General features: G+C 59.1%; 55 protein-coding genes and 1 tRNA gene (1 of these 56 only partly in view). 21 read left to right on the forward strand and 35 right to left on the reverse strand.

From position 1 onward, the window contains the following. The 3 genes in view from HF257_RS06140 to HF257_RS06150 are tightly spaced (each overlapping or abutting the next) and all read right to left on the reverse strand, a layout consistent with a single transcriptional unit that may run on beyond the window. Positions 1-874: the 5' end (the start) of an efflux RND transporter permease subunit gene (locus HF257_RS06140; protein WP_185704553.1), read on the reverse strand. It extends 2,192 nt beyond the left edge of the window; only the first 874 of its 3,066 coding nucleotides appear in the window; its start codon is at positions 872-874; its stop codon lies beyond the left edge, outside the window. Further along, the gene (locus HF257_RS06145; protein WP_185704551.1) at positions 871-1,941 is read right to left on the reverse strand and encodes an efflux RND transporter periplasmic adaptor subunit; all 1,071 of its coding nucleotides are present in this window, start codon (positions 1,939-1,941) and stop codon (positions 871-873) included. The genes HF257_RS06140 and HF257_RS06145 overlap by 4 nt, the downstream gene beginning before the upstream one ends. Further along, a complete protein-coding gene (locus HF257_RS06150; protein WP_185704549.1) occupies positions 1,938-3,020 on the reverse strand; it encodes an efflux RND transporter periplasmic adaptor subunit in 1,083 nt (360 codons plus the stop codon). The genes HF257_RS06145 and HF257_RS06150 overlap by 4 nt, the downstream gene beginning before the upstream one ends. 121 nt (positions 3,021-3,141) lie before the next feature. Here HF257_RS06150 and HF257_RS06155 point away from each other — a divergent pair, with 121 nt between their 5' ends. Further along, entirely contained in the window at positions 3,142-4,302 is a 1,161-nt protein-coding gene (locus HF257_RS06155; RefSeq protein ID WP_185704547.1) for an AAA family ATPase, read from the forward strand. Between the two features lie 164 nt (positions 4,303-4,466). Here HF257_RS06155 and HF257_RS06160 read toward each other — a convergent pair whose 3' ends face one another. Beyond that, positions 4,467-4,733 (reverse strand): fructose-bisphosphate aldolase, encoded by a 267-nt coding sequence (locus HF257_RS06160; protein ID WP_185705357.1) that lies wholly within the window; start codon positions 4,731-4,733, stop codon positions 4,467-4,469. 440 nt (positions 4,734-5,173) lie between these two features. Between HF257_RS06160 and HF257_RS06165 the strand changes: the two genes are divergently transcribed. Continuing rightward, positions 5,174-5,962 (forward strand): VRR-NUC domain-containing protein, encoded by a 789-nt coding sequence (locus tag HF257_RS06165; protein ID WP_233081254.1) that lies wholly within the window; start codon positions 5,174-5,176, stop codon positions 5,960-5,962. A 3-nt stretch (positions 5,963-5,965) separates the two neighbouring features. Further along, positions 5,966-7,543, forward strand: a complete 1,578-nt coding sequence (locus tag HF257_RS06170; RefSeq protein WP_185704543.1) for a type VI immunity family protein — start codon at positions 5,966-5,968, stop codon at positions 7,541-7,543. 124 nt (positions 7,544-7,667) lie between these two features. On the opposite strand, the gene HF257_RS06175 is transcribed toward HF257_RS06170, so the two are convergent. The 11 genes from HF257_RS06175 to HF257_RS06225 form a co-directional block, all read right to left on the reverse strand. Further along, positions 7,668-8,519, reverse strand: coding sequence for a transporter substrate-binding domain-containing protein (locus HF257_RS06175; RefSeq protein ID WP_185704541.1), 852 nt, complete (start codon positions 8,517-8,519; stop codon positions 7,668-7,670). Further along, positions 8,516-9,292 carry an amino acid ABC transporter ATP-binding protein gene (locus HF257_RS06180; RefSeq protein ID WP_185704539.1) on the reverse strand — a complete coding sequence of 259 codons (777 nt, stop codon included), beginning with the start codon at positions 9,290-9,292 and terminating at the stop codon, positions 8,516-8,518. Before HF257_RS06180 ends, HF257_RS06175 begins: the two co-directional genes overlap by 4 nt. Next, positions 9,289-9,948, reverse strand: coding sequence for an amino acid ABC transporter permease (locus HF257_RS06185; RefSeq protein WP_017736877.1), 660 nt, complete (start codon positions 9,946-9,948; stop codon positions 9,289-9,291). Before HF257_RS06185 ends, HF257_RS06180 begins: the two co-directional genes overlap by 4 nt. Continuing rightward, entirely contained in the window at positions 9,929-10,594 is a 666-nt protein-coding gene (locus HF257_RS06190; protein ID WP_003187615.1) for an amino acid ABC transporter permease, read from the reverse strand. Before HF257_RS06190 ends, HF257_RS06185 begins: the two co-directional genes overlap by 20 nt. 489 nt (positions 10,595-11,083) lie before the next feature. Further along, the gene (locus HF257_RS06195; RefSeq protein ID WP_105698359.1) at positions 11,084-11,866 is read right to left on the reverse strand and encodes a MetQ/NlpA family ABC transporter substrate-binding protein; all 783 of its coding nucleotides are present in this window, start codon (positions 11,864-11,866) and stop codon (positions 11,084-11,086) included. 127 nt (positions 11,867-11,993) lie between these two features. After that, positions 11,994-12,920 carry a sigma 54-interacting transcriptional regulator gene (locus tag HF257_RS06200; RefSeq protein WP_185704537.1) on the reverse strand — a complete coding sequence of 309 codons (927 nt, stop codon included), beginning with the start codon at positions 12,918-12,920 and terminating at the stop codon, positions 11,994-11,996. 49 nt (positions 12,921-12,969) lie between these two features. After that, positions 12,970-13,551, reverse strand: a complete 582-nt coding sequence (locus HF257_RS06205) for an alpha/beta hydrolase (protein ID WP_185704535.1) — start codon at positions 13,549-13,551, stop codon at positions 12,970-12,972. Positions 13,552-13,867: 316 nt separating this feature from the next. Further along, positions 13,868-14,269: an ExbD/TolR family protein gene (locus HF257_RS06210; RefSeq protein WP_105698355.1), complete on the reverse strand. Its 402-nt coding sequence runs from the start codon at positions 14,267-14,269 to the stop codon at positions 13,868-13,870. Between the two features lies 1 nt (position 14,270). Further along, positions 14,271-14,993, reverse strand: a complete 723-nt coding sequence (locus tag HF257_RS06215; RefSeq protein ID WP_185705355.1) for a MotA/TolQ/ExbB proton channel family protein — start codon at positions 14,991-14,993, stop codon at positions 14,271-14,273. Between the two features lie 51 nt (positions 14,994-15,044). Then, complete coding sequence (locus HF257_RS06220; protein ID WP_185704533.1) at positions 15,045-15,857, reverse strand: energy transducer TonB; 813 nt, start codon at positions 15,855-15,857, stop codon at positions 15,045-15,047. A gap of 224 nt (positions 15,858-16,081) precedes the next feature. After that, the gene (locus HF257_RS06225; RefSeq protein ID WP_185704531.1) at positions 16,082-16,948 is read right to left on the reverse strand and encodes a LysR family transcriptional regulator; all 867 of its coding nucleotides are present in this window, start codon (positions 16,946-16,948) and stop codon (positions 16,082-16,084) included. Positions 16,949-17,053: 105 nt separating this feature from the next. Between HF257_RS06225 and HF257_RS06230 the strand changes: the two genes are divergently transcribed. The 3 genes from HF257_RS06230 (at position 17,054) to HF257_RS06240 (ending at position 19,704) form a co-directional block, all read left to right on the forward strand. Then, entirely contained in the window at positions 17,054-17,515 is a 462-nt protein-coding gene (locus HF257_RS06230) for a nucleoside deaminase (RefSeq protein WP_185704529.1), read from the forward strand. Next, a complete protein-coding gene (locus HF257_RS06235; protein WP_185704527.1) occupies positions 17,502-18,683 on the forward strand; it encodes a CynX/NimT family MFS transporter in 1,182 nt (393 codons plus the stop codon). Before HF257_RS06230 ends, HF257_RS06235 begins: the two co-directional genes overlap by 14 nt. 85 nt (positions 18,684-18,768) lie before the next feature. Further along, positions 18,769-19,704, forward strand: a complete 936-nt coding sequence (locus HF257_RS06240) for a LysR family transcriptional regulator (RefSeq protein WP_185704525.1) — start codon at positions 18,769-18,771, stop codon at positions 19,702-19,704. Here the strand turns inward: HF257_RS06240 and HF257_RS06245 are convergent. Then, the gene (locus HF257_RS06245) at positions 19,595-20,689 is read right to left on the reverse strand and encodes a fatty acid desaturase (protein ID WP_185704523.1); all 1,095 of its coding nucleotides are present in this window, start codon (positions 20,687-20,689) and stop codon (positions 19,595-19,597) included. The genes HF257_RS06240 and HF257_RS06245 overlap by 110 nt on opposite strands. Positions 20,690-20,790: 101 nt before the next feature. On the opposite strand from HF257_RS06245, the gene HF257_RS06250 reads away from it, so the two are divergent. Further along, the gene (locus HF257_RS06250) at positions 20,791-21,795 is read left to right on the forward strand and encodes an AraC family transcriptional regulator (RefSeq protein WP_185704521.1); all 1,005 of its coding nucleotides are present in this window, start codon (positions 20,791-20,793) and stop codon (positions 21,793-21,795) included. Between the two features lie 121 nt (positions 21,796-21,916). Here HF257_RS06250 and HF257_RS06255 read toward each other — a convergent pair whose 3' ends face one another. Beyond that, positions 21,917-22,282, reverse strand: a complete 366-nt coding sequence (locus HF257_RS06255; RefSeq protein ID WP_185704519.1) for a response regulator — start codon at positions 22,280-22,282, stop codon at positions 21,917-21,919. 100 nt (positions 22,283-22,382) lie between these two features. On the opposite strand from HF257_RS06255, the gene HF257_RS06260 reads away from it, so the two are divergent. Together HF257_RS06260 and uraH are read left to right on the forward strand one after the other, a co-directional pair. Continuing rightward, positions 22,383-22,856, forward strand: coding sequence for a GlcG/HbpS family heme-binding protein (locus HF257_RS06260; RefSeq protein ID WP_185704517.1), 474 nt, complete (start codon positions 22,383-22,385; stop codon positions 22,854-22,856). A gap of 23 nt (positions 22,857-22,879) precedes the next feature. Next, positions 22,880-23,290, forward strand: a complete 411-nt coding sequence (uraH, locus tag HF257_RS06265; protein ID WP_185704515.1) for a hydroxyisourate hydrolase — start codon at positions 22,880-22,882, stop codon at positions 23,288-23,290. Position 23,291: 1 nt separating this feature from the next. Here uraH and HF257_RS06270 read toward each other — a convergent pair whose 3' ends face one another. Next, positions 23,292-23,984 (reverse strand): Crp/Fnr family transcriptional regulator, encoded by a 693-nt coding sequence (locus HF257_RS06270; protein ID WP_185704513.1) that lies wholly within the window; start codon positions 23,982-23,984, stop codon positions 23,292-23,294. Between the two features lie 83 nt (positions 23,985-24,067). On the opposite strand from HF257_RS06270, the gene HF257_RS06275 reads away from it, so the two are divergent. Further along, positions 24,068-24,589 (forward strand): Mpo1 family 2-hydroxy fatty acid dioxygenase, encoded by a 522-nt coding sequence (locus tag HF257_RS06275; RefSeq protein ID WP_185704510.1) that lies wholly within the window; start codon positions 24,068-24,070, stop codon positions 24,587-24,589. Here HF257_RS06275 and HF257_RS06280 read toward each other — a convergent pair. Then, positions 24,586-26,325 carry a hybrid sensor histidine kinase/response regulator gene (locus HF257_RS06280; protein WP_185704509.1) on the reverse strand — a complete coding sequence of 580 codons (1,740 nt, stop codon included), beginning with the start codon at positions 26,323-26,325 and terminating at the stop codon, positions 24,586-24,588. The genes HF257_RS06275 and HF257_RS06280 overlap by 4 nt on opposite strands. A 29-nt stretch (positions 26,326-26,354) precedes the next feature. On the opposite strand from HF257_RS06280, the gene HF257_RS06285 reads away from it, so the two are divergent. Next, a complete protein-coding gene (locus tag HF257_RS06285; RefSeq protein WP_185704507.1) occupies positions 26,355-27,008 on the forward strand; it encodes a response regulator in 654 nt (217 codons plus the stop codon). 163 nt (positions 27,009-27,171) lie between these two features. Then, entirely contained in the window at positions 27,172-27,801 is a 630-nt protein-coding gene (locus HF257_RS06290; protein WP_185704505.1) for a LysE family translocator, read from the forward strand. 43 nt (positions 27,802-27,844) lie between these two features. Here HF257_RS06290 and HF257_RS06295 read toward each other — a convergent pair whose 3' ends face one another. From HF257_RS06295 to dibA, 6 genes are all read right to left on the reverse strand, one after another. Further along, the gene (locus HF257_RS06295; RefSeq protein WP_185704503.1) at positions 27,845-28,825 is read right to left on the reverse strand and encodes a sulfate/molybdate ABC transporter ATP-binding protein; all 981 of its coding nucleotides are present in this window, start codon (positions 28,823-28,825) and stop codon (positions 27,845-27,847) included. Positions 28,826-28,828: 3 nt separating this feature from the next. Beyond that, positions 28,829-29,701, reverse strand: a complete 873-nt coding sequence (gene cysW, locus HF257_RS06300) for a sulfate ABC transporter permease subunit CysW (protein ID WP_185704501.1) — start codon at positions 29,699-29,701, stop codon at positions 28,829-28,831. A 13-nt stretch (positions 29,702-29,714) separates the two neighbouring features. After that, a complete protein-coding gene (gene cysT, locus HF257_RS06305; protein ID WP_104995186.1) occupies positions 29,715-30,533 on the reverse strand; it encodes a sulfate ABC transporter permease subunit CysT in 819 nt (272 codons plus the stop codon). Between the two features lie 77 nt (positions 30,534-30,610). Further along, entirely contained in the window at positions 30,611-31,621 is a 1,011-nt protein-coding gene (locus HF257_RS06310) for a sulfate ABC transporter substrate-binding protein (RefSeq protein WP_185704499.1), read from the reverse strand. Positions 31,622-31,696: 75 nt separating this feature from the next. Next, on the reverse strand, positions 31,697-31,879 hold the full coding sequence (oscA, locus tag HF257_RS06315) for a sulfur starvation response protein OscA (RefSeq protein ID WP_010565387.1): 183 nt from the start codon (positions 31,877-31,879) through the stop codon (positions 31,697-31,699). A gap of 307 nt (positions 31,880-32,186) precedes the next feature. Continuing rightward, positions 32,187-34,100: a phosphodiesterase DibA gene (gene dibA / locus HF257_RS06320; protein WP_185704497.1), complete on the reverse strand. Its 1,914-nt coding sequence runs from the start codon at positions 34,098-34,100 to the stop codon at positions 32,187-32,189. 166 nt (positions 34,101-34,266) lie between these two features. On the opposite strand from dibA, the gene desA reads away from it, so the two are divergent. Both desA and HF257_RS06330 read left to right on the forward strand, forming a co-directional pair. Beyond that, complete coding sequence (gene desA / locus HF257_RS06325) at positions 34,267-35,451, forward strand: delta-9 fatty acid desaturase DesA (protein ID WP_185704495.1); 1,185 nt, start codon at positions 34,267-34,269, stop codon at positions 35,449-35,451. A gap of 188 nt (positions 35,452-35,639) precedes the next feature. Further along, positions 35,640-36,641, forward strand: coding sequence for a sensor domain-containing diguanylate cyclase (locus tag HF257_RS06330; protein ID WP_185704492.1), 1,002 nt, complete (start codon positions 35,640-35,642; stop codon positions 36,639-36,641). A gap of 70 nt (positions 36,642-36,711) precedes the next feature. On the opposite strand, the gene HF257_RS06335 is transcribed toward HF257_RS06330, so the two are convergent. The 3 genes from HF257_RS06335 to gabD form a co-directional block, all read right to left on the reverse strand. After that, positions 36,712-37,920: an HDOD domain-containing protein gene (locus HF257_RS06335; protein ID WP_185704490.1), complete on the reverse strand. Its 1,209-nt coding sequence runs from the start codon at positions 37,918-37,920 to the stop codon at positions 36,712-36,714. Positions 37,921-38,059: 139 nt separating this feature from the next. Beyond that, complete coding sequence (gene gabT / locus HF257_RS06340) at positions 38,060-39,337, reverse strand: 4-aminobutyrate--2-oxoglutarate transaminase (protein ID WP_185704488.1); 1,278 nt, start codon at positions 39,335-39,337, stop codon at positions 38,060-38,062. Between the two features lie 184 nt (positions 39,338-39,521). Then, positions 39,522-40,964, reverse strand: a complete 1,443-nt coding sequence (gene gabD, locus HF257_RS06345) for an NADP-dependent succinate-semialdehyde dehydrogenase (protein WP_185704486.1) — start codon at positions 40,962-40,964, stop codon at positions 39,522-39,524. 369 nt (positions 40,965-41,333) lie between these two features. On the opposite strand from gabD, the gene HF257_RS06350 reads away from it, so the two are divergent. The 5 genes from HF257_RS06350 to HF257_RS06370 all read left to right on the forward strand — a co-directional run bounded on the left by HF257_RS06350 (position 41,334) and on the right by HF257_RS06370 (position 44,441). Next, a tRNA-Arg gene (locus HF257_RS06350) sits at positions 41,334-41,410 on the forward strand. A 105-nt stretch (positions 41,411-41,515) separates the two neighbouring features. Next, entirely contained in the window at positions 41,516-42,598 is a 1,083-nt protein-coding gene (locus HF257_RS06355; RefSeq protein ID WP_233100271.1) for a site-specific integrase, read from the forward strand. Positions 42,599-42,827: 229 nt separating this feature from the next. Continuing rightward, a complete protein-coding gene (locus tag HF257_RS06360; protein ID WP_185712060.1) occupies positions 42,828-43,130 on the forward strand; it encodes a hypothetical protein in 303 nt (100 codons plus the stop codon). A 45-nt stretch (positions 43,131-43,175) separates the two neighbouring features. Further along, positions 43,176-43,961 carry a hypothetical protein gene (locus HF257_RS06365; protein WP_185712061.1) on the forward strand — a complete coding sequence of 262 codons (786 nt, stop codon included), beginning with the start codon at positions 43,176-43,178 and terminating at the stop codon, positions 43,959-43,961. Between the two features lie 105 nt (positions 43,962-44,066). Continuing rightward, positions 44,067-44,441: a hypothetical protein gene (locus HF257_RS06370; protein ID WP_233100273.1), complete on the forward strand. Its 375-nt coding sequence runs from the start codon at positions 44,067-44,069 to the stop codon at positions 44,439-44,441. A gap of 90 nt (positions 44,442-44,531) precedes the next feature. Here the strand turns inward: HF257_RS06370 and HF257_RS06375 are convergent, their stop codons facing one another. Then, on the reverse strand, positions 44,532-45,452 hold the full coding sequence (locus tag HF257_RS06375) for a restriction endonuclease (RefSeq protein ID WP_185712063.1): 921 nt from the start codon (positions 45,450-45,452) through the stop codon (positions 44,532-44,534). Between the two features lie 52 nt (positions 45,453-45,504). After that, positions 45,505-46,092 (reverse strand): hypothetical protein, encoded by a 588-nt coding sequence (locus HF257_RS06380; protein WP_185712064.1) that lies wholly within the window; start codon positions 46,090-46,092, stop codon positions 45,505-45,507. A 360-nt stretch (positions 46,093-46,452) separates the two neighbouring features. On the opposite strand from HF257_RS06380, the gene HF257_RS06385 reads away from it, so the two are divergent. After that, positions 46,453-46,782, forward strand: coding sequence for a hypothetical protein (locus tag HF257_RS06385; RefSeq protein WP_156356768.1), 330 nt, complete (start codon positions 46,453-46,455; stop codon positions 46,780-46,782). Positions 46,783-47,265: 483 nt separating this feature from the next. Continuing rightward, complete coding sequence (gene mobA, locus HF257_RS06390; protein WP_185712065.1) at positions 47,266-47,568, forward strand: plasmid mobilization protein MobA; 303 nt, start codon at positions 47,266-47,268, stop codon at positions 47,566-47,568. A gap of 12 nt (positions 47,569-47,580) precedes the next feature. On the opposite strand, the gene HF257_RS06395 is transcribed toward mobA, so the two are convergent. From HF257_RS06395 to HF257_RS06415, 5 genes are all read right to left on the reverse strand, one after another. Beyond that, the gene (locus HF257_RS06395; RefSeq protein WP_185712066.1) at positions 47,581-47,886 is read right to left on the reverse strand and encodes a hypothetical protein; all 306 of its coding nucleotides are present in this window, start codon (positions 47,884-47,886) and stop codon (positions 47,581-47,583) included. Positions 47,887-47,981: 95 nt separating this feature from the next. After that, positions 47,982-51,128 (reverse strand): type I restriction endonuclease subunit R, encoded by a 3,147-nt coding sequence (locus HF257_RS06400; RefSeq protein WP_198914037.1) that lies wholly within the window; start codon positions 51,126-51,128, stop codon positions 47,982-47,984. 241 nt (positions 51,129-51,369) lie between these two features. Continuing rightward, positions 51,370-52,539 carry an SIR2 family protein gene (locus tag HF257_RS06405; RefSeq protein WP_185712068.1) on the reverse strand — a complete coding sequence of 390 codons (1,170 nt, stop codon included), beginning with the start codon at positions 52,537-52,539 and terminating at the stop codon, positions 51,370-51,372. Beyond that, complete coding sequence (locus HF257_RS06410) at positions 52,539-53,786, reverse strand: restriction endonuclease subunit S (RefSeq protein ID WP_185712069.1); 1,248 nt, start codon at positions 53,784-53,786, stop codon at positions 52,539-52,541. The genes HF257_RS06405 and HF257_RS06410 overlap by 1 nt, the downstream gene beginning before the upstream one ends. Continuing rightward, the gene (locus HF257_RS06415) at positions 53,776-55,491 is read right to left on the reverse strand and encodes a class I SAM-dependent DNA methyltransferase (RefSeq protein ID WP_185712070.1); all 1,716 of its coding nucleotides are present in this window, start codon (positions 55,489-55,491) and stop codon (positions 53,776-53,778) included. The genes HF257_RS06410 and HF257_RS06415 overlap by 11 nt, the downstream gene beginning before the upstream one ends. Between the last annotated feature and the right edge of the window lie 338 nt (positions 55,492-55,829).

Here is a 55,829-nt window from a genome sequence, read left to right on the forward strand (position 1 = left end):
GCATGGCAATCGCCAGGCCAATCGCCGGTTTGCCATTGAAGCGGAACATCGGCCGCGCCGGGTCGACGTAGCCACGGCTGATGTCAGCGATATCTGCCAGCCGATAGAAGCGGTCATTGAGCCGCAGGTTGACGTTGGCCAGGTCTTTCTCCGAAGCGAACTGCCCCGACGTGCGCACCGAAATCCGCTCGGGGCCTGCCTCGATCACCCCGGCGGGCGTCACTGCGTTCTGCGATTGCAGGCTTTGTACGACCTGACGTTGATCAATCCCCAACGCCGCCAGTTTGCGCGTGGAAAAGTTCAGGTAGATCACTTCGTCTTGCTGGCCGATCATCTCGACCTTGCCCAGCCCCGGCACCGATCGGATCTCGGCGCGCACCTGTTCCACGTAGTCGCGCAGTTGGCGCATCGTCAGGCCATCGCCGGTAAAGGCGTACACCGAACCGAACACATCACCGAACTCATCGTTGAACGACGGCCCCTGTAAACCCTGGGGGAAGCTGCCGCGAATATCGTCGATCTTCTTGTGCACCAGGTACCAGATATGGGGGATATCCTTGGCGCTGGTGGTGTCCTTCAAGAACACAAACACCGTGGACTCACCGGGCCGGGTGTAGCTTTTCACGTAGTCGAGGGAGTCCAGCTCTTCGAGCTTTTTCTCGATGCGGTCGGTGACTTGCTTGAGGGTTTCTTCCTGGGTCGCGCCCGGCCAACGGGTCTGGATCACCATGGTCTTGATGGTGAAGGAAGGGTCCTCCTCGCGCCCCAGGTTCATGTAGGAGAACACGCCCATCAGCAGCGCAACGAACATCAGGTACCAGACGAAGGACTGATGCTTGAGGGCCCAGTCGGATAAGTTGAAGCTGCCTTTCATCGCGGGCTGTCCTCGTCGATTTTGACTTTTTGCCCGGGTTTCAGGCTGTTCACGCCAGCGGTGACGATGCGCTCGCCGGGTTTGACGCCGCCGTTGAGCAACGCGCTGCTGGCGTCACGGCTGATGACCGTTACATCACGCGGCTGCACGGTCTGGCTCTGGGTGTCGAGCAGCCAGATGCGGGTCTTGCCGTCGACCTCCTGCAAGGCGCTTAGGGGCACTTCAATGCGTGGCGCGATGGCGGTGCTCAAAGTCACACTGATCGCCGTGCCAAGGCGGAACGCAGGTGGCGTCTCGGCCAGGGTCAAGCGTGCACGCCGGGTCCGTGTGGCGCTTTGGGCTTGGGGTTCGATCTCGCGCACGATGGCGGTGGTGTGCACGTTAGGGTTGAGCTGCTCGGCGACCAGGAACACCACGTCCGGCGGCAAACGTTCGGCAAGGCCGGCGGGCAGGTCGATCACGGCTTCCTTGATATCGGGGCGGGCCAGGGTCACCACTTGCTGGCCGGCGCTGACCACCTGGCCAGCCTCGGCATTCCAGGCGGTGACAATGCCGGCGTGGTCGGTGCGCAACTCGGCGTAGTTGAGTTGGTCCTTGGCCTGGTTGACCGAAGCCTGGGCCTGGTCGAGGGACGCCTGGGTGGTTTTCAGGTCGGTCTGGGCGACATCCAACTGGGCCTGGGCACCGACGCCCCGGTTGAACAATTCTTGCTGGCGGCGCGCATTGGCCTGGGCGTTGATGAATTGCGCCTGCACCTTGGCCAGATCGCCCTGGGCGGCACGCAGCTGGTTCTGTTGATCGGTGGGGTCGAGTACAGCGAGCAAGGCGCCCTTCTCCACTTCGGCGCCCACATCCACAGCGCGACGGGCGATGCGGCCGGGTACGCGGAAACCCAGGTTGCTTTCATAGCGGGCCTGGATGGTACCGGCGAAGCGGCCGAGGGTTTCCTGGTCCTCGGCTTTTACTTCCATGGACAACACCGGGCGCACGGGCTCCGGCGGCGCTTCTTCCTTGGAGCAGGCCACCAGCAACAGGCTGGCGGTGAGCAACACCGTCAGGCGCTTCATGGCTGGGCTCCTTGCTGGGCGATTTCCACAAGCATGCCGGGGTGCAGCAATTGCCCGCCAGCGACCACAACTTTTTCGCCGCCCTTGAGGCCGTCGCTGAGGATGACTTTCCCGGTGAGGTAACGCGCCACGCTGACCTTGTGCAATTGCGCCTTGCCGTCGCTGTCGATCAACCATACGGCGGGTTCGTTGAGGTCTTTGGTCAGGGCCGACCACGGCAACTCGATGCTGGGCTTGGCCGGGCCGTTGGCCGTGGCACTGACCACCGACCCCAGCTGCATGCCTTTGGGCAACGCCTCCAGGGCGATCTTGACCTGCACAGTGCCGGTGTTGGCCGCCACGGCGGGCGTCACTTCGCGAACTTTGCCCTGGGCCTTGATGCTGGGGTTATCCAGCAGGCTGACGGTGATCGGCGCATCAGGCGGCGGCTCCACCAACAACGACTCATAGACGTTGAACACCGCATCGCGCTCGCCGTCCTGGGCCAGGCTGAAAATCGGCACGGTGGCTTGCACCACTTGGCCCACTTCCGCCTGGCGCGCAGTAATCACACCGGGCGCGTCGGCGATCAAGGCGGTGTAGCCGAGTTGTTCGCGGGCGTTGGCCAGTTGGGCCTGGGCGGCGGCGAGCGCACTTTGACTGCTGCGCAACGCGGCCTGGGCGGCGTCGTATTCGCTGCGGCTGGTATAGCCCTTGGGCAAGAGCTTTTCCTGGCGTACAAAAGCGGCAGCAGTCTGTTTGACCCGCGCCTGCTCGGCCACGACTTGGGCTTGGGCCGAGTCGACGTTGGTTTGCAAGTCCTTGGGATCGAGCTTGGCCAGCACTTGCTTGGCGGTGACGCGGTCGCCCACATCCACCATGCGCTGGATGATCTTGCCGCCCACGCGGAAGGATAAATCGGTTTGCACACGGGCCTGGATATCCCCGGTCAGCGTGACCGCTGCAGCAAAATCAGCTGACTGCACGGTCTGCACAAAGACCCGCGAATGCTGCTTGGGCTCAGCCTTTTCCTGGCCACAGCCGCTTAGCAGCGTCAGTAGGCCAAGTCCGAAAATACAGGTGGAAATACGACCGCCCATGCAGGCTCCTTTTGCGTGATGCCGACTTGCCAGTGTGTATGCGACTGTGAGCTTAGTTCAGGGTTCCTTATCTGCATGGAGGCTCCCATACTCCAATGGTTCCCACGCCGATTGAATGCCCATGCTCAAGACCCTCGCGGTGGCCAATTACCGCTCGATCAATAAATTGGTAGTGCCCTTGGACCGACTGAACCTGGTCACGGGTCCCAATGGCAGCGGTAAGTCCAACCTGTACCGCGCCCTGCGCCTGCTAGCGGAAACTGCCCAAGGTGGGGTGATCAACGCGCTGGCCCGTGAGGGCGGCCTGGACTCCACCTTCTGGGCCGGGCCGGAAAGCATCAGCCGTCGCATGCGCCAGGGCGAGGTGCCGATAGAGTCGTCGGTGCGCCAAGGTGTCAAGCGCCTGCGTCTGGGCTTTGCCGGGGAAGATTTCAGCTACGCCATTTCCCTGGGGTTGCCCGAGCCGAGCTTGTCCTTTTTCTCCCTGGACCCGGAAGTGAAGAAGGAATGCATCTGGGCCGGCCACATCTACCGCCCGGCCAGCCTGCTGGTACAGCGTTCCGGGCCAATGGTGCGGGCACGTGACGGGCGCAATTGGGACGTACTGGCCCAGCACACGCCCAACTACCACAGCCTGTTCGATCAAGTCGGCAGCTTGCGTGGTTCGCCAGAGGTGTTGCTGCTACGAGAAAGCATTCGTGGCTGGCGTTTTTATGATCACTTTCGCAGCGATGTCGACGCACCCGTGCGCCAGCCACAACTGGGCACACGCACGCCGGTGTTGCACCACGATGGGCGCGATTTAGCGGCGGCGTTGCAGACCATCCGCGAGATAGGTGATCCCGACGCCTTGCAACAGGCCGTAAGCGATGCGTTCCCCGGCGCGCGCTTGAACATCCAACCGTTACAGGGCGGGCGCTTTGCGATTGAGTTCTACCAGGAAGGGTTGCTGCGGCCATTGTCGGCGGCGGAGCTGTCGGACGGTACCTTGCGTTACCTGCTGCTGATCGCCGCGCTCCTCACGCCCAGGCCGCCGACCATGATGGTGCTGAACGAGCCCGAGACCAGTCTGCATCCCGACCTGCTGCCGGCGTTGGCGCGCTTGATTATCCAGGCATCCCGGCAGTGCCAGGTGTGGGTGGTGTCCCATGCGAGTCGGTTGATTGCGGCCTTGCAGCAGGATGCGGGGTGCAATTCGATTGTGTTGGATAAGGTTTTAGGTGAGACCCGGATAGTCGGGCAGGGGATTTTGGATGCGCCGGCGTGGCATTGGCCGGAGTGATTGAAGTGTGCCAATGAGGATCGCAACCTCGCGATCACCACTGTTGTGGAAGCCGTCGAGCCCAGCGAGTGCGTGATGACGGCGGTACAGCAGCATCAACCCTGTCATGCCACCCAATAACCAGAAAACCCGCCGAAGCGGGTTTTCGCACAGCTCAAATCACATCAACTCACCGCAGGTGAATCAAACCCGCGCCGCTCAATCACAGTAAACACATCTGCCACATCCTGGACCATGATCCGGGCGGTATTGGCGACGGTATTGATGTCGTGCTCGGCATAGTCGGACACGTTTGAACAGGCCATCAGGTGCAGGTAGGCAAGTACGGCGTCTAGACGCTCGCTTGCGCAAGCGTGCAACTCGCTGAGCGGAGCATCGCTTTCGATCAACAGGACGGGGTAGTCGGTTGCGGTTTGTGCAACTGATGGGATATGTCCGACAGCTCATCACAGTCGGCAATGTCGGATGCCTCTTGATTGTCTCCACGCTATTGAGGCCTCAAATCACGCCTGCGTAGAGTGGCGCCCGTAACGAACTGCAAAGCGCAGACGCTGCCCCCCAGAACGCCACCTACCTGATCGACTGCAAACCACAGATTCGACAAGGAATCCCGATGCCCCGCCAAAGCTACCTGCGCTACACCTTTGAACCCTGAAGGGGGATGCCTTTGACGTAGTGTCACTGAAACCTGGCAACCCAGCGTCGTACTCATTGAAGAACAAGCCGTGGTTCACGATGACGCCGGGCTTTTCCCCGATGATTTTCTTGATCAATACATCGGAGACCTTGACTGATGCCAGCCCCAGCCGCCGCAGCCCTTCTTGCAGGTGCATACCGCGCCTATCGGGTATATCAGGCCCACGAGGCAGCCATGAGCACTGCCGACCTGGCGCGGCTCGCCAGTGAAATTGCTGAACGCAAAAGCACTATCAAGCAAGTCTTGCAGCAGGCTATTGAAGCGCTGACCCGTGAAATCGAAATCAAGAGTTCAACCTTTGCCCTGGTGGACCGGGGCGGCAATAGCACCGTTTCGCGACGCGGTAATGAAAACGTGATCTTCAAGGAATACATCGAGCGCAAAGTACCGTTCCGCCCGGCCATCAGCCAGGTGTGCAACGTCGCCCTGCAGATGCCGATCAAGGTGCCACGTCGCCTGCGCAAGAGCGTCGCCGGCGACAGTGTGACGACCACCATCGAGGTGGCGCTCAAGCAAACCACCGCTTCGTTGCTGTTTGAGGCGATAGACGAAGTGCTGGAGTGGTGCAGCCCGCTCAAGGCCGAGCCCAATTACAACCGTAACAGCTCAAAAGCCTTGCTGGGGGAACCTGAAACTCGGCCAAAGCGGTTCGGCAAGGTGTTTCCGTTCTGGCCGCGCCCTTGGGAGAGTCTGGCTCCGGACTTGGTGGTAGTCGAGTACCGGCAGGAGGCGTTTGAAACGGACAATGTGTTTGCGGCGATTGAGATCAAGTTTCCGGGAGATTGGATAAAAGATAAGCAAATGATGGATTACGTAGAGCTCATGACACCGAAAACCGGCATTAATCGGGACAAAATCGGCACAGAAAAAGTAGCGCTGCTGCGGGTGCCGGAAGATTGCACCGGCTTTGAAGCGGATGAAAAGAAATCGGCGCAACACCAACAGGTAAGGAAGAAGAGCTAATTTATGAGTACAACTCATCAAATGTTTACTGCCGAAGAACGAGATCTGTTTGTCGAGTTACTGAAAGAGTGGCCCAATTCAGAGTCCGGCACTGAAGAAGCTTCCCATGGCATCAGCCCCTTCATCAGCTTCTATTTCCCCCCTGGCCCGGATAACCACCAAGAAGTAGCACTGCTGATGGTGGATATTCACGACGCCTTTGAGCAATTGCTTGGAAAGCCCTACACCATTGGGACCCACCCAATTTCAGAGCGTCCACATCCTTACGGCTCGTCACGTTTGCCGGATCTACGTGAGCAGGCCAGGAAAGCCAAGCATTACGAGCACTTTGTTTTCAAATTCACCGATGAAAAAAACCATGCTTCCTCACCGACTACGGCGGGGTACTTCTGGTGCACGTGGTTTATAAGAGATGAGCACAGGAGATCCAGCTATTCATCCATCGTCTTCTATTACCGTTGGCAATGGTGGTTGGAAAACCGCGAAGCATGGCGCCGCTTTGTACTCAAGACCATTGACCTGCTCAAGGCGTATCAGGTTTACAGCGGCTTTGCCATGGCCAACCCGCTTGAATTTGGTACCCGTTCCGCTGTCACCACATGGGAGCGGGCATTAGCTCCAAGCTTCTATGGCCTGGATATTGATTATGCTTTTGGTATGCAACGCGAACTGCTTAACGGCATCCGCCCTCCCACCTGGGCCTTTCTCCTCGCCGACCACTGGCGTGAAAAACTTGACCTCACCCGCGAGCAAGTACGTACGGCTCTTGCCCATCCGCGCATCAGCATTACCGAACTACACAGCGGCCAATGGATCGAACTGGGCGAACAACCCGAGCTATACCCCGTCGAGCAAGGCGTGCCCGAATTGCCCATGCTCCTGAACAAACTCCTCAAACCTATCCGCTACGACGACTTGGGATTGCTCGGTTTCGGCCAATGGGACGGCGATCCCAACGAGCGCTTCACCGATGCTGACAGCCGCCGCTGGATGGCCCGTTTCGACACTGACGGTGATTGGCCGTCGCCGGCAGCACGATTTAAGAGGCCGCCGGAGATATCCCCAGCACAGGTCTCCAGCAAAGTGATGCCGCTTAGCATTGTTTCAGGCATGGCGTGCACCCAATCCGGCTTGTGGTTCGTCCCTGATCAGGCGTACTCCCGCCGCGCCTTCAAGCAGGGCGATATCCTGCCGGCCCTCGCCAGCGAGTCAGGCGACGAAGCGGTTTTTTGGCAGCGCGACCTTGATCAAACACCTTCCAGTTTCGCCAACAGCCTTGAACCGGCACCTCGTGCAGGTCGCTGGGAAATGGAGCGCGATCGCTGTGTAGATTGTGACGTTACGTTGAGCGAGCGGCTCCCTCTTCATCAAGGTCAGATCGTTCGCTGGATCTGGGCTGTGAGTGGCCTTCGTGCACACAGTGGCGAACCTTGTCCCTATCCGGGGTTGTGGGTCTGCGAGTACAAGCCCAGGACTCTGCAATTGTTTGACGATGAACCCCAGATGCCTTGGATTGGCGGTGAGAAGGTAGTCTGGCGTTGGCTTGGATTGGTAGGTCATTACGTTGATGAGGAGCCATGATGCCTCCAACCAACCGCTGCCCGGAGAACTGAGTGACCGATACCCAATCGATGCACGCTCCTCTAATAGGCAAGTCCGCCAGTTCGGAGGACAGGTCGAGGGGAGCCCTCGACCCAGACACCAATCAACCCTGCCACTTACCGCCTTCAACAATCACGCTCTCAGGCTTGGTGTCATCGCTCAGCTCTTTACGCACATATTGGTCATACAGCTTGAGCAAGAATTTCTCTTCACCCAACTTCGCCAACTCGGCATTCACCCAGTCACGCAGTTCGGTGTTGCCCTTCTTCACCGCTGGCGCAATCGGCGCTTCGTCGCCGAGTTTTTCTTCCAGCACGCGGTAGCCTGGGTTCTGCTTGGCCCAGCTGAACAGCACCAGGTTGTCTTGGGCATAGGCATCGCCACGGCCAGCGGACAGCGCTTGCAGGGACTCGGAGTTTTTCTCGAACTTGAGCAGTTTCCAGTCCGGGTGGTTCTTGGTCAGCCAGATATCGGCAGTGGTGCCGGTGGTGACGATGGTGGTGCGGGTGGCCAGGTCGTCCAGGCTTTTCACCGCGCTGTCGTTCGGCACCAGGGCCTGTACCGCGACTTTCAGGTTGGGGTTGGTGAAGTCCACCGCTTCCTTGCGCTCAGGGGTCACGGTCATGTTGGCGAGGATCAGGTCGACCTTGTCGCTCTGCAGGAACGGAATGCGGCTGGCTGGCTCGACCGCGACGAACTCGACTTTGTTTTCATCGCCCAACAGGTCCTTGGCGAATTGACGGCCGATGTCGGTATCGAAGCCCACATAGCGGCCCGCTTCGTTCACAAAGCCGAACGGCGGCTTGTCGGTGAATACGCCGACGATCAGCTTGTCGCGCGCCTTGATCTTGTCGATGTAGCTCGCGGCGGCAACGGGTTTTGCAGGCTCTTCGGCCTTTTTATCGCAGCCGGCCAGTACGGCGACGGTCAACAGTGGCAGTAGTAACTTTTTCATAGCAGCTCCAGTTCCTTGGTTTTCTTGGGCAGTGTTGACACAAAGGAGAACTTCTCCAGGAACTGCTGCGCGCGTGCGGTTTGCGGGTTCGTAAAGAATTCTTCGGGGGTGTTTTGTTCGAGGATGCGACCGGCCTCCATGAACACCACGCGGTCGGCGACGGCGCGGGCAAAGGCCATTTCGTGGGTGACGATCAACAAGGTCATGCCATCGCGGGCCAGGCCCTGGATCACTTCCAGCACCTCCTTGACCATTTCCGGGTCGAGGGCGGCGGTGACTTCATCAAACAGCATCACCTGGGGGTTCATGCACAGCGAACGCACGATGGCGATGCGCTGCTGCTGGCCGCCGGAGAGCTGGCGCGGGAAGGCGTCGCGCTTGTCGGCCAAGCCCACGCGTTCCAGGAGTTTTTCGGCTTGCTCGCGGGCTTCGCGAGGATCACGCTTCTGCACTTTCAGCGGGCCGAGCAGGATGTTGTCGAGCACGCTCATGTGCGGGAACAAGTGGTAGCTCTGGAACACCATGCCGATGTCCTGGCGCACTTGGCGCCAGTCGGTTTTTTTGTCCAGCAACTCGTTGCCAGCGAAACGCAGGCTGCCGCTGTGGGCCACTTCCAGCCCGTTAAGGCAACGCAGCAAGGTGCTTTTGCCGCAGCCGCTGGGGCCGAGAATCACCACCACTTCACCGCTTTGCACGCTCAGGTCGATGCCCTTGAGCACCTGCTGGTCGCCGAAGTATTTATTGAAACCCTGGAACTCGATCAATGCGCTCATGCTTGGGCCCAGCGCCGTTCCAGCACCTTGGAGGCGGCCGACAACGGGTAGCAGATAAAGAAGAAAAACAGGAACAGCACGCCGTAGATCAGCACTGACTCGTAGGTGCGTTCGATGATTTGCTGGCCAACCTTGATCACGTCCACGACGCCGATCAGCACCGCCAGCGAGCTGGTCTTGATGATGCGCGTGTAGACGTTGATGGTCGGCGGCGTCATGCGCTTGAGGGCCTGGGGCAGCAACACGTAGCCGTACAGTTGCGGGTCGGACAGGCCAATCGACAAGCCCGCTTCGCGCTGGCCACGGGGCAGCGAATGCAACGCGCCGCGCACCACTTCACCCACTTCACTGGCGCCCCACAGTGACAGCACCAACACGGCACACCAGAAGCTCGGGATGCTCAGGCCGAAGAAAATCGGCAAGCCGAAAAACAGCAGGTACAACCACACCAGCACCGGGATCGCGCGAAACAGCTCCAGGTACACCCGCAGCACCGCATTGATCACCTTGTTGTTCAACGTGCGCAGCACGCCGTACAGCACGCCGCCGACGGTGCTGAACGCGATGCTCAAGAATGAAATCGACAGCGTTTGCGCAGCGCCCTTGCCCAATTGCGGCAACGACACCCACAACAACTCAAGACCCGAACTGGCCATGCTGGAGCCTCCTTTCCAGGCGGCTGAGCAGCAGCGACAGCGGCAAGAACAGCAACACGCAAATCAGCGTCAACACGGCGAGCATTTCGTAGGTCTTGTAGTAGAGGGCGATGTAGCTCTTGGTGGTGTAGAGAATCTCTGGTACCGCCACGGCGGAGACCACGGTGGTCTCCTTGAGCAGGAAGATGAAGTTGGCGAACAGTGCCGGCAGGCTGAGGATGCCGGCCTGGGGCAGGATCACATGGCGCAACAGCTGCCAGTCCGACAGGCCGATGGATTTACCCGACTCGATCTGCGCCAGCGGCACCGCTTCCACACCAGCGCGCAACACTTCGGTGAGGTAGGCGCCGCCGAGGAAGGTCATGGTGATAATCGCCGCCCAGAACCCGGAGATATTGAACCCCAGGGCGGGCAGCGCGAAGTAGACGAAAAACAGTTGGATCAGCAGCGGCGTGTTCCGCGCCAGCTCGACGTACAGCGCCACTAGGCGCGACAGGTAGGGCGTGCGGAATACCAGCAGTGCGGCGTTGATCAGCGCCACCAGCAGAGAGGTGGCAATGGCGATCAGGCCCACTTGCAGCGTCACGCCCACGGCCTTTAAAAACGCCGGCAAGGTGCTGAGGATAAAAGCAAAATCGAAGGTCATCGGAAGTCCAAAACGTCGCAGGGGTAATGCGACGTGCGCGGTTCGATCCGGCGTGGGTAACGTCGGGTAACGCGAACTTTAAAGGTATAAAAAAGAAAATTTAAATACCCAAATAGCATATTGATATCACCCAAAAAGATAACCCCCGGATTCGCGGGTTTGCCGGGTGACGGCTATGGTCTTGGGGTCTGTGATTCGAGGGAATGAATGATGAAAGAATTGAAACCGATGGATCCGCAGGAATTGGTGAAGTGGTTGATGGCGTTGCGTAGGGCGATCAATAGCCGAATTGTGTGAGCCTACACAGTTCAAATGTGGGAGCGGGCTTGCTCGCGAATGCGTTGGGTCAGCGATGAATGTGTCTCTGACACACCGCATTCGCGAGCAAGCCCGCTCCCACAGTTTTGACCGTATTCCAGGCCCAATAAAAAAACGCCGACGCTGTAGTAGCCATCGGCGTTGAAACCTTGAAGGGGGTTTTCAGTTACATCAAAACGCAGGCACTACCGCACCGCTGTATTTCTTCTCGATGAACGCTTTGACTTCAGGGCTGGTCAGGGCCTTGGACAGCTTCTGGATGGCGTCGCTGTCCTTGTTGTCCGGACGAGCTACCAGGAAGTTCACGTATGGCGAGTCAGCGCTTTCCAGGATCAGCGCGTCTTTCGCTGGGTTCAGGCCGGCTTCCAGGGCGTAGTTGGTGTTGATCAGGTCCAGGTCAACCTGGTCCAGTACGCGTGGCAGCAGGGCCGATTCCAGCTCTTTGAATTTCAGGTGTTTCGGGTTGCTGGCGATGTCTTTCGGCGTGGCCAGGGCGTTGGTTGGGTCTTTCAGGGTGATCACGCCAGCCTTTTGCAGCAGCAACAGGGCACGGCCGCTGTTTGAGCCTTCGTTCGGGATGGCCACGGTGGCGCCGTCTTTCAGGTCTTCAATTTTCTTGATTTTTTTCGAGTAGCCGCCGAACGGTTCAACGTGCACGCCGACCACGGTCACCAGGTTGGTGCCCTTGCCCTTGTTGAAGTTTTCCAGGTACGGCAGGGTCTGGAAGTAGTTGGCGTCCAGACGCTTCTCGGCCACTTGCACGTTAGGTTGCACGTAGTCGGTGAAGACTTTGATTTCCAGGTCCACGCCTTCTTTGGCCAGGGTTGGCTTGACCAGTTCGAGGATCTCCGCGTGCGGGATCGGGGTGGCCGCAACCACCAGCTTCTCGTTGGCTTGGGCGAAGCTTGCAGTCAGGGCAGCCGCCAGTGCGGTAAACAACAGAACCTTTTTCATGCAGTGTCCTTATCGGAATTCCGAGGGCGTCTGTGACGACCGTTTTTATAGGGTGTGCCAGCGAAGTGCTATCGCGGCGTGGGAGTGACAATACCTAGATTTTTTATTCCCGAACAATATCTTTTATTCACGTTGATATTCCATTTTGTTCATGTAGGAATTTGCGCAGAGTTTCTTGCTCGGCTGGGCTGGCACTGGCGTAGATCCGCTGTACTTGCTCCAACGGTGAACCGGCCACTGGCAGGTTTAAATGCTCCGGCAGAATCTCGTCGCCGCTGCTCACCAGCAACGCAAAGTGAATAACGTTTTCCAGCTCGCGGGTATTGCCCGGCCAACTGTGGTGTTCCAACACGTGCTGGGCGGCGTCGCTGATCAGCGGCACCGGCAGGTCCAGGCGCTGGCTGTAGATGCCCAGGAAATATTCCGCCAGGGACAGAATGTCGCCGACACGCTCACGCAGTGCCGGTAACTCCAACTGGCCTTCGCTCAGGTAATGGAACAGACGCTCATGAAACTTGCCCGCCGCCACGGCCTGGGCCAGGTCGATGCTGGTGGCCGCCACCAGGCGCACATCCACTGGGCTTGGCTGATGAGCACCCACTCGGGTGACTTCATGATTCTCCAGGGCGGCGAGCAACTTGACCTGGATCGGCAACGGCAAATCGCCGATCTCATCCAGGTACAAGGTGCCGCCGTTGGCCGAGCCAAACCATCCGGCCCGACTGCTGGCCGCGCCACTGTGGCTGCCGGCGGCATAGCCGAACAATTCGGCATCGGCGTAAGTCGGGCTGATGGCGCCGCAATTGACCGACACAAACAAACCTCCACGATCGCTGCCGCGGTGAATGTGGCGCGCCAGCAATTCTTTACCACTGCCGGTCTCGCCGCGAATCAACACGGGCAAGGCGCGGGGGGCGAGGCTTTCGAGGTCTTCGCGCAGTTGCCGCGAGCGTGGGTCGACAAACACCAGCGCCTTGGCGCGGATGCTCAGCGGGCTTTTATCGGCGTCGGGAAAGGTCAGCAGTGGCTGGCCGTAGGTTTCATGCAGACTCATGGCAGGCTCCCGCCCCGGATCCACTCAGGGACGGGGCGTTGAAAAATGTTCAGGCACTACGCCGGGCGTGATGCTCAAGGCGGTTTTGCAGGCGATAGAGGTAAGCGAAACCCTGCTCCCAGCGCTGGTGGCCGGACTTCACATTGATATGGCCGGCGCCCGACAGGATGCCGGCTTCGGCACCCCAGTTGCGTGCCAGCTCCAGGGCCCGTGGGGCGCTGACGGCGCTGTCGTTGTCAGAGCTGACGACCTGGCTCGGGAACGGCAACAGGTCAGTCGGGATCGGCGCGAAATTACGCAAGGCAGGCGAGCAAGCAGGTCGTTCAACATCAGCCGGGGCCACCAACAAGGCACCGCGCACTTGACGCAAGAACTGCACCGGCGCGGTGGCCGCCCAATGGGCCACGGTGATGCAGCCCAGGCTATGGGCAATCAGGATCACCGGCGTGCTGTCAGCAGCGATAGCCTCGGCCAGCGCCGCCACCCAGTCTTCGCGGCGCGGCGTCAGCCAATCGGCCTGCTCCACGCGCGCGCTGTTGGGCAGGCTGTTCTGCCAATGACTTTGCCAATGATCTTCTGGCGATCCTTGCCAGCCCGGCACGATCAGATAACGAATCGACTCGCTGTGCATGGGTGTGCCCTCCTGCAGCGTTTAACGTTGTAGGACAGTATAGGGACGAGGGTTATATTCGTTAAGGAATAAGAAGCTATTTATTAATAACCAAAAACTCAACCACAGTGGAGATCCAAATGTGGGAGCGGGCTTGCTCGCGAATGCGGTGTGTCAGTCGACACCTTCATCGCTGACCCACCGCATTCGCGAGCAAGCCCGCTCCCACACTGACCTGATTTCAGATTGGAATCTGTGGCGATCCTCAAATCACAGGCAAAAAAAAGGCCGCACCCTGCCAAGGAGACGGCCAAAAAATTGTCGAGGCATTTGCAACTTAACGAGCGGTAATCACCGACAACTTGGTAATGCCCGCGCGTTCGATAGACGCCATGGCTCGCGCCACTTCGCCGTAGTTCACTCCATCGTCAGCCTGCAGTTGCACCCGAACCTCCGGGTCCTTGGCTTTCGCCGACTGCAGGTTGAATTCCAGCAGGTCCGGCTGAATTTCGTCCTTGTTGATAAACACTTTGCCAGCGCCGTCGATGCTCACCACCAGCGGGTCCTTCTGCTCTACCGGCGCCACGGACTCGGTCTTGGGCAGGTTGATCGGGATCGCGTTGGTCAGCAGCGGCGCGGTGACGATAAACACCACCAGCAGTACCAGCATCACGTCCACCAGCGGCGTGACGTTGATCTCGCTCAGTACCTCATCGCTGTCTTGTGTGGAGAAGGCCATTTCAGGACGCCTCCTTCACTTTTTGCGGGGTACCGGCAGCGGCTTTGTTCAGTGTGGGGTGCAGCAGCACACGGAACGAATTTTTCTGCGCCAGGCTGTAAAAGTCGTGGGCGAAGTCGTCGAGGTCGGCGGCGGTGAGCTTGAGGCGACGCAGGAAGTAGTTGTAAACCAGCACCGCAGGCACGGCGACGGCGATACCCACGCCGGTGGCAACCAGTGCGGCACCAATCGGGCCGGCCACGGTTTCGAGGCTGGCGGAGCCCGCGGCGCTGATGCCTTTCAAGGCTTCCATGATGCCCCACACGGTGCCGAACAGACCGATAAACGGCGAGGTACTGCCGATACTGGCGACCACGGCCAGGCCGGTTTCCAGGGAGCGGCGTTCACGTACGATCTGCTGACGCAGGGCACGTTCGAGGCGGTCCTGGTGGTTGATCGCCTGGCTCAAGTCAGCCGCGTGCGGCGCGTCGCCCACTTGGATCGCGGCGTAACCGGCCTGTGCCACACGGGCAGCGGCGCCCGGTTGGGTTTCAGCCAGCTCGGCGGCAGAGTCGAGACTCGACGCCGCCCAGAACTGTTTGTGGAATTTACGATCCTGCGCCTTGAGGCGACCGAACTGCACGCCCTTAAGCAGGGCCAAGCCCCAGGTGGCGACCGAAAAGACCACCAGCAGCCAGATCACCGCGCTTTCGATGGATTCAAGTGGAGATGCTAATGCCATGATGTGTTCCCTCTGTGCAGGTCGCGGCGTGTGCAACACACCGCAGCCGAATAGTTAGTGAATCTTGAAATCGATCGGTACGCTGACCCAGCCGTCCTGGGCCACATCACCTTGCTTGGCCGGTACGAAGCTCCAGCGCTTCACGGCGGCCAAGGCAGCGTCGTCGAGTTGCTGGCGACCGCTGCTTTTCTGGATCTGGATCTCACCCGGTTTGCCGCTGGCCAGTACATGCACCCTGAGCAAGACCGTGCCTTCCCAGCCCCGGCGCTGGGCCAGTGACGGGTACTCGGGCGCCGGGTTCTTCAGGTACGCAGCGTTGGCCGAAGCGGGTGTTACCGGGGCCGGCGCGGGTGGCGCGGGCGGCGCAGGCGGTGCCGGTTTCGGTGGCGTAGGCGGCTGCTCGACCGGTTTAGGGGCGGGCTCAGGCTTGGGCACCGGTTTGGGCACGGGCTTGGGTTTTGGAATCGGTTTTTTGGGCGCAGGTTTTGCGGCCAACTCATCCACGACCGGTGGCGGTGGTTCAACCACAGGCGGCGGTGGTGGTGGCGGTACAGGCGGTGGCGGCTCAACTACCGGCGGCGCCGGCTGGGAGAACTCGATGGTCATTGGCGGAATTTCCGGCGGCACGATCGGCAGCACCGGGGTCGGCTTCTGGGCCACCCAATAAATCACCGCACCGTGCAGGGCCAGCACCAGCAAGCCCAGCAAAATCCCTTCGCGACGGCTAGAGAAACGCTTCGGGGTCTTCTGCGTTCGCAGTTGCCCCAACGGCGCGCGGTGCGGCCGGCCAAGGTCGACCAACTCACCACTCGGTGCCTGGCGCCATTGCGCCTCTTGTGCACTGGCGGCGGTTTGGACATTGCCCATTGATTCACTCCCTACGGTTTTTAAGCAAAAAAACCGACAGGCCTGCATGGAAGGCCGTCGTGGGCTGAATCATCGGGGTCAGACGCTTATCTCTTAAAGTAATCTTTACAGTTATACATAGACCAAAAACGAATAAATGAAACATCTAGAAACGTCAAAGCCCCGGTTTACGCGGGCTCCAGGCGAGGTGCATTTTTTCGATGCTTTTAAGGCATACAAAATATTCAGTAAAGGCATGAGTCAACGGGGCTTTTTGCGCACAAATCGAACAACTCGCTCTGTAAACACTGCCCCGCCTCGCCCAAGCCACTGCGGGCATACAACGCCAGCCGCACGCCTTGAACCACCGGCAAGCCACTGTCCACGCCCAACACCACATGCCCGGCTTGCACCACGCGCAGCGGCAACAGGCTGACGCCCAACCCCGCCGCCACTGCCGCACACACACTGGCCAGGCTGGCGCTGGAATAGCCGATGCGCCAGCGCCAACCGCCCACCTCTAGGTGTTGCAGCATTTCATTGCGGTACAACCCGCCCACCGGAAAAGCCACCAACGGCAGCGGGTCGCGCCCCAGGGACGGCGTGCTACGGCTGTCCACCCAACACAGCGGCTCCGGCCACGAGGCCAGGCAGTCGGCGCTGTCGCCCATCTGCTTGACCAGCAATACGTCGAACTCTCCGGCGCGGTACTGGCGCTGCAACTCCGGGCCAAGGCCGCTGGTGACTTCCAGGCGCACACGCGGGTAAGCCACCACAAACGCCGACAGCAGCGGCATCAACCGTTCGGACGCAAAGTCTTCCGGCACACCGAGGCGCAATACGCCGTCGCTTTGCTGGTTGATCAGCACATCGGCAGCCTCTTCATGCAACGCCAGGATGCGCCGCGCGTAGGCCAGCAAGCGCTCACCTTCGGCAGTGGCCACCACCCGCCGCTGGTCGCGGTCGAGCAACTGGCAGGCCACGGCTTCTTCCAGGCGGCGGATCTGCTGGCTCACGGTGGACTGGGTCAGGTGCAGGCGCTCGGCGGCGCGGGTGAAGTTGCCGCAGTCCACCACGGCGACAAAACTGCGTAGCAACACGGGATCGAACATGGTTCTCACCATTCCATTTGCCACTGGTTGGCATGGTTATATTTAATTTCAGAATACCTCGGCGGCTACGCATACTTCACCCTTCATCGTGCCCCGGAGGCTTGCATGACCGACGATCAACAGTACCTGCAACGCGCTGTCGCCCTAGCCCACACCAATGTCGCCCATGGCGGTCGCCCGTTCGGCGCGGTGCTGACGCACAACGGTGAAGTGCTGGTAGAGGCCGTGAACGAGATCCACCTGACCCAAGACCCCACCGCCCATGCCGAGCTGCTGGCCATACGCGCAGCGAGCCGGCAACTCGGCGCACGCCTAGAGGGTTGTGTGATCTACGCCAGCGGCCAACCCTGCCCGATGTGCCTGAGCGCCATGTACCTGTGCGGCGTGGAGCGGGTGGTGTTCGCGGCCAGCAACGCAATGGCCGAACCCTTCGGGCTGTCGACGGCAGCCATCGGTCAACAGGTCGGCTTGCCCCTCAGCGAACAACGCCTGCCGATCCAGCATCTGCCCGACGCCTCTATGACGGCCTTGTACCGCCAATGGAAAGCCCTGCATGACCCTCAATAAATCCCTCGCCGGCTGGGGCCTGCTCGTAGTGCTTGGCCTGAACCTGCGGCCGATCCTCAGCTCCATCAGCCCACTGCTTGGCGAAATCCGCCAGGCCACCGGCTTGAGTTTCCAAAGCAGCGCGTTGCTCACCAGCCTGCCGGTGGTGTGCATGGGGCTGGTCGCTTTAGTAGGCGTACGGGTTGAAGCGCAATTGGGCGAACGACGCGGCATCGCCCTGGGCTTGATGATGATTTTGCTGGCGTGCCTGGCCCGCTGGCTGATGGGTCAGGGCTCGACGCTGCTGGTAACCGCCTTGCTCGGCGGCGCGGGTGTGGCGCTGATCCAGGCACTGGTGCCAGCGATGATCAAGCGCGAATTTCATCACCGCGTACCCGTGGCGATGGGCGTGTATTCGGCGTCGCTGATGGCGGGTGGCGGGCTCGCGGCGTTGCTCAGCCCGATGGCGGCCACGCATTTCCAGCAATGGCAGGCAGGGTTGGGCGTTTGGTTGTTGCCGGCGCTGGGGGCGTTGCTGTTATGGGCCTGGTTGCCGTTGGGCGCGGCCAAAAGCGCAAAAGAGTTTCCCGCATTCAAGGGCCTGCGCAACCGCCGCGCGTGGCTGTTGGCGCTGTACTTCGGCCTGGTGAACTGCGGCTATATGAGCATGGTGGCGTGGCTGCCGGCCTACTATCAGCAATTGGGCTGGGGCGTGTTGCCCAGCGGCTCGCTGCTGGCGTTCATGACTATCTTCCAGGTGATCGCCGCGCTACTGATGCCGGTGTTGGCGCAACGCGGTGTCGACCGCCGCCCACTACTCGCCATCAGCCTGTTGGCACAGACCGTGGGTTACCTCGGCCTGATCATCGCGCCGCAGCAATTCCCACACCTGTGGGTGGCGCTGTGCGGCTTCGGCCTGGGTGCGTGTTTCGCGCTGAGCCTGCTGCTGACCCTCGACCACCATCGCGACCCACGGCAAGCCGGGCAATTGGCGGCTTTCGTGCAAGGCGTGGGCTTTTTGATCAATGCGATTTCGCCGTGGATGACCGGCTGGCTGCGCGAACTCACCGGCAGCTTTGTCAGCGCGTGGGTGGTGTTGACGGTGACCGTGGTGGCAATGCTGGTGGTGACGCGGGTATTCAGCCCGGCCACCTATCGCACGGCGCCTGCTCTATATATATGCATTTAAGATCTAGATAAAACAAACATGCTTCATTGACGGAATAAGCAGACACCTTAAAATTCCGGCTCTCCTCTTGGACGCCGGGCGCCCCATGGATCTCCGTCAACTGCGCTACTTCATCGCGCTGAACGAGCACCGCAGTTTCGTGCGCGCCGCCGACGCCATGGGCATCACTCAGCCGGCGTTCAGCCGCAGCATCCAGGGCCTGGAGCAGGAATTCGGCTGCGTGCTGGTGGACCGTGCCCACAAAGACCTGCGCCCCACCCCAGAGGGCCAGGTGGTGCTGCAACACGCCCTGAGCCTGGTGCAAGGCGCAGCGCGCTTGAGCCATGAAGTCACGCGCATGACCAAGCTCGATGCCGGCGAAGTACGCTTGGGCAGCGATTCGGTGGCGGCGGTTAACCTGGTGCCCCTGGCCATGGCGCGATTCATTACCGCCTACCCCAAAGTGCGCACCGCATTGCAGGTGGATAACTGGGAAAAACTCGGGCGCAGCCTGAGCCGCGAAGAGATCGAATTCTTTATCGCCGATGTGCGCCACTTCGAGGCCGATCCGAACTTCCACACCCAGGTCCTGACACCCCGGCGCACGGTGTTTTTCTGCCGCGCCGGACACCCGCTGCTGGCCAAGGACAGCCTGTCCACCAACGACCTGTTCGGCTACCCGCTGGCCACGCCACTGATTGCGCCCGGCATCCGAAAACTGCTCGCCAACCTCAGCGGGCGCATCGATTTTGCGCCGGCCATCGAGCTTGAGCAGTTTGCCGCGCTGGCGACCATCGTAAGCCAGTCCGACGCCATAGGCCTGGGCGCTGCAGAGGCGTTCGTCGATGAGTTCGCCAGCGGCACGTTGCAGGTGTTGCACTGGCGCAATGTGCCGCATGCCCTGGATAGCTTGAACAACCGCTGCGGGATCATCAGCCGCGCGGGGACGCGCCTGTCACCTGCTGCGAAGGCATTGATCGAAACTCTGTTGGCGGTGGAAAGCCAAGCCGATTGGCCCGCGCAAAGGTCCCGAAATCATTAAAGCGCACGCCCATTTGTGCCATGACTTCATGCGCCACCTTGGCGGTCATCTGGCGGATGTAAAACGGCTCCTTCACCACAAAATGATGGATGCCGTGGGTGCTGCCGAAGTTGAAGCAGAACGCCTGCAACGGCCACATCCACCACGGGTTCAATACTTGGGTTTGCTGGATCACATTGCCCAGTTCTACATCGCCGTAGTAGTGCATGTTGGAGCTGACAAAATGCAGGCAAAAGGTGCGCAGCACGTTGGGGCCGATGATCACCACTACTGCGATGTCGATCACCTGCATCATCTGCAAAGTGCCGGCTGACCATTCGATCGGCGCGCCCATGAGGCTGGCGATGCCAGTGGCCGCATGGAAACCGAGGAACACATACCACGCGCCCCAATGCAGCAGCGCCAGCGGTGCATACACCAGCAACGAGCGCTTGAGGATGGTCAGTTTGTGCTTCCAGGTCTTGGCCCGCAGCAGGCGGATGAATGCCGACATGAGGTTGTCGCCAACCATCAGCAACCGGGCAAAACCCCACGGTTCACCGTTGGTGATCGCGCGCTCTTCCATGTCGGTTTCGGTGCCCGAGACCTTGTGATGGTTGAGGTGCAGGCGGCGGCGAATCCACGGGTTAATGGTGCTCGGACGCGCCAGCCACACCAGGCCCATCATCAGGTTGTGGGGCAGGCGCTGCTTGCGAAAGTACATGCTGTGGATGAGGTCGTGTTCCAACTCGTGGGTCAGCGAGGCGAGGAACGCGTTGAGCAGCAGGCACGCCCACCAGGCCAGGTGACCGGTGATGTAGAGCGCCGCCGAGCCGATCATGCCCACTAACGCAAACGCGAGGATACCCGCGCCGATGGCATCCTGATGCAGCAGCCAAGGGTGTTGCTGGCGCAAGCGCACGCCTTCGGCCAGCACCACTTCACGGATTCTGGCCGAGCGCTGTTGTGCGTTCATCTGTTGGGGACTTGCAGAAGTACCGTCCATGCTCCCATCCTCTTATGTATTGATGCGCCCATCCTGCCCCAAGCGATCTGGCAGGACGCTAGCCCCAGGCGCCAACCTGTTGACCGCAAGCGCCAATCGTCATGACCGAACCCACCTCCCTCGCCAGCTGGACCCGCGCCCTGCGCAAGCAGCTCGACGCCCTGGGCCTGGACAGCGCCGCGCTGTGCACGGAGGCCGGGCTTGATCCCCTGCAGATGGACGACCCCAATGCGCGTTATCCGCTGTCGGCCACCACACGCCTGTGGGAACTGGCGGTGCAGGCCAGCGGCGATCCGGCGATTGGGTTGCGGGTGTCGCGGTTTGTCAGCCCCACCACCTTCCATGCCTTGGGGTATGCACTAGTGGCCAGCGGCAGCCTGCGCGAGGTGTTCGAGCGCATCGTGCGTTATCACCAGGTGGTCAGCGATGCCCTGACGCTGGAGCTTAGCCGCGACGGCGAACGCTACCGTTTTCGCCTGTTGCAACCGCCAGGAGGCCCGGCGCCGGCGCTCGAAGCCATCGATGCATTTGCGGCGATCTACGTGCGCACCTGCCGCAATCGCCTGGGCCGTGACTACGCACCGCTGGCGGTGTACCTGCGCAGGCCCGAGCCGCAAGACCCCAAGCCGTGGCACACGGTGTTTCGCGCGCCGGTGTTTTTCGGCGCCGAGGAAGACCGCCTGGAGTTCGCCGCCCATGACTTCGACAGCCACCTGGACGACGCCAACCCGGAGCTGGCCGAGCACAACGAAACCGTGCTCAAGCGCACCCTCGCCCAACTGCAGCCGTTGACCTGGGAGCGCAAGGTGCGTCGGGTCATCGAAGCGCAATTGCCCGATGGTGAGCCGAGTGCAGAACGCGTTGCCCAGGCGCTGCACTTGAGCCTGCGTAGCTTGCAGCGGCATCTGGCGGATGAGGGGTGTCGGTTTGATGCGTTGCTTAATGAGTGCCGGGAAAACCTGGCATTGCTGCACCTGCGCGATCCGCAGTGTTCATTGGCAGAGATCAGTCATTTGTTGGGGTTTGCCGATACCAGCAGCTTCAACCGGGCGTTCAAGCGGTGGACGGGGATGACGCCGGGGCAGTTTCGGGAGGGATTGCGGTAGGTGGGCTTGTGGTGTTTTTGAGGGCCCTTTCGCGAGCAAGCCCGCTCCCACATTTGACTGCATTCCAAAGTTGGAACTCGATCTAATGTGTGCGGGCTTGCTCGCGAAGGCGTCACAACGGTCACCGCCCACGGTCACGCTTTAACACCTTCCTCACCCGCGCCACCAACGCCTTATCCTCAAACGGCTTGAGCAAATAATCATCCTCATGCAGCTCCAACCCACGCAGGCGGTCTTCAATCCCATCCGGCGTGGTCAGGAACAACATCGGCGTGTCGCCCTTCTGCCGAATCGCTTGCTGCAACTTCCAGGCGTTCAAGCCAGGCAACATGACATCCAGGATCACCAGGTCGTATTCAGCGCTTTCAACAAAGCGCAACCCCGCCATGCCATTGGCCGCGACTTCTACCGTGAAGCCCGCCTCACTCAGGCCCTGGGCCATGCGCTGCGCCAGTTGGGGCTGGTCTTCCACTAACAACACCTGCATGCCTTACCTCGTGGTTTGATTACAACTTTGTCATCAAATTGTGCGGTTTGTGACCACGTCCGCTGGCTACCGTGACGGCCTGCTTTATGGAGCCCTCACCATGTATCGCACTGCCCTGTTCTTGAGTCTCGCAGTCTGCACCGCCGCCCAGGCGACGCCGCAACTGCCGCGTCACGCCGAGCTTGATCTGCGCACCGCGCGCCAATTGGCCGATGCCAGCCTGGCCCACTGCACCGCAGCACTGACCGTACTCGACCGCGGCGGCAACCTGTTGCTGGGCCTGCGGGCCGATGGCGTTGGCCCGCACAACAGCGTCGCCAGCCAACGCAAGGCGTACACCGCGCTGTCGACAAAAACCCCGACCCGCGTGTTTGCCGAGCGCGCTCGCAATAACCCCGAAGCGGCCAACCTTAACAGCTTGCCCGAATTGCTGTTGCTCGGTGGCGGCGTGCCGCTGTTTGCCGATGATGAATTGGTCGGCGCGCTGGGCATCGCCGGTGCCGGCGGCGCGGCTCAGGATGAAGCCTGCGCCGTACAAGCTGCCGAGCAACTGGGCTTGAAAATTACCCGCTGATCCCTCCTCAAAAGGACTTCTCGATGAAAACCCTAAGCATGACCCTCGCCGCCCTCAGCCTGAGTGGCCTGTGCAACCTGGCACTGGCAGACGGCAACCCGCTGAGCGTACACGTGCTCAACCTGGAGAACGGCCTGCCGTCTGCCGGTGTAAGCGTTACCCTTGAGCAGCAGGTGGGCGATCAATGGCAGCCGCTGTCAGAAGGCGTTACCAATCAGCAAGGGCGTATCGCCGAGCTGTTCCCGGCCAACCGCAGCATGAAGCCGGGTGAATACCGCGTGGTGTTCAAGACCGGCGATTACTACAAAAAAGTTGGCCGCGAGACGTTCTTTCCAGAAGTGCCAGTGATTTTCCAGGTCAAGCAGGCCGACCAGCATTACCACATCCCACTGCTGCTCAGCCCTTACGGCTTTTCGACGTATCGCGGCTCCTAGTTCAACCCTCGACGCCTGCGGCCTGCCGCAGGCGTTGCAGGTCCAGTACCTCAATCGCACCGTAACTCAAGCTGATGACGCGTTGCTGTTCCAGCGCCTTGAGCAGACTGTTGATGGTCTGGCGCGACAGGCCCAACATCGCCGCCAGGTCTTCTTGGGGCAACTGCAAGACGCGGCGCGCCTGGGCGATCTCCCCGTAGCCTTGCGCGATCATCAGCAGCCGATGGGCCAGGCGCTGCGGCGTGCTCATCAAGCTGATCTGCTCGATATTGATCAACGACAAGCGCAATTTGTGGCTCATCAACAGCGCCACATCCCGCCAATACACCGGGTGTTCAGCCAGGATCTCAAGCATCTGCGCCTGCGCCACCTGCAACAGCGTGCAAGGCCCCATCGCCAACGCATCGTGGGTACGCGGCAAGCTGTCGAACAGGCAGATTTCACCGAACCAGTAAGGGGATTCGACCAGGCTCAATACCGCTTCCTTGCCCTGGGCATTCACCGCGCTGACCCGCACCGCGCCTTCCAGTACGGCATACAGGCCACACGGCGGATCGCCGCGCTTGAACAAGTACTCCCCCGCCGTCAGCGAACGCAACCGCGCCGCGGCCAACAGACTACGCTGTAGCTCGATGGGCAAGTGGCTGAACCACTGACCGGCGGCCAACCGGGCGTGCCATTTCGACGCAATCATGAGAACTCCACAGAGTGTCGCCCAGTTGACAGTCAGTCGTTGGCTGACAAGGCATGATCAAACATCCTACAGGAGGAATAACAATGAAAAGCCTCGTCGACCACCTCAGTCAATACGCCGCCTACCACCGCGACCCACGCAATATCGCCAGCCACTTTATCGGCATTCCGTTGATTGTCGTTGCGGTGGCAGTGTTGCTGTCGCGCCCCGAATGGGCCGTGGGAGGGTTGTGGCTATCGCCAGCGGTGCTGCTTGCGCTGTTTTCGGCGTGGTTCTACCTGCGCCTTGAACTGGCACTGGGCGCGCTGATGACGGTGTTGATGGGCCTCTCGGTATGGGCCGGGCACGTGCTCGCGGCGCAAAGCACACTGGTGTGGCTAAGCAGCGGTATCGGGATGTTTGTGCTGGGCTGGGTGATTCAGTTTGTCGGGCATTACTACGAAGGCCGCAAACCCGCGTTTGTGGATGACGTATCGGGGCTGATCGTCGGGCCGTTGTTTGTGGTCGCGGAACTCGCGTTTCTGCTGGGTCTGCGCCATGACCTCAAGCAGCAGATTGAAGCACGCTCGGGGCCGGTACGCTCAGTGACACCGCACCCGCATTAATCCGCACGCGCTGCGTTCAATGCCTCACGCAGTAACGTTGCGTCCAGCGGCTTTTGCAGCACGGGGAAACCACTGGCGGCCGTTTCGGCCAGGCACGCAGGCGAGGTGTCGCCGGTGATGATGATCGCCGGCACTGCCTGGCCCAGGTAACGCCTGGCGCGACCGATGGCTTGCAGGCCGTTCATGCCGCTGAGGCGGAAGTCGCTGAGGATCAAATCGACAGCGGCGCTGCCCTGGCGCAGGGCGTCGTCGTGACGCTGGCAGGCCTCGTCCACCGAGGCGCCCGCGTAGACGCGATGCCCCCACAGGTCGAGCAGGTTGACCAAGGCTTCGAGCACCGTCGGCTCATCGTCGATCACCAGAATACCCAGGCCGTTTACGTCGACCCTTTGATTGGCCACGGGCTGGCGGCGTATCGCTGTATGACTCAAAGGCACGCGGATCGAAAACATCGAGCCATGCCCCTCAACGGACACCAACCGAACCTCGTGACCCAGCAAGCGCGCTGTATGCCGCACAATGGCCAAGCCCAGTCCCAGCCCCTGAGTGCGATCGCGCTGCGGGTTATGCAATTGGAAAAATTCTTCGAACACCTGCCCGTGATGGGCCCTGGCGATGCCGGGGCCGCTGTCGAACACCTGGATCTCCACACTCAGGCCACGTCGCCGGCAGCCAAGCAACACGCCGCCCAACTCGGTGTAGCGCACGGCGTTAGCCAGCAGGTTGTCGAGGATGCGCTTGAGCAGCACCGGGTCGCTGTCGATCCACAGTGGCAGTGGCCGCACCCGCCAGCGCAAGCCCCGCCCCCTGGCGCTGGCACTGAACTCGTTGGACAGGTCGGCAAACAGCCGCTCCAGCGACACGGCTTCACGGTTGACCGCCACCACACCCGCGTCCAGCCGCGAGATATCGAGCAAGCCATTAAGCAGGCCGCTCAGGTTACCGATCACTGCCCCCAGGCGAGCGGCGACGTCGCGGGCCTTTTCGGCCAGCACATCACCGCGTTCAGCCAGCGCTGCCAGGCCCGCGACGAACAAGCCGAGGGCATGGATCGGTTGGCGCAGGTCATGGCTGGCAGCCGCCAGGAATCGCGATTTGGCCTGATCGGCCGCCTGGGCGCGGTCGCGCTCTTGCTCCAGGCGATGCACCAGGTTGACGTTTTCCAGACGCAGCTGGACGGTCTCGCGCAGGGTCTGGAAGGTCACGCGGCTGTAATACAAATTGACTGCCGACAGGCAGGCCACAAAAAACAAATAGGTGGTGTAGGTTTCCCCTTCGGCCAACAGGCACTGCACCACCACCGGCGCCAACATCGCCACGAGAGAACCGGCATACGCTGGCGGAAACGCCGACAACGACGGCACCGCGCCGCACACCAGACCGGTCAGCACCACGCAGGTGAACGCTACGAGTTGCGGGTCGCCCGTGGCAAATCCGACCCAACCGACCACGCCCCACAGCCCAGCCGACATCCAGGACAGCAACGACGCCTGCCAGCCCCAAGGGCCGGGTGCCAGGCTCACATCGTTGGCCCGAGCGAAATAACGCCGTGCCAGCAGGATGCGCCATACCGTCAAGCCATACATCACGGCGACCCACCCCAACACTGCCTGCGTCGACACGGCACCACGGAAGATGTACGCCACCGGCCAGGGTATGACAAAGTTGGCAAACAGCACGGCGTACGACTGGCGGTACAGCAAGTCGATGCAGTTGCGCTGGATAACCTCGTTCATGAACACAATTCCAATAAGAGCGACTGACAATGGAAGGCAAGCGCCTGAATGTCCTGATTGCCGATGACCATAGCATCGTGCGCGAAGGCCTGCGGTTTCTGCTGTCCACCCGCGATGATGTGCAGGTGGTGTGTGACGCAGCGCACAGCGACGGCATTCTCGCGGGCCTTGCGCAACACAGCGTCGACCTGTTGTTGCTCGACCTAGGTATGCCGGGGGTCAATCGCTTGCAATTCATCCGTGACCTGCGCACTCAATTTCCCCGCCTGAAAATCCTCGTGCTCACCGCCAATGTCGAGCTGAGCACCATTCGCGGCGTGCTGGATGCGGGCGTACACGGCTACATCACCAAAGCCGACGACAGCCACGAACTGCTGGACGCCATCGACGCCGTGCGCCGTAACGAGTGCTACCTGGCGGCGGCCGTACGCTTTGCTGTCGACGGACATGGCCGTGCGGGCAGCGGCGATCACCTGATTGCCGAGGCCGCACTGACCCGCCGCGAACGACAGATTCTGACCCTGGTCGCCCAAGGTACCCACGCCCGAGACATTGCCGAGCAGTTGCATATCAGCCCGCTGACCGTGCGCAAGCACCGCGAAAACCTGATGCGCAAACTTGACCTGCACAACACCGCAGAGCTGGCGGTGTATGCCGTGCGCCTGGGCCTTGCGACTGGTTGACAGCATCACGCTTCCACACCTTGCAGAAAATACGACAGTCGCCGTATTTCTGCGCCCTGGCCTGCGCCCTACCCTTGCAGGCCTGGTACTTCGCTGCCTGCCTTCATCCAGCGTCCTTCCAGAAACCGCCCACGGGCGCCCTTGTCACTGGAAGACTACGATCATGTCCTTCACCTTATGGATTCCCTTCGCCACTGCGACCCTAGTATTTGCCTGCATGCCCGGGCCCGCCATCCTCTACATGACCAGCCAGACCCTGGCCCACGGCCGCCGTGCCGGTTTGCGCGCGGCGCTGGGGATTCACTTGGGCTGCTACGCGCATATCCTGGCGGCGACGTTTGGCTTGTCGGCGCTGCTGCATGCCGCGCCGACGGCCTTTGACGTGATACGCCTGGCAGGCGCCGGCTACTTGATCTGGCTGGGCGGCTCGATGATCTTCAAGGCACGCCACCCCGGCACGGCCACAGGCGCAGTGCGTCAGCCGGATGTACTGCGCGACAGCGTCGTGGTGGAAGTGTTGAACCCGAAGACAGCGCTGTTTTTCCTGACCTTCCTGCCACAGTTCGTCGACGTCGCGGGTGACGCGCCGGTTTGGTTGCAGTTTTTGGTGCTGGGCAGCGTCGTCAACCTGGTATTTTCGGCGGCGGACGTGGCGGCGGTACTGGCATCGTCGGTGCTGCTGGGGCCGCTATCGGGCCAGCGCTTTCAACAGTGGGTGCCAAGGTTCAGCGGCACGGTGTTGATCGGATTGGGATGTGTGCTAGTGCTGCAAAGCGGCTGGAATACACCTTAGCTTGTAGTGAGCGGGCTTGCCCCGCTCACTACATGGCGGGGGCTTAGGCTTTTTGCCAGACCTTGGGCTTGAAGAACAAGGTCTCGCCACGGGCCAGGCCGGTCAGGCTGTCGTGGTCTTTCACCACTTCGGCCTCGATCAGCTCGCTCTGGCCTTCAACTTTCAGCGTTACGCGCGTGGTCGCACCCAGTGGGCGAATGTCGCGTACTTCAGCAGCGTGGTGGTCTTCCAGTTCATGGCGCGACAGCGACACTTCATGGGGACGGAACAGCACGTGATTGTCTTCACCCAGGTGCAGGCGGTTGGAGTCGCCGAGGAAGTGATAGACGAAATCGCTGGCCGGGTTTTCGTAGACTTCGCCCGGTGAGCCGATCTGCTCGATCACGCCCTTGTTCATCACCACGATGCGGTCAGCAACTTCCATCGCCTCTTCCTGGTCGTGGGTCACGAACACCGAGGTCAGGTTGATGTCTTCGTGCAGGCGCGCCAGCCAGCGGCGCAGTTCTTTACGTACCTTGGCATCGAGGGCGCCGAACGGTTCGTCCAGCAACAGCACTTTAGGCTCCACCGCCAGAGCGCGGGCCAGGGCGATACGTTGGCGCTGGCCACCGGAGAGTTGTTCCGGGTAACGGTCGGACAGCCAATCGAGCTGCACCATGTTCAGCAGTTCATGAACCTTGCTGGCGATCTGGCTTTCGGTCGGGCGCTGGTTTTTCGGCTTCATGCGCAGGCCGAAGGCAACGTTGTCGAACACGGTCATGTGGCGGAACAACGCATAGTGCTGGAACACAAAGCCGACGTTGCGATCACGCACGTCGTGGCCGGAAACGTCTTCACCGTGGAACACGATGTTGCCGTCATCTGGCGTTTCCAGGCCGGCAATGATGCGCAGCAAGGTGGTCTTGCCGCAGCCGGACGGGCCAAGCAACGCCACCAGCTCGCCACTCTGGATGTCCAGATTGATGCTGTTCAGGGCCTTGAAGGCGTTGAAGTTCTTGCTGACATTACGGACTTCGATCGACATGACTTATTCCTCACCGGCACTGTTGCGCAGGCGGTTGATACGGTTCTCGCTCCACTGCTTGAGCAGCAGGATGAAGAGCGCCAGGATCAGCAGCAGGCTGGCCACCGCAAACGCGGCAACGTGGTTGTATTCGTTATAGAGAATCTCGACGTGCAGCGGCAGGGTATTAGTCACGCCACGGATGTGGCCGGACACCACCGACACCGCGCCGAACTCGCCCATGGCCCGCGCGGTACACAGCACCACGCCGTAGATCAGGCCCCACTTGATGTTCGGCACGGTCACGTGCCAGAACATCTGCCAGCCGTTGGCTCCGAGCAGGCGCGCAGCTTCTTCTTCCTGGGTGCCCTGCTCTTGCATCAGCGGGATCAGTTCACGGGCCACGAACGGCACGGTGACGAAGATGGTTGCCAGCACAATGCCGGGCAAGGCGAACACGATCTGGATGTCATGGTCCTGCAACCACGGGCCAAAAAAGCCCTGGGCGCCGAACATCAGCACATAGACCAGGCCCGCGATCACCGGCGACACCGAGAACGGCAGGTCGATCAGCGTCACGAGGATGCTCTTGCCACGGAACGAGTACTTGCTGACGCACCAGGCGGCGCTGACACCGAACACCACGTTGAGCGGCACCGAAATCGCCACGGCGATCACCGTGAGTTTCAGGGCAGACAGTGCGTCGGGTTCGAGGATCGCCGTGAAAAACGCGCCGAGGCCGTTCTTCAAGCCCTGGGTCACCACGATAAACAGCGGCAACAGCAGGAACAGCGCAAACACCAGCCAGCCTAGGCTGATCAGGATACGTCGTGACGCAGCACTGCCACGGCGGGCAGCGTTGGCCGAGGACGCGGCGGAAATAGACGATTGGGACATGTTCCGCGCCTCCTTATGGACGTTCGATGCGCCGCTGCAACAAGTTGATCAGCAGCAGCAAAACAAAGGAAACCACCAGCATCAGCACGCCGATGGACGTGGCGCCGCGGTAGTCGTATTGGTCCAGCTTGACCATGATCAGCAGCGGCAGGATCTCAGTTTTCATCGGCATGTTGCCGGCGATAAAGATCACCGAACCGTACTCACCGACACCACGGGCAAACGCCAGGGCGAAACCGGTCAACCAGGCAGGCAGCAACGCGGGTACGAGGATGTAGCGAAACACCTGCAACGGCTTGGCACCCAGGCAGGCAGCGGCTTCTTCGACTTCCCGAGGGATATCGGCGAGCACCGGCTGCACCGTACGCACCACGAACGGCAGCGTGACGAAGGTCAGCGCCAGGGTGATGCCCAGCGGGGTGTAGGCGATCTTGAAGCCCAGGTCTGCGGCAAACTGGCCGACCAGGCCGTTAGGCGTGTACAAGGCCGTCAGCGCGATACCGGCGACGGCGGTAGGCAGGGCAAACGGCAGGTCGATCATCGCGTCGATGATCTTGCGACCGGGGAAGGTGTAGCGCACCAGCACCCAGGCCAGCAGCGTGCCAATCACGCCGTTGATCAGCGCGGCGTACAACGCAGTGCTGAAGCTTAGCTTCAACGCCGCCAGCACGCGCGGTGCGGAGATGATGTTCCAGAACTGATCCCAGGTGAGTTGAGCGGCGTGTACAAACATCGCCGCAAGGGGGATGAGTACGATCAGGCTGAGGTACACCACGGTGTAGCCCAGCGTCAGCCCGAAGCCGGGTATGACGGGGGAGATACGACGCGACATAAGAGTCCTTGGTTAGGGAAACTGACACACAAAACCCGCAGGTGAATGCGGGCTCTATGGGCGGGTTGCTGCTGGGCTTACTGCGCCGTGTAGATCTGGTCGAACACGCCACCGTCGTTAAAGAATTTCGGTTGGGCAGTTTTCCAGCCGCCGAAGTCTTTGTCGATAGTCACCAGGTCCAGTTTCGGGAACTGCTGGGCGTATTTGGCGGCCACTTTTGCATCGCGTGGGCGGTAGAAGTTCTTGGCCGCAATCTCCTGGCCAGCCGGGCTGTACAGGTGTTTCAGGTATTCAGTGGCAATTTCGGTGTTGCCCTTTTTCTCGGCGTTCTTGTCGACCACGGCCACTGGCGGCTCCGCGAGGATCGACAGGGAAGGCACGACGATGTCGAACTTGTCGGCGCCGCCGTCTTCTTTCAGGGCCAGGAACGCTTCGTTTTCCCACGCCAGCAACACGTCACCCTGACCGTTGTTGACGAAGGTGATGGTCGAACCGCGAGCACCGGTATCCAGCACAGGCACGTGCTTGAACAGCTCTTTCACGTACTCCTGGGCCTTGGCTTCGCTGCCGCCAGCCTTGAGGCCGTAGGCCCAGGCGGCGAGGAAGTTCCAGCGCGCACCGCCGGAGGTTTTCGGGTTCGGGGTAATCACCGAAACGTCCTTCTTGATCAGGTCGCCCCAGTCCTTGATGCCTTTAGGGTTGCCCTTGCGCACCAGGAACACGATGGTCGAGGTGTATGGGGTGCTGGCGTCCGGCAGGCGGGTCTGCCAGTTTTCCGGGAGGGTCTTGCCCAACTTGGCAATTTCGTCGATGTCACCGGCCAGGGCCAGGGTAACGACGTCGGCGCGCAGGCCGTCGATCACGGCGCGGCCTTGTTTGCCCGAGCCACCGTGGGATTGCTGGATCTTGACGTTGTCACCCGGGTGGGACTGCTTCCAGTAGTTGGTGAACTCTGCGTTGTAGTCCTGGTACAGCTCACGGGTTGGGTCGTACGAGACGTTGAGCAACTCGTAGTCCTTGGCAACGGCGGAACCTGCAAACACGGCGCTGGCCAGGGCGGCCAGGGCGTAACGGCGAATCGACGACATAGAAGCTCCTGAAATTCTTGGGTGTTGGCTTTTTTCTTATAGTTGCGGGTCTAGCATGCGAATCGCCGAACGTGCTTAAGCCGGTTTGTTGCCCGGGTTCTGCAGACGGAATTTTTCTTTGCGTTCGATCTGTACCACTTGCGCGTTATGCACAGTGATTTCCACCGCGCCAAACCGCAGATCGCGCAATGCGCTCTGGATCTCACGCAAAATGGCTGCTTCGTCCTGGCCGTCGACGCTACGTAGAGATGCGCTCATGGTCTCGCTCCTGAAATGAAAAGTGCGTGCCTTGCAGTGGCGGCACTGCTTGTGGCGTGAGGGCGATAGTAGATAAGCGCGGATATTCTTAAAAATACTATTTAAGAATGTTTATATAACTAGAAAGAATTTTCTGATGGGACGAGGGGTTGCGCGGGACTTTTAGGCACTGGCGCTGAAATAAAGCCTTGCGTCGGCCTAAATGTGGGAGCGGGCTTGCTCGCGAATGCGTTGGGTCAGCCAACACATTTGTGACTGATACACCGTATTCGCGAGCAAGCCCGCTCCCACATTTTTTGACTGCATTTCAAGTTCGGATGCTGGGTGCCCGGTCCCAGTCGATTTCATTAGCCGGCATCGGCCGCCCAAACCAATACCCCTGCCCCATATCGCACGCGTGATCCAACAGGAACCGCGCCTGCTCCACCTGCTCGATGCCTTCGGCTTGCACCTGCATGCCCATGCTTTTCGCCAAGGCGATCACCACACGCACAATCGCGGCATCGTCTTCATCCGACGGCAACCCGGCGACAAACCCCTGGTCGATCTTGAGCTTCTGCACCGGCAGGCGCTTGAGGCGCAGCAGCGATGAATAACCCGTGCCGAAGTCGTCGATGGCCAGGCGCAAACCCAGTTCGCGCAGGCGGTGCAGTTGCTCCAGGGCCACCTCCGGGTCGTCCATCACCGCGCTTTCGGTGACTTCCAGCTCCAGGAATGCCGGATCCAACCCGGTGTTGTGCAGCACCTGGGCGACTTGTTCGTACAGCTCGCGCCGGGCAAACAGCCGGCTGGAAACGTTCACGGCAATAAAGCTCAACGGCGCACCATCGGCCAGCCACTGACACATCTGGCGGCATGATTGATCCAGCACCCAGGCATCGATCTCGGCGATCAACCCGGTACGTTCGGCGATGGGGATGAATTCTCCCGGCGGCACCAACCCACGCTCCGGGTGCTGCCAGCGCACCAGCGCCTCAACGCCAATCAAACGGCTGCCTTGCAGGTCGTGCACCGGTTGGTAGTAGACGCACAGTTCTTGCTGCTCGAGGGCACGCCGCAGTTCGCTGGCGATTTCGACGCGGTTCTGGGCGTGGGCGGTGAGTTCCTCGGTGTACAGCGCGTAGCCTTCACGCCCCGCGCTCTTGGCCTTGAACAGCGCAGAGTCGGCGTTGCGCAGCAATTGCTCGGCGCTCAGGGCATCGCTGGGAAACAAGCTGATGCCGATACTCACGCTGATAAACAGCTGATGACCGTCGAAGATGAACGGCTGTTTCATGGCATCCAGGATGCGCTGTGCCAGCGCGGCAGCCTGCACCACCTGTGGACAACTTTCTGCAAGCACCGCGAACTCATCACCGCCAAGACGCGCCAGGGTCACACCGGGGCCGAACAGGCCTTGGAGCCGCTCGCCCACCAGTTTGAGCAATTGGTCGCCGACGTTGTGGCCGAGGCTGTCATTGATGATCTTGAAATGGTCCAGGTCCAGCAACAGCAGGGCGCAGCCGCGCTTGTGGTTTTGCGCCGAGGCCAGCGCCTGCTCGGCGCGGTCGGTGAAGAGCAGACGGTTGGGCAGGTCAGTCAGCGGGTCGTGGTGAGCGAGGTGGGCCAGTTCGTGCTCGGAATCCTTGATCGCACTGATATCGGAAAATACTGCAACGTAATGGCTGACCTGGCCCTGGTCATCGTGAATCACGCGGATGGTTTGCCACTGTGGATAAATTTCGCCGCTTTTGCGTCGATTCCAGATTTCGCCGCTCCATTCGCCGGTGCGCTCCAGGCTCTGGAACATTTGTTGGTAGAAATTCGACGAATGGCGCCCTGACTTGAACAGGCTGGGTTTATGTCCCATGACGTCTTCACGTCGGTAGCCCGTGATCTCCATGAAGGCCCGGTTCACGTGCACGATCAGCCCCTTGGTGTCGGTGACCAGCACACCCTCGCGGGTGCAATCGAACACGGCAGCAGCCTGGCGCAGGCGTTCGCGGTTCTCCCGCAACGGTTGCTGCAGCAGGTTGGCGCGGGCGAAACGTACGCAAATCAGGTAGATGGCCAAGGCGCTCAAGGCCACCCACACATAACCACGCACTTGCAGCCACTGCACCAACTCCCTCGGTTCATCAAGAAAGTTGATCAATATCTGATGACTGAGTTGAAGCCACACAATCGAAACCAGCAGGTATACCAGCCCCGCTCGCAGGGCACCTCGGTATGAAAACAGCATATGGTCAGTAATCCTTACCAAAAAAACAGAATCGCCCTACGAAGGCTGCGGATTATAGAATAAGAAACATCCAGTCACTCCTATCTGAAAGGCCGGCTGGTTTTCTCTGTAGGCTTAGTGATAATGCGTGAGCTGTTTTTTTCTTTATCTGAGGGCCATACAGCCTATGTGGTACAACGGTTTTCTTGACCTGTCAGCCTGGCAACTGGTGGCAGTCACTCTGTTGATGACCCACGTGACCATCGTTGGGGTCACCGTCTATCTGCACCGCTATTCAGCCCATCGCTCCCTGGAGCTCAATGCCGGCCTGAAACACTTCTTCCGCTTCTGGCTGTGGCTGACCACGGCGCAGAACACCCGCGAGTGGACCGCTATCCACCGCAAACACCACGCCAAATGCGAAACCGTCGACGACCCGCACAGCCCTGTGATCAAGGGCTTGTCCACGGTATTGCGCAAAGGCGCCGAGCTGTACCGCGCCGAGGCAGAAAACCCCGAGACCCTGCGCATCTACGGCAAGAACTGCCCGGACGACTGGATCGAGCGCAAGCTCTACACCCCCTACCCGCTGCTGGGCGTGGCGATCATGGGCGTGATCGACCTGCTGCTGTTCGGCACCATCGGCATCACCATCTGGGCGATCCAGATGATGTGGATTCCATTCTGGGCCGCCGGTGTGATCAACGGCCTGGGCCATGCCGTGGGCTACCGCAACTTCGAATGCCGTGACGCGGCGACCAACCTGGTGCCGTGGGGCATCATCGTCGGCGGTGAAGAGCTGCACAACAATCACCACACCTATCCGAACTCGGCCAAGCTGTCGGTGAAAAAGTGGGAATTCGACCTGGGTTGGGCGTGGATCAAAGTATTCAGCTGGCTGCGCCTGGCGAAGGTGCAGCGTGTGGCACCGATTGCCCACCGCGTCGAGGGCAAGGGGCACCTGGACATGGACACGGCCATGGCGATTCTCAACAACCGCTTCCAGATCATGGCCCAGTACCGCAAGTTGGTGATCGGACCGTTGGTCAAGCAAGAGCTGGAAAAAGTCGATCATTCGGTACGTCACCAGTTCCATCGCGCCAAGCGCCTGCTGTCACGCGAGACCAGCTTGCTGGATGACCGCCATCACGTGCGCATCCAGAGCATGCTCGAACACAGCCACGCACTGAAAGTGATCTACGAAAAGCGTTTGGCGCTGCAACAGATCTGGCTCAAGACCAGCTCCAACGGCCACGACATGCTCGCCGCCATCAAGGAATGGGTGCATGAAGCCGAGGCCAGCGGCATCCAATCCCTGCGGGATTTTGCCCATCAATTGAAGACCTATTCGCTGCGCCCTGCAGCCGTCTGAGCAAGCGGTGGGAGGGCAACTTGTCCCTCCCATCAGCTTTTTGGCGTCATTTCTCGGACACCGGCAATCGGTCCCGTTGACGGAACTTCACTGCAATTCCCCTCTCTCAATGAACACTTCGCCATCATGGTGGCCCCTTGTAGTGACCGCTGCTCCATCCTGCGGCGCGCCCAGAGAGAGTTGTGCCGATGGTTCACGAAAAGCCTCACGTAGCCGACACCTCCACCGCTGAACATCCACGTCCAACAGCGGCCGCAACCCTGCTGGCGCTGATGCATGCCCAGGGTGAAGTCGAACGGCTAAGCGAGCGTGAACAGCTGCTGAGCTCACTGCTGGTGAGTGTGAACGCGGTGCTGTGGGCCATCGATTGGGAGACGCGTCGCGTGCTGTACGTGAGCCCGGCGTACGAGCGGGTGTTCGGGCGTTCGGCCGGCCTGTTGCTGGCCGATCATCGGGAATGGCGCAACAGCATCCACCCCGAAGACCTCGACTACGCCGAACACAGCCTGGCCCGCGTGCTGGAACAGGGCACCGTGGAAGACCGCGAGTACCGCATCATCACGGCCGATGGGCAGATCCGCTGGCTCAGTGACAAGTGCTACATCAACCAGCAGGTCGAACCCGGCGAGCCGGTGATTGTGGTTGGCATGGCCGAAGACATCACCGAAAAGAAGCAGCTTGAGATCGAGCTGCACCGCCTCGCCACCACCGATGTGCTGACCCAAAGCAGCAACCGCCGGCATTTCTTCGAATGTGCCAACCAGGCGTTCGACAGCGCCTGTGCCCAAGGTGCACCGCTGGCCTTTCTGCTGCTGGACATTGATGACTTCAAGGAGGTCAACGACACCTACGGCCATCTGGAGGGCGACCAGGTGCTGCGGCGTATCGCCGAGAGTGGTCGCGGCGTGCTGCGCCGTGGCGACCTGTTCGGGCGCATTGGCGGTGAAGAGTTCGCCGCCGTGCTGCCGGGCTGTGCACCGGAGATGGCGTTGCAGGTGGCCGAGAGGCTGGGCAAAGAGATTCAGGCGTTGGGCTTCAGCTATGAAGGCCGGGACTTCAGCGTGACTATCAGCCAGGGCCTGGCCAACCTGCATGAAGAAGATTCGACCCTGGACAGCCTGTTCGCCCGTGCCGATGCGGCGATGTACGAGGCTAAGCGCTTGGGCAAGAACCGCGTGGTTGCGGGTTAGTACCAAGGCTTACCCAAATACCGTAATAGGCACACATGACTTTTGTAGTGAGCGGGCTCTGCGTTGGGTACTAGCGCTTACGCACCCGCGTCAGCTCCGATAAACCCACCTTGAGCAAGCGTGCGGTCTTGCTCGCTGCCAGCGCTTCCAACCCTTCATGCTCAGTCAGCCGCGCCATTTGCGCCGCCAGGTTCACCACCAGCGCATCTCGGGCGTACACCCCGCCGTCCAGCGAATAGATCGATGCGATCAACTGACGCAACTCCAGCGGCAAACGCCAGCGCGCCCGTAGCGCCGAGCCATAGGCCGCACCGAAGGTATAGAGAGACTCGCCGATGGTTTCGTCATCCAGCGCACCACCGCCCTGACGCCAGTCTTCCAGGCAGCGCAACAACGCGAGGTCACCCAGCCGGTGCAGGATTCCCGCGCTGTAGCAGCGCTCGTGGTCCAGCTCCAGCATGCGCGCCAGGCGGCGGGCATAGTCGGCGGTGTCCTGGGACAACTGCCAGTGGCGCTCGGCATAGGCCACCAGCGCCGGGTCGCCCAGCACCACGTTGTGCTTGAGGGCCAGGCCCAGGATCAGGTTCATGCTTTGCCCGGCAGCGAGCTTGTGCAACGCCGCCGGCAAGGTCTGCACCGGTGTGCCGTGATGGCCGGCGCTGTTGGCAGCGGCAATCAGCACAGCGGTGATTTGTGGGTCCATGCGCACCTGGTCTTCCAGGCGCTTGAGGTCCAAGCCATTGGCCCCCAGGCTGCTTTGCACGGCGGCTTTTACGTCGACCCGCAACGGCGCGCCGTCAGAGGCTTCGCGACGACGCTCAAGGAACACCGGCAAGGTCATGCCAGGCGCCAACGGCGGCACCTCGCAGTACACACTTTCACCTTCATTGAGCAGCAAGTCCTGCAGACGCTGGGTCAGGCCTTCCATGTTCAAGGGTTTGGTCAGGTAGGCCGTAGGCGCCAGCGGCAAGGCTTCACGCACGCTGGCACTGTCATTGCGACTGCTCAGCAGAATGAACGGCAGCAAGGGTGTACGGCGCTTCTGACGCACGTTGCGCAGCAAACTCAAGCCATCGATGCCCGGCAGCTCCCAATCCGCCAGGATCAAGTCGTAGGCCTTTTCTCGCAGCAGTGCAGCCGCTTGCTGCCCATCGGCACACACATCCAACCGTGCGTCGCAACGCACAGCCAGTAAAACTTGCTTAAGCAGATCCCGTGACCAAGGGTCCGCCTCGGCAATCAGCACTCGGGGTACAGCCGGTAAATCAACAACACTCATCCAGCACGCTCCATCGGCAATGCTTGCACCTTAGACAATGGAGCTGCCTACGTACAATGAACAACGCCTGAATGTGCTGCATCGGGCACAAAAAAACCCGCCGAAGCGGGTTTTTTCTGTCGATCAGGTCAACTTCGGCTTACAGCTCCGAGAAGCACTCTTCGATGATCGCCAAGCCTTTGTCCAACTGCTCGTCCGGCGAGGTCAGCGGAACCAGTACGCGCAACACGTTGCCGTAGGTGCCGCAGCTCAACAGGATCAGGCCCTTGTCACGCGCCTTGGCCACCACGGAGGCGACAGCAGCAGCGTTTGGCTTGTGGGTGTCGCCATCGTCGAACAGCTCGACCGCGATCATCGCGCCCAGGGCACGCACTTCACCAATCACCGGGTACTTGGCCTGGATAGCCTTGAGGCCAGTGACCAGACGCTCGCCCACAGCCTTGCAGCGGTCCAGCAGGTGCTCTTCTTCGAACACTTCCATCACCGCCAGCGCAGCCGCGCAAGCGATCGGGCTACCGGCGTAAGTGCCGCCCAGGCCGCCTGGAGCAATGGCGTCCATGTATTCAGCCTTGCCGCACACACCGGCCAGCGGGAAGCCGCCTGCGATGGATTTGGCGAAGGTGGTCAGGTCGGCAGCAACGCCCATCTGTTCCATCGCGAAGAAAGTACCGGTACGGCCAGCACCGGTTTGCACTTCGTCAGCGATCAGCAGGATGCCGTGCTTGTCGCACAGCTCACGCAGGCGCTTCATGAAGGCTTTAGGCGCGACGTAGAAACCGCCTTCGCCCTGCACCGGCTCGATGATGATTGCAGCGATATCACGTGGCTCGGCATCGTTCTTGAAGATGCGCTCGATGCTGGCGATGGAATCGTCATCGCTCACGCCGTGCAGTTCATTCGGGTACAGCGCGCGGAACACGCCGCCTGGCATCAGGCCCATGCCGGCCGAATAAGGCACAACTTTGCCAGTCAGGCCCAGGGTCATCATGGTGCGGCCGTGGTAGGCGCCGGTGAAGGCGATCACGCCGGCACGGCCAGTGGCGGCGCGGGCGATTTTCACGGCGTTTTCGACGGCTTCGGAACCGGTGGTGACCAGCAGGGTTTTCTTGGCGAAATCACCTGGAACCTTGGCGTTCACTTTTTCGCACACTTCTACGTAAGGCTCGTAAGCCAATACCTGGAAGCAGGTGTGGGTCAGCTTGTTCAGTTGCTCGGTCACGGCCGCGACGATTTTCGGGTGCACGTGGCCGGTGTTCAGCACGGCGATACCGCCGGCGAAGTCGATGAACTCGCGACCTTCAACGTCGGTCACGGTGGCGTTCTTGGCCGACTCGGCGAAGATCGGGTGGATCTGGCCAACACCGCGCGGAACAGCGGATTCGCGGCGTTTCATCAGGGATGCGTTGGTCTTGCTCATAAAGTCCTCATTCGCCACTCATCGGGTGGCGTGGTCCAAGGAATACGTGGCGGGGAGGAGACTACGGCAGCATGCGATGATCGACTGCCACAGCTTTCCCGGCCACTACGAATAACGGGCGAAACACGCAAAGGGTCAGCGCTCTCGTGCCCTCTGCGTTTACAGCAATGCCTTGCCGAGCGAATCAGATGCCCAGGCAGAGGTATTTGATTTCCAGGTAGTCCTCGATCCCGTACTTGGAGCCTTCACGGCCCAGGCCCGAAGCCTTGATGCCGCCGAATGGCGCCACTTCGTTGGAGATCAACCCGGTGTTGACGCCAACCATGCCGTATTCCAGGGCTTCAGCCACGCGGAACACACGGCCCAGGTCGCGAGCATAGAAGTAGGAGGCCAGGCCGAACTCGGTGTCGTTGGACATCGCGATCACTTCGGCTTCGTCTTTGAAGCGGAACAGCGGTGCCAGCGGGCCGAAGGTTTCTTCCTTGGCCACGGCAGCGTCTTTCGGCACGTCGACCAGGATGGTCGGCTCGAAGAAGTTACCGTCGATAACCTTGCCACCGCTCAGCAGCTTGGCGCCTTTTTTCAGGGCGTCGGCGATGTGCTCCTGCACCTTCGCCACGGCTTTTTCGTCGATCAGCGGGCCGGTGGTGGTGCCTTCTTCCAGACCGTTGCCGATCTTCAATTTGGCCACGGCGACTTTGAGTTTTTCAGCGAAGGCGTCGTACACCGAATCCTGGATGTACAGGCGGTTGGCGCAGACGCAGGTCTGGCCGTTGTTGCGGTACTTGGAGATGATCGCGCCTTCGACGGCCTTATCCAGGTCCGCGTCGTCGAACACGATGAACGGCGCGTTGCCGCCCAGTTCCAGGGAGACTTTCTTGATGTCCTTGGCGCATTCGGCCATCAACTGGCGACCGATTTCGGTGGAACCGGTGAAGGACAATTTACGCACGATCGGGTTGCTGGTCAGCTCGCCGCCGATGTCGCCGGCGCTGCCGGTAACAACGCTCAACACGCCTTTTGGGATACCGGCGCGGTGCGCCAGCTCAACCAGGGCCAGTGCCGAGAAAGGGGTTTGTGAAGCTGGCTTGATCACCATGGTGCAACCGGCAGCCAGGGCCGGACCGGCTTTACGGGTGATCATCGCCGCCGGGAAGTTCCACGGGGTGATGGCAGCGGTCACGCCGATAGGCTGCTTGATCACGATCAGGCGCTTGTCAGGCTGGTGGCCAGGAATAACGTCGCCATAGATGCGCTTGGCTTCTTCGGCGAACCACTCGATAAAGGATGCGGCGTAGACGATTTCGCCCTTGGCTTCGGCCAGCGGCTTGCCTTGTTCGAGGGTCATCAGGCGACCGAGGTCTTCCTGGTTTTCGATCAGCAGTTCAAACCAACGACGCAGCTTGTTGGCGCGCTCCTTGGCGGTCAGCGCACGCCAGGCCGGCAAGGCCTTGTCGGCGGCTTCGATGGCACGGCGAGTTTCAGCGGCGCCCATCTTCGGCACGGTACCGAGAATTTCGCCCGTGGCAGGGTTGTTGACCTTGATGGTCTGACCGTTGTCCGCATCGACCCAAGCGCCATCGATAAAGGCTTGCTGGCGGAACAACTGGGCATCTTTAAGCTGCATGTCGGCTTTCCTTAACAGCACCGCGCGCGCGCGGAGCGAATTAGAGTTGTTGAAAGGCGCCTTGTGGGCTGCCGTCAGGGAAATCAGCCCCAGCACGCGAGGAAGTAAATGGCGCACGGGACACGGAGCGTTTGAAATCTCAAACGAATCCTAGGATCAATGGGGGTACAGGGCAATAGTCTGTTCGAAAAAAAGAACGAAAACGGCGCATTTGCCGAATCTTTCTGATCAGCGTACTCGGGCCAGGTTCCACCACCTTGACCGACGGCGCCCGTCTTAGGGCCGTAGCGTGCCGATTTCCTACCGTTCAACGGCCAAAACCCAGCATGGACGCCCAAGGTCGACATGGGTATGATGTCGCCCGCACAAGCATCCGTAGCTCAGCTGGATAGAGTACTGCCCTCCGAAGGCAGGGGTCGTGGGTTCGAATCCCGCCGGGTGCACCATCTTCTTTCCCTTGTATTACAAGGGGATAGCACTCCTGACAGAAACCTGTCCTAGTCCTGAAAGTCGTTTTTGCCACAAATTTGCCACACTCAAAAGTGGCGGGAATGGTCGAAATGGCAACAATCAGGAATCGCGGCGAGTATCAGTGGGAAGCGCAAATCCGCCGTAAGGGCTATCCAGCCCAGCGCAAAACCTTCGAAACCAAATCCGATGCCCAGGCCTGGGCACGCATGATCGAAAGCGAAATCGACCGGGGTATATTTGTCTCTCGAGTCGAAGCTGAACGCACTGCCTTTCATCAACTCATTGATCGCTACATCTCCGAGATCGCACCGAAACACAAAGGCGCGTATTCGGAAATCAAACGCCTTGAAGCGCTCAAGCGCCATCCGCTGGCGACACGCATCGTCGCTACCCTCACCTCCTCCGATTTTGCCCGCTACCGTGATGAACGCTTGAAGATCCGCAAGGGCAACACGGTGAAGCGTGAACTCGCATTGTTTCAGTGCGTGATCGAGGTCGCTCGCCGGGAGTGGGGAATTCATCTTGCCGAGAACCCCGTCAGGATGGTCAGCCGTCCCAGCTACAACGACGAACGCTCGCGGCGGCTCGACCCAATTGAAGAGCAATACATCCTCAACGCCCTGGAGCTTCGTGAGCGCCGTGCTGACGGCACCTATGCCGACGCCTCACACAATCCATGGATACGGCCCATCGTCCAACTCGCGATTGAGACAGCCATGCGCCGTGGCGAAATTTTCGAGCTGCGCTGGAAGCATGTGAACCTAGATCGCAGGACCGCGCATCTTCCAGCGACTAAGAACGGACTGCCCAGAACCGTCCCGCTTTCACCAAAAGCTATTCAGCTGCTGAAGGACTTGCCGCGCTCGCTGTGCGGTCGAGTCTTCCCCACCACCGCCGACGCTCTAAAGAAGGCCTTTGTGCGAGGCCTGGAGCGAGCGAGGCTGAAATACCTGGGGGATTGCGGGGCGGCGAAGGTAACGCCTCAGGAAGACTTCCTGATCAATCTACGCTTTCACGATCTGCGGCATGAAGCGACATGTCGGCTTGCGACCAAGCTGCCTAATTTGATCGAGCTTGCCAGCGTGACGGGCCATCGGGAGGTGAACATGCTGAAGCGTTACTACAACATCACCGCAGAAGAGCTCGCGGCAAAGCTGGCTTGATCAGACCTATGGCTACTTCTCAGTGGTCAGCTTGGAGCTGACCACTGATCTTGCAACACACCCGCGCGAACCCAGCATAGGTCTACGAGGTGCTGTTGCCGAGTCAACAATCGCCTCTTGTCGCGGCCCCATCCTTCAGAAAACCTTTCATCTGTTAAAAAGCTGTCCTAGTGATTGAGCGTCTGATTGGCAAAAGCTGGCCTCACCAGATCAATCGAGCGATAAAGCGATGACAGTAGATTATGAAACCATCCAGAAAATACAGAAGCTTGGCGACGACGTTTTGATTGGCGTGGTTGAAGTTGCGGCGCTGACCGGCTTCAGCGTGCTTACGGTCCGTCAGCGCAAATTGCCGGGGCTTGAGCCTGTACCGGGACTGTCAAGGTTGAGATGGAGACTGGGAGATCTGAGAACTTGGATGCGCACCGGCAACGCCGAGATTCGAGATTCAGCCACCGCCATCGCACCTTTTTCACATCCGAAACGCACAGGGAGGCCCACAAAGAAAGCACAGGTGGAGGCGCGACAATGATCTTCCCTGGCTCGATTCATCTCCTTTGCACCGGGAGCAGTGAGCATGAGTAGACAACGAACCATTCGGGACCAGAATTTCTGGCGCTCCCCACGTTTACTGAATTGCACCACAGAGGACAAAGTTGCATTGCTGCACCTGTTAACTGCTCCTGACAGCAACATTACGGGCGTATACCCGCTAGTTCCACGCATTGCCGGAGCAGAAATTGGATGGACGGCGGATCAGTGGTTGCAGGTCATCCACCGCCTCCAGGATGAAGACCTAGCCAGGTATGACAACGTGAGACTCATCATTTGGGTAAAAATCTGGTGGGATCACCACTCTGCTACTCAAGTGACAGGACCAAAACTACGAGCCAGAGCGTTGGAAGAAATTCGCCGTATCCCAAGCGAGTGGCTAGACGACTTTCTGAATGACTTCAAAGAAAGACTGAGCGACGACCAGCAGGATTGGATAGATGAATCCCTCCGGCCGCGCTCAAAGCGATACGTAGAAGAAGAGTCGATATCACACGGATGCCATATCGATACCGTATCAGCCGATGTCATACCTAACACTAAAACTCAACCCAAACTCTCAACCAAAACACCAACGTCTTTGCCCACCTCTTACGAATTGGATATGTCAGGAATCCCTCCTGAACATCGGACGGATGTTCACAGAGCGCTTGTTAAGGCGAAGGTAAGCGGAAAACTTAGGCATAGGCCGCAACTAGTAGTCAACGCGATGGCAGAAAATTACCGATCTGCTTCAGGTAAACCGCATAACGCCATGGCCTTAACTCTGTATCTGTCCGAGAATCTGAATGGCGGTAACGAAGTGAACTAGGTTTGTCTGAAGCCAACTCAAACGGGGAGGATGAATTCCATGGCTAGAGGGAGTCGTGCCGCCGTTGAGCGGATAATCCTCCAAGCTCGGATATGGGGGTGGGATATGTCCTGGTCGTTCAGCATGGCCACGCGGACCGATACAAGAACAATCGGCCACCATTATTCAGAGCATACTGTGATCAAGCTTTACGGCTCCGTTCGATACCCCGAAACATTCAAATACCCGACCCTAGAATGCTACCTATACGTTGATCCACTGCTCCTAAGCGACAAGTCGGTTCCTTTCTGCATCGGCTCCATGCAGGCGACGGGTAGTAGGCTTATCGCATATGTCGCCGTTCACAATGATCGTTTCAACAGTTTGGTCACCGCTGCTAGTCGACTTGTTGCCCTGGAGATAAATGCGGAGCCGTTGAAATACCGCAAAGCTAAGGTGATGGGTATCCACCTAAGCACCGAGCTGGAGTCTGATTGGTGATGGTTTTTTGATCATAGGGGCGCTAGTGTCCGGCGCCCGTGCACTAGCCCTGCCCCGGTAGAGAGAAACGTATGTCGAGGCCAAAAATCCTCATTCCTCGTCGAAGTAATCGCTATCCAATTTCGGCAGTTTGAGAAGCCGAGACGTTACCCCAACCTCATGGTCCATCATGAGGTTGACCAAGCGGATGCCGTCCACCAGCACCATGCCTTCCACTGAGCGGACAAAATCGATGCCTTGGGCAGTGAAACCCGAAGTAGTGATAAAGACCCCTCGCTTGGCCTTTTGCCCAGCAAGTGCTCCATAGAACTCTTGCAACTCAGGACGGCCCACAGTGCCTTGCCAGCGCTTTGCTTGGACATAGACTTTTTCCAGTCCGAGCTTATCAAGCGAAATTACCCCGTCAATTCCGCCATCTCCGCTTCCACCAACACGCTGCAAGTCGTTTCGGCTAGCCCCGTAGCCAAGGCTGTGCAATACGTCGAGAACAATGACTTCAAAGCGGTTGGGGCTGACTTGTAGCAGGCTATCCAGCAGATCTGCAGCTGTCGCATTGCGTAGCTCACGCAGAGCCTGCTCCAACCGATCGTCGGGGCTCACAGTTGCTGATATCGGTGTGTCTGCCCCCTGCTCACGTCCATCTAGCGGAACGGCATCGGAGGCGCTCCTAAGCTTCACGTCCATGAAGCCGATGGCTAGTTGTTCAACCTGACCCGTAGTGAGCGGTGAAGGGTGCTGTGTGGAATAAACAGCGCCAGCTTCGGTTAGCTTCCAGTAGCCTCGTTTGGCGCTTGAGGATAGTCCTGCACGCTTTAGTCGGTCGTGAGCCCATCCGGCGCGGTTCTTATAGGTCGCTTGCCCACTTGCAATCAGCTCTTGAAGCTGTGGTTCGGATAAATTCAAAGCCCGGGCCGCAGCTTCATGCGCGTCGCGTGCTGTCGCACCTTCCGGATTAGCCGCCAGGTAACGCAAGATCGGCTCAATGAATTTGTCGTATGTGGGAACGGACATCAGGATTCCTTTCGCAAGGTTGCCAGCGTGGGCAAATATAGTAAGCCGCATGTTATGCGGAGCAATCGGTTACCTCGAGGCCTAATGAGCTTGCTAGCTCCCGCGCTTGTGAATCGACACGTAAGCGGCTGACCACTGCTTGCGCTCGCTCCTTCTCTTTGGCCAAGTACTCCTCGGTAAAACACTCGACAATCTGCCCCTGACTCAAGCTTGGCGCCGATACCTGGCGCTTGAGCCTGTTCAGAATTTTGCGGGCGCTGAGTTGGGCCGCCTCCCGCAGATAAGCCCCTGATAGAAGATCGCGAAAAACCCATTCAGAGATCCATCCCTTCGCGAATGCCCAAAACAACAACCGATGGTAGGTATCCCAAGCCATGCGTGAATGGCCACTCAGATAACGTCGCAGTATTCGACCGTCGGCGTCCCTAAAACCATAAATTCCAAGCTCAGTTAGCAATCGCTCCAGCTTGACCTTGGACATGCCCGACTTCAGAGCAATACCGGAGAACAGGTACTCGACCATATCCACAGGAACGCGGATAACGAAATTTTTCCTACCGGTGTCCTCATGACGCGTAATCTCGCGAAAGACGAACTGGAAGGCTTCTGTTGGGTCGATGTCTGGATAAGATAGCTGCATCTAACTATTCTTTGGCTAATCGGCGCAGCTGTCAAAGGAGTACCCAACAGGTTAGGCAATACAATTGTCGGCACTTGAGACGCGAAGCCCGCGAAACTTGGAAGCTCACCGAAGTGATATGTCGCACGTGATACTTTGAGTGCCGCCAAAAATGAGCCCGGTAAATCATTCGGGCACGGCGTCTGAGGTGAATTGGTGCAATCGCTCCCCAACGATTCCTGTGCGGAAAAACATAGTGGTGTGAATCCAAAAGACAACTGCTGCCTACTACCGCCCATGCGGAGCCTGGGCAATAGCAGCCAGCCTGATAATTAACTGATTATGACGTCGTACTACACAATAAAACGTGCGAACTCCGAAATGAAAACGACGAACCGCATGTCGATTTTTCGCGAAAATCGTTCAATACAAGAGGAGCTATTTGTCGCTCACGAACGCTGGCGGGGCAAGGCGCTGTCGGCGACGGCTAGGATCGACAGAGCCAAGCAAAACGTCCTTGATGCGCTGGGCGGAAATCTCGAGCTCTTCAGGGGAGGCTTTTCGGATGGCACAAATCAACCGCTCACGATTGGAGCGCTTCAGAAGCATAATCTCGGCGAAGCTACTTTCGCCGTCACTGGATTGTTCCATAACAACCTCCAAGGCATCTTGAGATGCATCACCGGAGAACTAAACGGCAGCGTCAAATAGCTTTCTCAGATTCGTCACTTTAGCCTTTGTGCTTGCGCATCACCACAAGCGTCGAAAAATCGTCTCGCGCTTATCAGCGTCAAGTACACACCTGCTGCTTTCTCCTTACTCTGCAGCAGAAAGCCACTCAAGGCTTGGGAATCCTAACCGTCGCTCTACCGTCTTTCACGCCGTCCAATCGTCTCATCCTCAGTTGCAAATAAGTTACGCTTTTTTCGCACATGTAATCGTCTTGAATTCGTCTTTTTTTCGTACCCCATAGCGCTCCCTAAATACCAACGCCTCTTGCCCCCTGCTGTAACCGGATAGTGTGAAAATCATCTAAATTCTAAGAGAGAAGACTAGGACAAGGTAGGGTTTGTGATACCGCCAGTTCCTGGCGACTCACAATCGGCGCGCACCAGTCGTTACACTCCCTTTGCTTGCCTACCTTCCCTACTCAGGGCAAGCCCCGAGACCCCAACACCTGGAAAAGGAAAGCTTATGAGCCTTAGCGAACAACGCCGACGCACAGGATGGCTGCCGGCAATTCGTTGCTTCGAGGAAGAAGAGGCACTGGTACGCGAGAAAGCCCACGACAGCGGAATGAGTGTTGGTCAGTTTGTGCTGGCCGCCGCATTGAAGCGGCAGACCAGAAGCAAAATTGACTCCCACGTAATTAATGAGCTGCGGCGCCTAGGTGGCCTTCAGAAGCACCTTTTTAGCCAGAGTGATGGCGCGCTCTCCAGAGAGTACGCAAACGTGCTTGTGGAAATAACTGACGCCATCAAGCGTATCGGGCACTGAGTATGCTTCAGCTCATAGCTCTAAAGAGATCTCGCTTTTCGCTAAGATCTCGTGAGCTGTACTACCCGTCTGTAGTAGTACGGTTGCTTGATTGAGCACATTCTGTTCGAGCGTCTGTTGCTCCAGCAAGCGGCCGAGCAATATCACTTCGCCCTCCGCCTCAAGAGCTACCAACCGGGCCGGAGTGTTGAACGCCCAACGATCAAGGATCTTCCAGCCCTTTAGGTTGTATGAGGGTGAACTCCGGATGGCTTGAAGCGTTTCCGCTTTCAAGGTTTTCGAGGCGATTTCCAGCGGTTGTGGTTGTCCTGTGAGCATGGGTGACTCCTGCGTGCATGGTACGTTAACGATACATCTGCGAAAAAGCAGCCAACCGACGCTGGCTGTCCAGTGGACTCGTGATTACTACCGGCTCACAGTGACCACTCATTCGACAGAGACTCTGCCTGCTTCAGCACCAACTCCACTGCATCTGATTGCTGGTCTGGCGGGTACTTCCACCGCTGCAAACAGCGACGCACCAAAATGCGCAGTTTCGCCCGTACGCTCTCACGAACCTGCCAATCGATAGTCGTACTGGCGCGCAGCTTCTCGGTAAGCTCCATGGCGATTTTCTTGAGCGTCTCATCACCCAGCTCGCGCACCGCGCTTTCATTGTTAGCCAACGCATCGTAGAAGGCAATTTCATCGTGGCCCAGGCCCAACGAAGCTTCCCGATCCAGCGCGGCCTTGAATTCCTTGGCCATCTGGATCAGTTCTTCGATGATCTGCGCCGTCTCGATCGCTCGGTTGTGATACTTGCGTAATGTCTCCAGCAAGCGATCGCCGTACTTCTTCTCCTGCACTACGTTGTTGCGCGCGCGCGCCTTAACTTCGTCACGCAACAGTTTTTCCAGCAGCTCCACGGCAAGGTTGCGGCTTTCCATCTGCCGCACGTCCTCCAGGAACTCATCCGAGAGCAGGCCGATGTTGGGCTTATCCAACCCGGCCAGCGCAAAAATATCGTCCACCCCATCAGAGATGATGGCATTGTCCAGAATCTGCTTGAGCGCGCTGTTCTTCTCGGCATCGCTGCGCTTCTTATCGACAGTGGTGAACTTGGTAATGGCCGCCTTAATGGCCGAAAAGAAGGCAATCTCCTTACGCAGTGGCGCGGCTTCATCCAACGTGCCACACAACGAGAAGGCCTTAGTCACTGCCAGGATGGTGTCGAGGAAGCGTGTTTTTCCGTCCTTCAGGCCCAGAATATGGTTGGCAACGGGCACCAGTAGTTCGAGCGGGCGGGTCTCAAATGCGCTGTAGTCGAAACCGTGCATCATTCCTCGCACGATATCCATCTTCTCTAACAGCACAGCCAATGCTTCAGCAGAGTTGTGAGTGGGGTCACCTTTACCTTTGGCATCGGTATAGGTCTTCAGCGCCGCTTTCAGCTCGTTGGCGATGCCGATATAATCAACCACCAGGCCGCCAGGCTTGTTCTTAAACACCCGGTTGACTCGGGCAATGGCCTGCATCAGGTTGTGGCCTTTCATGGGCTTGTCGATGTACATGGTGTGGCAACACGGCGCGTCAAAGCCCGTCAGCCACATGTCGCGCACAATCACCAGCTTCAGCGGGTCTTTCACGTCTTTGAAGCGAGTTTCCAGACGTTTCTTCACCTGCTTGCTGTAAAGGTGCGGCTGCAGCAGGGCCTTATCGGCAGCCGATCCTGTCATCACGATCTTGATAGCCCCTAGCTCGGGGTCATCGCTATGCCAGTCAGGACGCAAGCTTACGATGGCGCTGTAGAGGTGGGCGCATATATCGCGACTCATGCACACGATCATGGCCTTGCCGTCTGCCACAGATACGCGCGCCTCAAAGTGCTCGATCAGGTCACGCGCCACCTGCTGCAGGCGAGGCTCTGAACCCACAAGCTTTTCCAGCGCGGCCCACTCGCCTTTGGTTTTTTCTCGGCTAACGATGTCTTCTTCGTCTTCAACAACCTCTTCAACCTGCTCATTGAGCGTGTCAATTTCGGATTGGTTCACATCCAGCTTGGCCAAACGGCTTTCGTAGAAAATAGGCACTGTTGCGCCATCATCCACGGCATCCTGGATGTCATAGATGCTGACGTAGTCACCAAACACTTCTCGGGTATCACGGTCTTCCAGGGCTATGGGCGTGCCCGTAAAGCCAAGGAAGGTGGCGTTCTTCAATGCGTCATGCAGATGTTTGGCATAGCCAAACACGTACTTGCCTGTCTTGGTGTCCAACCGCCCTTTGGTACCGTACTGGCTGCGATGGGCCTCATCGGAGATGACCACGATATTGGTGCGATTAGAGAGCAACGGATGCTTCTCTTCCTCTTCCTGCAGCGCGAATTTTTGCACCGTGGTGAAGATGATGCCGCCCGCCTCGCGTGAAGCCAGCATCTCGCGCAGTTCATCGCGGTCACCGGCTTGCAGTGGGGTGGTCTTGAGCAGGTCACTGGCGGCGCAGAAGGTGGCAAATAACTGGCCATCCAGGTCATTGCGGTCAGTCACGACGACTAACGTGGGGTTCTTCATCTCAGGTTGCTGCAACAGCTTTCCCGCGTAGCACGCCATGGTGATGCTTTTGCCCGATCCCTGCGTGTGCCACACCACGCCTGCTTTGCGTGAGCCAGGCTGCACCTCTTTGGCATAGGTCGCACGTTCTTCGTGGACCGCGAGTACACCTCTATCCGCATTTTGGGAGGCGATCACCGTGGCGCGCACGGCCTCGCGAACCGCATGGAACTGGTGGTAGCCGGCAATCTTTTTGACAATGCTGTCACCATCCTGCTCGAACAACACGAAGTGCCGCACGTAATCCAGAAACAACTCGGGCTTGAAGAAGCCACGCACCACCGTCTCCAGCTCCATCTGCAGGCGCGGACGGTCATCTTCGTTCAGGATGGTGCGCCAGGGCAACATACGTTCGGCGTTAGCCGTGAGCGAACCCACCCGCGCCGTCCAGCCATCACTCACCACCAAGGCGGTGTTGCTGTTGAACAGGTCGCTGATCTCGTCCTTGTATGTCTGCAGCTGGTTAAAGGCGTCCCAGACGTCTGTTTGTTCGTTGGCGGGGTTCTTCAGCTCCACCACGGCCAACGGCAAGCCGTTTACGAAGGCGATCAAGTCGGGCCGGCGTGGTTGCCTTGTGCCGGTAATGGTGAATTGGTTCACCACCAGAAAGTCGTTGTTGCTGGGCCGGGCAAAGTCGATGAAATACACCCAATCCTGCTTCTTCTGCTCGCCGACTTCAAACTCCACCGCCACACCACTGAGCAACAAACGGTGCACGCTGCGGTTGCGCACTACCATCTGCGGCTCGCTCACCGTTTGTAGCGCATGCACGGCCTGCTCAAGGGCGGCAGCCGGAATCTGCGGATTAATCCGTGCCAGCGCGGCCAGCAGGCGCTCTCGCAGAACCACCTGACGGTAGTAGGTGCGCTCGGGGGCGCTGCTATCCGGTGCTATATCCGGGCCGTGGGCAAATTGCCAGCCAACCTGCTGGAACCAGCTCAGGCACAGTTCTTCGAGTTGCTGTTCGTTCAACATGTGAAACCCTTACGCCTTCCTGGGCTACCTGGCAAACGCCCTGGTTTGTGATGAAATAAGAAAAACAATGCAAATCAAAGGCTTAATGACCATTCGGTGACCAAGGCTGATTTGCGATGAAATGACGGCTATGCCCAAGCTGGGATATACCCCGCATAGCGACTGAGTCCGGCATTTTTCAAGTTATGTAGCTTAAAGATGCTGCAACGCCATAAGTCGATCTGTCCTAGTGAGCGGCTCATCCAAATACCACCTGTCTACGCGCTACAGCGATAGCCAGTCTGAGAATTTGTTCCAGCAGATTGTGATCCGGCTTACCCTCAGCATCGTGAGGCGTCGTATACCAGAGCGGTCGAATCCTCAGCTGCAACAGCCGGGCTTCCTTACGGGCCCGTTCTTGCTGTGTGGCGGGTTCATTGAGCAGGGCAAAGTGATCCGGGATTTCAAATGCCGCTTCATCGACCACTGATTTGAAGAGATCGAGCGTCTTATCCTGCTCCAGGCTACAGCCCAAGAACAGCAGTGAGTGGCTGATAAAGATTTGCCGCAACGCCCGAGGCAACTGGTTTTGGAACGCGAACGGCTCACCTGCGGCTCCGCCGTAGGCCTCCTGATATTGCGCCTGGGTGAATACATGGGTGTTGGCCTGCCCGGCATCCCCGTGTAGCTTCAGAATGCACCGCTCACCGCGCAACAGTCGCTGCACGAAGTTGTTACCCGCTTGCATACCGTGCATGTAGCCATCCAGCGGATGCGCCTTTTCTCGAAACAGGTCTTCGATTACGGTATCGAAATTGGTGGTGACAACACAGCCGCTAGCGAGATCAGGCAACAGCGTGACCGGCCCGCTGATCCCCCCCCGCTGGCGAAACTCTGTTTTGATGAAATGTCGCACAATTTCTGCGTCCGTTTCATGTAGCACTTGCGCGGCTTGCAGGTAGTCGTATTGCGCCATCAGCGGCTCGATGTCTTGCACATCCAGGCCACCCAGCTTTTGGGCAATCTTGCGCAGCGCCTCGCCCCACATCGGATAACCGCAGGGCTTGGACAGCCCCGCACCGACAAACGGCGCGATTCGCCCGAAGCGGATAGCATCCACTAGGTCAAGGAAGACGGCTTGCTGGTCTGAGTCCTTGATAAAGGCCGACGCCGCTTCATGCTGATTGACCTGGCACTGGCCCTCCCAGTGATCCAGCTCATCCAGGTAAGCGTCACGCTCTACCCAGTACAAGACATCGCTTACCTTGATCAGGTACTCGTGTTCCGGGTCGCGAAGACTTTTAAATGATAGAGGGTCAGCCTCATCGAGCACTGCGTTGAACGCCTGGTTCGAGGAATACGCTGTCTGCAGGACCTCCTCGACCTTGTCCACGATAAGCTTGTTTTCGCGGAGCTTTTTTATATCCATCAAGCGATCCCTGCTTGTTCGGCGATCGCTTCGACAGACAACTCGCCCGAAAGTAGTTTGAGAAGGAGGATGTCGTTGAGAGCAGCCAACGATTTGCTTGCGCCCGAGTTGGCGCGCATGGCCTTTCGCAGTGTCGTTGCTTCTAAATCAAACACCAGCAGCGTGTCTGGGTCTGGGAGAACCAATTCTAGGCGATAAACATTCTCCCGATTGAGGCCGGGTATGGCCGCATCGGTGTTCATTTTCTCAAGTCCCAAGGTCTGCATTGTGTAGTAGCAGAAAGTTAGCGTCGCAGCCAAAGGTCGCACGTAATAGGTTGTATCAATTGGAAAAAACGGTTCGTCTTCCCAGTAGAGGCTTCCTACTGTTCCTTTGCGGCCGACAATGATTGAGCCATGTGGAACCAGCGGTATGTTGTGGTAGCCGGTGATGCCGCCAGAGCCATAAACAGGCACGGTTCCTTCTTGCCTATCAGTTGACTTGAGTGCTTTGCCGTAAACCAATTCAAGCACGTTGCCAACACGCTGCACCTTCCACCCCCTGGGAATCTCACCCAACTCTGACGCTTCCATCTCCTCAGGGAATAGTGCGGCAGTGGCAGCGAGTTTTTCATATTGCTCGGGCGGAAGGGCATCGAGTTCGGGCTCAGCCTTTCCGCTGATGGCGCTCATCGCAGCGCGCAGCGGGTCGCGGCCGTCCTGAATGGCGACAATCTTGGCCTTGACCGGGTCGAAATCGACAAACCACGATTTAAAGATAGCTTGCGCCATGGCTTCAAGGGTTTGGTTGATACGGCAGTTGAGATCAATCTTGGAATCGAAGCTACTGAGAACCCTGGCAATACTCTTTTGAGCGGTTTTCCCGGGAAGACGAACTTTCGCGAGATGCAGATGGTTCCTGTTAAGCCCAGGTACCGCCCCCTTATCTGAATATGCCTGGAAGTCGAGGGTCCTCAGGAGGTAGCTGATGAACCGAGGATCGTTGCCTTTGAAGTCGCGGACGTAGAGGGTCGTATTCAGAGGCCAATAGTCCTCATCGACGTAGAACACTTCACCAATGGTTCCATATCGGCCAGTCACGACTCCAGGGCCTTTGACCATGGCCTCAGAGTGGAAATCGCTCACACCTGATGAGGAGACGATAGGCACGCGTCCAGGCATACGCTTGCCCTTGGGCAGGTCGTAGCCACGTTTCAGCTCGATCACTTCACCGAGTGAAAGATCTTTCCATTCAACGTCAGAATCCATAACCCAATCCTGCCAAGTTCTTCTTGATCTCACCCTCCAACTTCGCGCTCTCCGCAAACTGCTCAGCCAGTTGCGCCATTAGTCGCGCCATCTTGTCGGCGAAGGCTTCCCCGTCCTCTTCCTGCTCTTCGGCGCCCACATAGCGCCCTGGCGTCAGCACATGCTCGTGCTTGCGGATGTCGTCCAGAGAGGCCGAGTAACAAAAGCCCGGCACGTCTGCGTAGCCTTCGCCGTGCTGCCAGGCGTGGAAGGTGTCGGCCACCTTTTTGATATCGTCCGATGTAAAGTCGCGCAGCACGCGGTCTTTCATGTAACCGAGTTGGCGGGCGTCGATGAACAGGAACTGGCTGCGTCGGTCACGCTTTTTCTTGTCGAGGTTGAAGCCATTGGCCTTATCTTTGGTAAGGAACCAGATACAGGCGGGAATCTGCGTGTTGGTAAACAACTGGCCGGGTAAGGCCACCATGCATTCCACATAGTCTTGCTCGATCAGCTGCTTGCGGATCTCGCCTTCATTGTTGGTGTTGCTGCTCATCGACCCATTGGCCAGCAGCAGCGCCATGCTGCCAGTCGGGGCGAGGTGGTAGAGCATGTGCTGCAGCCAGGCGAAGTTGGCGTTGCCTTGCGGAGGCCTGCCCACCAGCCAGCGAGGGTCTTGTTCCAGCTTGGCGTTCCACCACTCTTTCATATTGAAGGGCGGGTTGGCCATCACGTAGTCTGCGCGCAGATCGGGGTGCAGGTCGTTTTGCAGGGTGTCGCCAGGCTGACCGCCAAAGTTGAAGTCCAGCCCGCGGATGGCCATGTTCATGGCTGCCAGCTTCCAGGTGGTGGGGTTGCTTTCCTGGCCATAAACACTGATATGACCAGTCTTTCCGTTGACCACTTTGCCGCCATGCTCGGCGATAAATTCCTCGCTTTGCACAAAAAAACCGCCCGAACCCATGGCGGGGTCGTACACCCGCCCCTTGAACGGCTGCAACATCTCCACGATCAGCGTAACGATGCTTTTGGGGGTGTAGTACTGGCCGCCCTTTTTGCCCTCTGCCAGCGCAAACTGGCCAAGGAAGTATTCGTAGACGTGGCCAAGGATGTCTTTGCTCTTTAGGTTGAGCGGCTGGCCGTTGTAGCTAGGCTGGCTAAAGTTGGTGTCGGAGAAGTGGGCGATCAGGTCGGCCAACTTGTGGCTGTCGAGCTGGGTGCGGGAAAACTCCTTGTTGAGCACGTTCTTGAGTTTGACGTTCTCGCGCTCGATGGCTTCCATGGCGTTGTCGATCAGCCAGCCGACGGTGCGCATCTTTTCTGCCGTGTCTTTACCTGGCGCGCTCCAGGGCAACGGTTCGCCGGGTGGCACTTGCGCTAACTCACGCAGGGTTTGCCAGCGCGCCTCCATCGGCACCCAGAAAACGTTTCTCTCGGTGTAATAGTCGCGCACCTCCAACTCGGCGGCGACATTCTCTTCGTACTCTTCACTGCCAAGGTCGCCGTAATCCGCCGGGTCCATGAAGTAATCGTCGGCAGGATTGGTGAGTTGCGCGTGTAGCTCACGCTGGCGTTCCTCGAAGGCGTCGGATACGTACTTGAGAAAAATCAGGCCAAGCACCACGTGCTTGTAAACCGATGCATCCAAGGAAGAACGCAGTTTATCAGCGGCCGTCCAGAGCTTCTTTTCGAGCTCAGTGAAAAATTGTTGTTCGATGGGGTTCATCTGGTCATTCCCTAATGGCTAAGCACGCCCTTTTAACAGGGCATGTCCAGCGAATTTCGCGCTCCGCGCCTCGCTAAGTGCTGAGAGGTATAGTGCGCGGAAAGATACACGCCGTGTCCCTGTAAACGCCACAGCAAATGGCATGTCGAGCCAAAACAACGGCATCTGACTGTTCACTGTCATTCACTTCCTCGGCGTATTTTGGCCAAGGCAGATGCATACGGTGGTCAATGCGAATGCAATTGACTGGGTGGCGGCAATGCAATTTGGACAAGCGCGATGCAATTATGTAGCAGGGCTCTGCAGCGAGTGATGCCACAAATTTGCCACACTCCTCC

This window comes from Pseudomonas cremoris (genome assembly GCF_014230465.1).

Excerpts from the sequence above, each read along its gene's own strand:
- HF257_RS06145 (WP_185704551.1), bottom strand. The coding sequence starts at position 1,941 with ATGAAGCGCCTGACGGTGTTGCTCACCGCCAGCCTGTTGCTGGTGGCC.
- HF257_RS06150 (WP_185704549.1), bottom strand. The coding sequence starts at position 3,020 with ATGGGCGGTCGTATTTCCACCTGTATTTTCGGACTTGGCCTACTGACG.
- HF257_RS06155 (WP_185704547.1), top strand. The coding sequence starts at position 3,142 with ATGCTCAAGACCCTCGCGGTGGCCAATTACCGCTCGATCAATAAATTG.
- HF257_RS06165 (WP_233081254.1), top strand. The coding sequence starts at position 5,174 with ATGAGCACTGCCGACCTGGCGCGGCTCGCCAGTGAAATTGCTGAACGC.
- HF257_RS06170 (WP_185704543.1), top strand. The coding sequence starts at position 5,966 with ATGAGTACAACTCATCAAATGTTTACTGCCGAAGAACGAGATCTGTTT.
- HF257_RS06175 (WP_185704541.1), bottom strand. The coding sequence starts at position 8,519 with ATGAAAAAGTTACTACTGCCACTGTTGACCGTCGCCGTACTGGCCGGC.
- HF257_RS06180 (WP_185704539.1), bottom strand. The coding sequence starts at position 9,292 with ATGAGCGCATTGATCGAGTTCCAGGGTTTCAATAAATACTTCGGCGAC.
- HF257_RS06185 (WP_017736877.1), bottom strand. The coding sequence starts at position 9,948 with ATGGCCAGTTCGGGTCTTGAGTTGTTGTGGGTGTCGTTGCCGCAATTG.
- HF257_RS06190 (WP_003187615.1), bottom strand. The coding sequence starts at position 10,594 with ATGACCTTCGATTTTGCTTTTATCCTCAGCACCTTGCCGGCGTTTTTA.
- HF257_RS06195 (WP_105698359.1), bottom strand. The coding sequence starts at position 11,866 with ATGAAAAAGGTTCTGTTGTTTACCGCACTGGCGGCTGCCCTGACTGCA.
- HF257_RS06200 (WP_185704537.1), bottom strand. The coding sequence starts at position 12,920 with ATGAGTCTGCATGAAACCTACGGCCAGCCACTGCTGACCTTTCCCGAC.
- HF257_RS06205 (WP_185704535.1), bottom strand. The coding sequence starts at position 13,551 with ATGCACAGCGAGTCGATTCGTTATCTGATCGTGCCGGGCTGGCAAGGA.
- HF257_RS06210 (WP_105698355.1), bottom strand. The coding sequence starts at position 14,269 with ATGGCCTTCTCCACACAAGACAGCGATGAGGTACTGAGCGAGATCAAC.
- HF257_RS06220 (WP_185704533.1), bottom strand. The coding sequence starts at position 15,857 with ATGGGCAATGTCCAAACCGCCGCCAGTGCACAAGAGGCGCAATGGCGC.
- HF257_RS06225 (WP_185704531.1), bottom strand. The coding sequence starts at position 16,948 with ATGTTCGATCCCGTGTTGCTACGCAGTTTTGTCGCCGTGGTGGACTGC.
- HF257_RS06230 (WP_185704529.1), top strand. The coding sequence starts at position 17,054 with ATGACCGACGATCAACAGTACCTGCAACGCGCTGTCGCCCTAGCCCAC.
- HF257_RS06235 (WP_185704527.1), top strand. The coding sequence starts at position 17,502 with ATGACCCTCAATAAATCCCTCGCCGGCTGGGGCCTGCTCGTAGTGCTT.
- HF257_RS06240 (WP_185704525.1), top strand. The coding sequence starts at position 18,769 with ATGGATCTCCGTCAACTGCGCTACTTCATCGCGCTGAACGAGCACCGC.
- HF257_RS06245 (WP_185704523.1), bottom strand. The coding sequence starts at position 20,689 with ATGGACGGTACTTCTGCAAGTCCCCAACAGATGAACGCACAACAGCGC.
- HF257_RS06250 (WP_185704521.1), top strand. The coding sequence starts at position 20,791 with ATGACCGAACCCACCTCCCTCGCCAGCTGGACCCGCGCCCTGCGCAAG.
- HF257_RS06255 (WP_185704519.1), bottom strand. The coding sequence starts at position 22,282 with ATGCAGGTGTTGTTAGTGGAAGACCAGCCCCAACTGGCGCAGCGCATG.
- HF257_RS06260 (WP_185704517.1), top strand. The coding sequence starts at position 22,383 with ATGTATCGCACTGCCCTGTTCTTGAGTCTCGCAGTCTGCACCGCCGCC.
- uraH (WP_185704515.1), top strand. The coding sequence starts at position 22,880 with ATGAAAACCCTAAGCATGACCCTCGCCGCCCTCAGCCTGAGTGGCCTG.
- HF257_RS06270 (WP_185704513.1), bottom strand. The coding sequence starts at position 23,984 with ATGATTGCGTCGAAATGGCACGCCCGGTTGGCCGCCGGTCAGTGGTTC.
- HF257_RS06275 (WP_185704510.1), top strand. The coding sequence starts at position 24,068 with ATGAAAAGCCTCGTCGACCACCTCAGTCAATACGCCGCCTACCACCGC.
- HF257_RS06280 (WP_185704509.1), bottom strand. The coding sequence starts at position 26,325 with ATGAACGAGGTTATCCAGCGCAACTGCATCGACTTGCTGTACCGCCAG.
- HF257_RS06285 (WP_185704507.1), top strand. The coding sequence starts at position 26,355 with ATGGAAGGCAAGCGCCTGAATGTCCTGATTGCCGATGACCATAGCATC.
- HF257_RS06290 (WP_185704505.1), top strand. The coding sequence starts at position 27,172 with ATGTCCTTCACCTTATGGATTCCCTTCGCCACTGCGACCCTAGTATTT.
- HF257_RS06295 (WP_185704503.1), bottom strand. The coding sequence starts at position 28,825 with ATGTCGATCGAAGTCCGTAATGTCAGCAAGAACTTCAACGCCTTCAAG.
- cysW (WP_185704501.1), bottom strand. The coding sequence starts at position 29,701 with ATGTCCCAATCGTCTATTTCCGCCGCGTCCTCGGCCAACGCTGCCCGC.
- cysT (WP_104995186.1), bottom strand. The coding sequence starts at position 30,533 with ATGTCGCGTCGTATCTCCCCCGTCATACCCGGCTTCGGGCTGACGCTG.
- HF257_RS06310 (WP_185704499.1), bottom strand. The coding sequence starts at position 31,621 with ATGTCGTCGATTCGCCGTTACGCCCTGGCCGCCCTGGCCAGCGCCGTG.
- oscA (WP_010565387.1), bottom strand. The coding sequence starts at position 31,879 with ATGAGCGCATCTCTACGTAGCGTCGACGGCCAGGACGAAGCAGCCATT.
- dibA (WP_185704497.1), bottom strand. The coding sequence starts at position 34,100 with ATGCTGTTTTCATACCGAGGTGCCCTGCGAGCGGGGCTGGTATACCTG.
- desA (WP_185704495.1), top strand. The coding sequence starts at position 34,267 with ATGTGGTACAACGGTTTTCTTGACCTGTCAGCCTGGCAACTGGTGGCA.
- HF257_RS06330 (WP_185704492.1), top strand. The coding sequence starts at position 35,640 with ATGGTTCACGAAAAGCCTCACGTAGCCGACACCTCCACCGCTGAACAT.
- HF257_RS06335 (WP_185704490.1), bottom strand. The coding sequence starts at position 37,920 with ATGAGTGTTGTTGATTTACCGGCTGTACCCCGAGTGCTGATTGCCGAG.
- gabT (WP_185704488.1), bottom strand. The coding sequence starts at position 39,337 with ATGAGCAAGACCAACGCATCCCTGATGAAACGCCGCGAATCCGCTGTT.
- gabD (WP_185704486.1), bottom strand. The coding sequence starts at position 40,964 with ATGCAGCTTAAAGATGCCCAGTTGTTCCGCCAGCAAGCCTTTATCGAT.
- HF257_RS06355 (WP_233100271.1), top strand. The coding sequence starts at position 41,516 with ATGGTCGAAATGGCAACAATCAGGAATCGCGGCGAGTATCAGTGGGAA.
- HF257_RS06360 (WP_185712060.1), top strand. The coding sequence starts at position 42,828 with ATGACAGTAGATTATGAAACCATCCAGAAAATACAGAAGCTTGGCGAC.
- HF257_RS06365 (WP_185712061.1), top strand. The coding sequence starts at position 43,176 with ATGAGTAGACAACGAACCATTCGGGACCAGAATTTCTGGCGCTCCCCA.
- HF257_RS06370 (WP_233100273.1), top strand. The coding sequence starts at position 44,067 with ATGTCCTGGTCGTTCAGCATGGCCACGCGGACCGATACAAGAACAATC.
- HF257_RS06375 (WP_185712063.1), bottom strand. The coding sequence starts at position 45,452 with ATGTCCGTTCCCACATACGACAAATTCATTGAGCCGATCTTGCGTTAC.
- HF257_RS06380 (WP_185712064.1), bottom strand. The coding sequence starts at position 46,092 with ATGCAGCTATCTTATCCAGACATCGACCCAACAGAAGCCTTCCAGTTC.
- HF257_RS06385 (WP_156356768.1), top strand. The coding sequence starts at position 46,453 with ATGAAAACGACGAACCGCATGTCGATTTTTCGCGAAAATCGTTCAATA.
- mobA (WP_185712065.1), top strand. The coding sequence starts at position 47,266 with ATGAGCCTTAGCGAACAACGCCGACGCACAGGATGGCTGCCGGCAATT.
- HF257_RS06395 (WP_185712066.1), bottom strand. The coding sequence starts at position 47,886 with ATGCTCACAGGACAACCACAACCGCTGGAAATCGCCTCGAAAACCTTG.
- HF257_RS06405 (WP_185712068.1), bottom strand. The coding sequence starts at position 52,539 with ATGGATATAAAAAAGCTCCGCGAAAACAAGCTTATCGTGGACAAGGTC.
- HF257_RS06410 (WP_185712069.1), bottom strand. The coding sequence starts at position 53,786 with ATGGATTCTGACGTTGAATGGAAAGATCTTTCACTCGGTGAAGTGATC.
- HF257_RS06415 (WP_185712070.1), bottom strand. The coding sequence starts at position 55,491 with ATGAACCCCATCGAACAACAATTTTTCACTGAGCTCGAAAAGAAGCTC.